This window comes from Stenotrophomonas maltophilia, from assembly GCF_006970445.1.
Classification (GTDB): Bacteria; Pseudomonadota; Gammaproteobacteria; order Xanthomonadales; family Xanthomonadaceae; genus Stenotrophomonas; species Stenotrophomonas maltophilia_AU.
Window position 1 is genome coordinate 3,201,334 of record NZ_CP033877.1, and the last position, 57,453, is coordinate 3,258,786.

Here is a 57,453-nt window from a genome sequence, read left to right on the forward strand (position 1 = left end):
GCGCGGCGCCTCGCGGCAGGCCAGCAACGGCAACGAGACCAACGCATACATCACCAGGATGTCACCGGACCAGACCAGCAGCGCGTGGCACAGGCCGATCAGCAGCAGGCCAGCGCTGCGGCGCAGGTAGAACGGGGTGAAGTCACGCCCGGCCACCTCGGCGCGCTGTGCCATCACCGCGAAGCCGGCGCCGAACAGCAGCGAGAACAGGGTGAAGAACTTGCCCTGCACGAACACGTAGACAAAGGCATCGGCCCAGTAGTCGATGCCCTGCCAATGCACGTCGATGCCGGTGAAGGCCAGGTCCAGCGGGCCGCTGAAGGCCTCGATGTTCATCAGCAGGATGCCCAGCAGCGCAGCACCGCGCAGCACGTCCAGCACGGCGATGCGTTCGCCGGAAGCCACCGGCTGCAGGGAAGGAGAAGCGGCGTTCACGGGGCGTCCGTCAGGCAGGTCCGCCATTATGCCGCCGGCCCGTGCACCATGGATGGCCGCGCCGTGTTCCAGAAACGCAACGGCCCGCCGAAGCGGGCCGTTGCTGCCATCACGATCGCGTTGCGATCAGTGCTGGTGACCACCGTCGCCATGGACGTGGCCGTGGTCGAGTTCTTCCTGGCCGGCTTCGCGCACGTCGACGATTTCAACGTCGAAGTGCAGGTCCTTGCCGGCCATCGGGTGGTTCAGGTCGACGTCGACGACGCTCATGCCGACCTTCTGCACGGTCACAGCACGCGGGCCGAAATTGGTCTGCAGCACGACCTGCTGGCCCGGAGCCAGCTTGGTGTTGCCGAAGTGCTTCTTCGGCACGCGCTGGGACAGGCCTTCACGACGCTCGCCGTAGGCATCGGCCGCCTTGACGTCGACGTTGAAGGTCGCGCCGGCTTCCTTGTCCATCATGGCGTTTTCCAGGCCCGGGATGATGTTGCCGTGGCCGATCAGGATCGCCAGCGGCTCGCCGCGGTCCTTGGACGATTCGATCGGCTCCTGGCCGACTTCGGAAACGGTGTAGTGGAAGCGGACAACGCGGTCTTTTTCGATCTTCATGCGCAACTCTGTCTGGATCTGCCGGAGGCAGGCGGGTTGGGGCGGGTTGTCGCCCGGCGGGGACGCCGCCATCATGACGGCCAATCCAAGGTGGCGCATTATCCGGAGATCATGCACATCACGCCAGTTTCGTCCGGCCTTCGCCGGCTCCTCGCCCCGGCCCTGCTGCTGGCCTTGCCCCTGTTGATCACTGCCTGTGGCGGCGGCAAGGCCACCCGCCCGGCGCCGCCCCCGCCGACGGCGAACTGGCCAAAGACCGTGCCGGACAACCCCGAGGCCGCCAACTCGGTGCTGATGCGTGCCATCAGCCTGGTCGGCACGCCCTACCGCTATGGCGGCAACACCCCGGATTCGGGCTTCGACTGCAGCGGCCTGGTCGCCTATGTCTATCGCGAGATGCTGGACCTGCGGCTGCCGCGCACCTCGCGCGACCTGGCGGCGGTACAGGGTCCGAAGATCGATCCGCAGCGCCTGGCCACCGGCGACCTGGTGTTCTTCGGCAGCCGCGGCAGCGTCACCCATGTCGGCATTTATGTAGGTGAAGGGCGTTTCGTGCACGCGCCGAGCACCGGCGGCACCGTGCGGCTGGACTCGCTCAGTGGTCCCTACTGGAAGGACCACTACACCGGTGCGAAACGTGTCCTTCGCTAAAATGAACAGGCGATATGTTCAAAAATGTGACGTACATCACCCTGAAACTAACGGTTTACTAACGGAATTTTTAACTTATTGCCGCTTTTACAGGGCATGATGCCCCATCGTTTTTTTCCTGTGACCGACGCGTGACGACTGACGACCTGAAAAGCGAAGGCCAGACTTCCGTATCTTCACGTAGTGCCCGCCCGCTGTTGCTTGGCCTGGCACTGTGTCTGACCAGCCTTCCGGCCTGGTCGCAGACTGCTCCGAACCGTTCCGATGTGACCCCGGCCGCCGTGGCCGAGAGCACCGCCCGACCGGCTGCCAAGGCCGAGGCTGCCGCTCCGCAGCGCAGCCGCGTCGATGCCGCCGCCAGTGCCACGCTGGCCGCCCTGCTGCCGCACCTGGCCGCCAACGACACCATTCCGCTGATGGACCGCTCGGCCGTGGTGGCCGGTGATCTCAGCCGCCTGCTCGCCAACTACGACACCAGCAGCGCCGCCAATGGCAGCGTTGTCGGTACTGCCGCCGACAACGGCAAGGTGCAGTCGCTGCTGCGCCGCGCGATGACCCTGCTGGGCACCCCGTACCGTTGGGGTGGCAGCAACCCGGACAGCGGCTTCGACTGCAGCGGTCTGGTCGGCTACGTGTTCCGCTCGGCCCTGGGCATCGAGCTGCCGCGCGTCTCGCGCGAGATGGCCCACGATGACAATGCCGAACTGATCAACGACCGCACCGCGCTGGCCGCAGGTGACCTGGTGTTCTTCGGCCGCAAGGGCCGCGTCGACCACGTCGGCATCTATGTCGGTGACGGCCGCTTCCTGCACGCGCCCAGCTCGGGCAAGGACGTGCGCGTGGACACCCTGCTCAGTGGCTACTGGGGCAACAAGTTCATGCAGGCCCGCCGGGTCGATCTCTGATCTGACCGGTTGGCGCTACGGCGCCGCCTGATACGAGAAAGCCGCTGCCCTGCAGCGGCTTTTTTTGTTGGGCCCGTGCAATCGGTGGGTAGCTGCCGACCTTGGTCGGCACCGCCTTCATCCACGCATGGCGTGGATCTACCAGGTGCCCGCCTCGGCTGGCACCGTGTCGGCCACCTCCCAAACAAAAGGCCCGCCGGTCAGGGCGGGCCTTTCAATTCAGCACACCACCTCAGCGCGGTGGTGGTGTCGGGTCGGGATCATCCACACCCACATTGCTGGACGGGTTGTCATACACCGCCTGGTCGAGCAGCCCGGTTTCCTTGGCCACGATCACCGGCACCAGCATCTGGCCCGTCACATTCGTCATCGTGCGCATCATGTCCAGGATGCGGTCGATGGCATACAGGTAGCCGATGGTCTCCAGCGGCAGATTGGCTGCGCTCAGCACCACCGTGGCCATGATCACCGCGGTACCCGGCACGCCGGCGGTACCGAAGCTGCCCAGCACCGACGCGATCAGCACTACCACGTACTGTTCCGGGGTCAGCGGCACACCGCTGTACTGCGCGATGAACACCGCGCACAGCGCCGGATAGATCGCACCGCAACCGTCCATCTTGATGCTGGCGCCCAGCGGCACCGCGAACGAACCGTAGTCCTTGTTCACGCCCAGGTTGTGGGTGATCGAACGCAGCGCCACCGGCATCGCGGCGAAGCTGGACGAGCTGACGAACGCAACCTGCATGCCCGGCGCCGCGCCGCGGAAGAACTTCAGCGGGTTCAGGCCGTGCGCCAGCAGCAGTGCGCTGTAGACCACCACGATGTGCAGGGCGCAGGCCACGTACAGGGCCAGCACGAAATGACCCAGCGGCAGCAGCTTCTCGAAGCCATAGCTGCCGACCAGGCCGGCGATCAGGCCGAAGGTGCCGATCGGGGTGACTTCCAGCACGAAGCGGGTCACCTGGATCATGATGTCGCTCATCTGGCCGACCAGCTTGCGCGCCTCGGTCACCTTCTCGCCCAGCTTGACGATGGCAAAGCCCACCAGGCCGGCGAAGAAGATCACCGGCAGGATCGAGCCGCGACCGGCAGCCAGCACGGTCTCACCGGCCGCGTTGACCTTGGTGCCGATGCCGGACAGCGCGTAGAAGACATTGGCCGGCACTACGTCCAGCAGCACCTGCACCACGCTGGGCACTTCGCGCGGCACGTAGTTGCTGGCCATCGACAGCTGCAGGCCACCGGCGCCGGGCTGCAGCACGGTGCCCACGCCCAGGCCGACGCACACCGCCAATGCAGCGGTGATCACGAACCACAGGAAGGTGCGGCCACTGAGCGCGGCGACCGACTTCTGGCCATGCAGCGACGAGATCGCGTTGATCACCGCGAAGAACACCAGCGGCACGGCGATCATCTTGATCAGGGTGACGTACAGCTCACCGAGCGGGCCGAACCACGTTTCCGCGGCCGGGCCGAGCGCCCAGCCGGCCAGCGCGCCGAGCACGAAGCCACCGACCACGCGCTGCCAGAATGGAATCCGCAGCCAGGCAGAGACCAGCTTCATAGGCAATCCAGGGGGAAGGAAGGGATGCTGGCACGATAGCCCAAGGCGGCCCGCAGAACGACCGCCCGGCCGGCAAATCAGTGTGTCATCGGCGTGCCTTGCGGGGCCGGGCATAATGAACGTCCCGTTACAGTTTGTGAGATCCCAGCGTCCATGCGCCGTTCCGTCTCCCTGTTGGCCGCCTGCGCCACCACCCTGCTGCTGGGCGCCTGCGCCAGCACCCGCCCCGCGTCCGCCCCGGCCGGCCTGAAGGTCGCCGTCGATCCCGTCGCCCACCCGGCCGGCGAGACCCCGCAGTGGTGGTACCGCAGCGGCGCCGCCCAGGCCGCCGCCAACGGTGCGATGTCCGGTAAGGCCAAGAACGTCATCCTGTTCCTCGGCGACGGCATGAGCCTGACCACCGTGGCCGCCTCGCGCATCTACGAAGGCCAGCAGAAGGGTGGCTCGGGCGAAGAGAACCTGCTGTCCTGGGAGCGCTTCCCGGCCACGGCGTTCAGCAAGACCTACAACACCGATTCGCAGACCCCGGATTCGGCCGGCACCATGACCGCCATCACCACCGGCGTGAAGACCCACATGGGCGCAATCGGCGTCAGCGCCGGCAGCCGCACCGACTGCGCCGACAGCCTGTCCAAGGGCCTGCTGACCTGGCTGCAACTGGCCGACAGCGCCGGCCTGGCCACCGGCGTGGTCTCCACCGCGCGCCTGACCCATGCCACCCCGGCCGCCACCTATGCGCACTCGCCCGAGCGCAACTGGGAAAACGATACCGACCTGACTGAAGCCGCCAAGGCTGCAGGCTGCAAGGACATCGCCCAGCAGCTGCTGTCGACCTCGCGCTATGGGCGCGGCCCGCTGGTCGCCCTCGGCGGCGGTCGCGGTGAATTCACCACCGTGGAAGAGCGCGATCCGGAATACGACGACAAGGTCGGCCAGCGCCTGGATGGCCGCAGCCTGGTGCAGGAATGGCAGCAGGCGCACCCGCAGGGTGCCTACGTATGGAACAGCAAGCAGCTGGCCGCCGCCGCAAATGCGCCGGCCATCCTCGGCCTGTTCGAGCCGGACCACATGCGCTACGAGTACGAGCGCCCGCAGGATCCGGGCGGTGAGCCGAGCCTGGCCGAACTGACGGCCGCAGCGATCAAGAATCTGTCGAAGCACCAGGAAGGCTACGTGCTGATGATCGAAGGCGCGCGCATCGACCACGCCAACCACAGCGGCAACGCCTACCGTGCACTGACCGAGACCGTGGCGCTGTCCGACGCGGTACGCGTGGCCAACGAACTGACCTCGGCCGACGACACCCTGATCATCGTCACCGCCGACCACTCGCACACGCTGAACTTCGTCGGCTACCCGGCACGTGGCAACCCGATCCTGGGCAAGGTGAAGGACAAGGGCGGCGAAGACGGCGCCGGCAAGCTGGATTACGCGCTGGATGGCACCGGCCAGCCGTACACCACGCTGAGCTACGCCAACGGCCCGGGCCATACCGGCAGCAGCAACCAGCAGCCGGCCGGCCCGAAGCGTTACCCGCACAACCCGAGCAGCTTCGAACCGGCCAACGGCCGCCCGAACCTGCGCGAAGTCGACACCGAGCATCCGGACTACATGCAGGAAGCACTGGTGCCGATGAAGGCCGAGTCGCACGGCGGCGAAGACGTCGGTATCTGGGCACGCGGCCCGGGCAGCAAGGCGATCCGCGGCACGCTGGAACAGAACGCGATCTACCACATGATCGTGCAGGCCACCCCGGCCCTGCGCGAGCGCCTGTGCCAGGCCGGCACCTGCGACGACAAGGGCGTGCCGGTGCAGCTGCCGGCACCGACGGCTTTCGAGCGCAAGGCCGAGGCCAAGTGATCGTGAGGCAGGCCCGCGCTGCCCCTGCCAGCGGCCGCTTCGCGCGGTCGCTGGCCCTGCTCGGCGTGCTGGCCAGTTCCAGCGCGCTGGCGCAGGCACCGGCGTGCAAGCTGCTGACCGACGAACACGGGTTGTGGCCGCTGCCCAACTGCGAGGTGGTCGATCATCGGCCGAAGATCAGCGCCGACACGCTGAAGGACCTGAACTACGACGACCACGGCCTGGCCGTGGTGTACGCCGACCAGGGCTTCCACTACGTCGACCGCAAGGGCCGGAGCCTGCCCGTGCTGACCTGGGACAACGGCCCGGAAACGCCACAGGAAGGTCTGCTGCGCGGCCGCGTCGGCAATCGCGTCGGCTACTTCGACCTGAAGTTCCGCCAGGTGGTGCCCGGCACCTTCGATTTCGGGTGGCCGTTCCAGGATGGCGTGGCCGAGGTCTGCAATGGTTGCCGTCGCGGTACGCCGGATGCCGATGGCCACACGCCGATGGAAGGCGGAGAGCGGTTCCGGATCGACCGCTCGGGCCGTCGGGTGAAGTAGTTTTTTCGGCAGGGCTGCGCCCTGCACCTGCTACAAGCCAGAGCAACAGCAACAGCCAAAGCGGCTCTGGATTTCCGTTGGTTGGGCGGGGCGGTGTGGGTGGGCAGGACACGCCGTAAACCCGTCCATGGGGGCTCGATGGCGCCATCCATGGCGCCAACGGTCCTGCCCACCCACACCGCCCCACCACCGACAGATTTCCGGTGACGGTTGGACCATCCACGCTTTGCGTGGATCACATCTGTCAGATATCGAATTGAATCCGGGGTCAGATCCGTTTTCCGCAGGAAAACGGATCTGACCCCATCAACATGCCCGACAGCTCGCAGGAAACTGTCGAAGGCGGGGTGGGTCCGGTTGCGGGGGCGTGAGCCGCATGGATGCGGCGACCGAGCTTACATGGATGTACTTGCAGCGCCCCCCGCAACCGGACCCACCCCGCCCCCCTCAGGAAACCCGCTTCTGCTGTTGCTTCGGCCGTTGCCGTTGCTGCGCGTCTGCGGGTGCAGGGCGCAGCCCTGCCGAGCAACCCTATACTTGCCCCGTGACTGCCTTCCCTGCCCTCGTTCCGCTGGATGCGCCACTGCTGGTGGGCTACAGCGGCGGTGTCGACTCGACCGTGCTGCTACACTGGCTGTGGCGCTGCGCCCAGGCTTCCGGCACCGCGCTGCGTGCGGTGCACGTACACCATGGCCTGCAACCCGATGCGGACGGCTGGGTGCTGCATTGCCAGCAGCAATGCGCAGCACTGGGCATCGAACTGGCCGAGCATCGCGTGCAGGTCGACAAGCGCGCGGGCCTCGGCCTTGAAGGCGCGGCGCGGCAGGCACGACGTGCAGCGTTCGCCGCCGAACTGCGCGACGGCGAAACATTGGCACTGGCGCAGCACCAGGACGATCAGGCCGAGACCTTCCTGCTGCGGGCCCTGCGCGGATCCGGCGTCGATGGCCTTGCCGCGATGTCCGTACACAGCCGCCTTGGCGAACAGCCTCTATGGCGGCCGCTGCTGGCGGTGCCACGCAGTGCACTGCTCGACTACGCGAACCAGCACGCGCTGCGCTGGATCGAAGACCCCAGCAATGGCGACGACCACGCCGATCGCAACTTCCTGCGCCTGCAGGTGCTGCCGTTGCTGCGCCAGCGCTGGCCGCATGCCGCTGCGGCGCTGGCGGGCAGCGCGATGCACTGCGGGCAGACCCGCGAACTGCTGGACGAGGAAGACGCCGAGCTGATCGCGCACCTGGAAGTGGCACCGCGCGTGCTGTCGCTGCAGCTGCTGCGCCAGGTGTCACCGGGGCGTGCCGCGCGCGTGCTGCGCGCCTGGGTGATCGGCCACGGTGCGGCGCCACTGCCGGCCACGGTGCTGCAGCAGGGTCTGGACGAACTGCTGCCGGCCGGCAACGATCGCCAGGCGCGGGTGCGCTGGCACGATCACGCCATCCAGCAGTGGCGCGAGCATGCCTATCTGCTGCCCGCACAGCTGCCGGCGCTGCCCCGCGGATGGCAGGCCGACTGGGATGGGCATGCCCCCCTGCTGCTGCCCGATGGCGGCCAACTGCGCCTGCAGGGCACCGTGGCCTTCGAACGCCCACTCCAGGTCCGTGCACGCGTAGGCGGTGAGCGCATCCTGCTGCCCGGCCGCCAGCATTCGCATGCGCTGAAGGACTGCCTGCAACGCGAACACCTTGCCCCCTGGCGGCGCGCCCAGCTGCCGCTGGTCTTCGATGGGCCACAGTTGCTCGCCGCCGCCGACGTGGTCATCGCGGCCCCTCTGCAAGCCTGGTTGCAGGCCCATGATGCCCAGCTGCAATGGCGTCCCGGCGGCTGGTGAATTGACCCCCGCGCGCAGCCCGTCCACACTTGCCGCATGGCCAAGAAGTCCCCCGAAAACGCCTCCCCGGTCGCCCAGTTCGAGCAGTCGCTCGAATCGCTGGAACAGCTGGTGGAGCAGATGGAAACCGGCGAGCTGAGCCTGGAAGCTTCGCTCAGTGCTTACGAACGCGGCGTCGGTCTGTACCGCCAGTGCCAGCAGGCGCTGGAACAGGCCGAACTGCGCGTGCGCCTGCTCAGCGATCCGGCGCAGCCGGAAGCATCCGAGCCTTTCGATCCGCCCAGCCATGACGGCTGAGGTTCTGTTCGCGCGCTGGCGCGACCGTATCGAAAGCCAGCTCGACGCCGCCCTGCCCTCGCCTGCCGAAGCACCGCAGCGCCTGCACCAGGCCATGCGCTATTCGGTGCTGGGCGGTGGCAAACGCATGCGGCCACTGCTGGTGTACGCCAGTGGTCACCTGTTCGGCGCACAGCTGGAGCACCTGGACGCAGCGGCGATGGCCGTCGAGCTCATCCACGCCTATTCGCTGGTGCATGACGACCTGCCGGCGATGGATGACGACGCGCTGCGCCGTGGCAAGCCGACCACCCACATCGCCTTCGACGAAGCCACCGCGATCCTGGCCGGTGACGCTCTGCAGACCCGTGCCTTCGGCCTGCTGGCCGATGCGCCGCTGCCGGCCACGCTGCGCGTGGCCTGCCTGCAGACCCTGGCCCACGCGTCCGGCGCCTCCGGCATGTGCGGCGGCCAGGCGCTGGACATCGATGCCACCGGCCAGCAGCAGACGCTGGCAGCATTGACCCGCATGCATGCGCTGAAGACCGGCGCCCTGATCCGCGCGGCGGTGCGCATGGGGGCTCTGTGCGGCCAGGCCCACGAGCCGCAGCTGGCCCAGCTCGACAGTTTCGCCGATGCACTCGGCCTGGCCTTCCAGGTCCGCGATGACATCCTCGATGTCGAAGCCAGTTCCGAACAGCTGGGCAAGACCGCCGGCAAGGACCAGGCGCAGGACAAGAGCACCTTCCCCGCGCTGCTCGGCATGGACGGCGCGAAGGCCCAGCTGCACGAGCTCGCAGCGCGCATGCAGGCGATCCTGGCCGGATACGGCGAAGAGGCCGATGCACTGCGTGCGCTGGCGACGCTGGCGGTCGAACGCGATCATTGATCGCCGCTCGCTCGCCGGGTACCGCCCGTCGCTCCCCGCACATGAAAACGCCCGGCAATGCCGGGCGTTTTCAGTTCCGCATGCAGCCGGTCTTACTTGATCAGGCGCAGGGTGAACGGGTAGCGGTAGGCTTCGCCGTTGTTGGCCTTCACTGCGGCAATGATGCAGAACACCAGGTTGATGACGCCGACGATCGGGGCCAGGATGCCACCGATGATCACGATCATCAGGATGATGCTGATGACCATCGCGATGGTCACGGTGATCTGGAAGTTCAGGGCTTCCTTGGCCTGGTCGGTCACGAAGGCCTTGCCAGCATCGTCCTTGTTGATCAGCCAGATGATCAGCGCGCCGATGAAGCCGGTGAAGATGCCCAGCAGGTGCGCAGCCAGCGCCATGGTGCGCTGGTCGGCCGGCACGTCGGTGGTGGCCGGCGGCGGCGGGACGTTATCGAATTCACTCACGACAAAACTCCTTTTCATTGGGTGGTCTTGACCCACCAGCACCAAGCTGGTTGCGTCAGGCGGGCATAGCTTACGCCATCAATGCCATCAATCATTACCGGCGATGGTCATCCGCCCCAGCAGGATCGAACCGGTCCGGACATGCGAGCGCGGATCGACGTCATTACCGACCGCCTCGATGCTGCTGAACATCTCGCGCAGGTTGCCGGCAATGGTGACGCCGTCCACCGGGTACTGGATCTCGCCGTTCTCGACACGGAAGCCGCCCGCGCCACGCGAGTAGTCGCCGGTCACCCCGTTCACGCCCTGCCCCATCAGCTCGGTCACCAGCAGGCCGTCGCCCATCTGCCGGGCGATCTCTTCCAGCGGGCCGGCATTGGCCGCCAGCTGCAGGTTGTGCACGCCGCCGGCATTGGCGGTGGTCTGCAGGCCCAGCTTGCGCGCCGAATAGCTGCCCAGCACGTAGCGCTGCAGCACGCCGTCACGGACCAGCGCCGAAGCACGGGTGGCCACGCCGTCGCCGTCGAAGGCGGCCGAGCGCAGGCCGCGGCGCAGGTGCGGCAGTTCGTCGATCTGCATCCATTCCGGGAACAGGCGCTGGCCGACGCTGTCCAGCAGGAAGCTGGCCTGGCGGTACAAGGCACCGCCGGATACCGCCGACAGCAGGTGGCCGACCAGGCTGCGCGCCACTTCCGGGGCAAACAGCACCGGCATGCTGCCGGTGGCCAACGAACGCGGCTGCAGGCGGGCCACGGTGCGTTCGGCGGCGCGACGGCCGACCAGACCCACGTCTTCCAGGTCCTCCCGGGCCAGCGCGCTGGTGTACCAGCCATCGCGCTGCATGCCATCGCCCTGCCCGGCGATCAGCGCGCAGCCGACCGAATGGTGGGTGCCGCGCTCACGGCCGAAGAAGCCGTGCGAATTGGCGTACACCGACAGGCTCTGCATGCTCGACACCGAAGCGCCATCGGAATTGCGGATCTGCGCATCGGCCTCGCGGCCGGCGGCCTCGCAGGCCAGGGCCAGGTCCACCGCCTCATCGGCCTGCAGCGCCCATGGGTGCCAGCCGTCCAGGTCCGGGAAGTCGGTGGCCATCAGTGCGGCTTCGGCCAGGCCCGCAGCCGGGTCATCCTCGGTATGCCGGGCGATCGCACAGGCCTGCTCGACCGTGGCGGCGAGGCTGGCCTCGTTCAGGTCACCGGTGCTGGCACTGCCCTTGCGCTGGCCGAAGTAGACGGTCACGGCGATGCCGCGATCACGGGTGGACTGCACGGTCTCCACTTCACCGAGGCGGACATTGACCTCCAGGCCGCGGTCCTCGCTGCAGCTGACCTCGGCCTGGCTGGCGCCCAGCGCGCGGGCGCGGTCAAGCAGCTGCTGGGAGAGGTCGGCCAGCCGTTCCAGCCGGGCCGGGGTGTCGTCGCCGACGGCCACTTCAGGGGCGATCACGTTCAATGCTTTATCCTGTACGGGTTGGGCCCGGCATCACGCCGAGCGACTTTTTTTGAGATCAGGTAGGAACGATGCGCGGACGCGACGAAGAAACCGGTGAATTCCACGACAAGAGCCGCAGCCAGAACCGGCGCGACGCGCTCGACGTCCTGGCCCTGGGCGAGAAGCTGGTGTCGCTGACCCCGGCCCAGCTGGCGCGCCTGCCGATTCCGGAAGACCTGCTGCCGCATATCGCCGAGTGCAAGCGCATTACTGCCCACATCGCCCACAAGCGCCAGCTGGCGTTCCTGGCCAAGCACATGCGTCGCGAAGAAGACGCCACGCTGGATGCGATCCGCGATGCGCTGGACGCCAACAGCGAAACCGGCCGCCGCGAAGTGGCGATGATGCACCGTGCCGAGGACTGGCGCGACCGCCTGCTGGCCGAGGGTGACAAGGCGCTGGCCGCCCTGCTCGATGACTACCCGCAGGCCGACCGCCAGCAGCTGCGCACCCTGGTGCGCAACGCGCAGGCCGAGAAGGCCAAGAACAAGCCGCCGCGCGCCTATCGCGAGATCTTCCAGGTGCTGCGTACCCTGATGCTGCCGGCCGCGCTGGGCCTGAAGGCCAGCGCCGAAGACACCGACCCGGTCGAGACCGACGAGGCCGACGAGGACTGAGTCCCCGCCGAGCGGGGCGGTGGCACTGGCCATCGCCCGGCTCAGGCCTGGGTACCGCCGACGGTGATGCCCTCGATCAACAGCGAGGGCTGGCCGACACCCACGGGCACGCTCTGCCCATCCTTGCCGCAGATGCCCACGCCCTCGTCCAGTGCCAGATCGTTGCCGACCATGCGCACCTTCTGCATGGTTTCCGGACCGTTGCCGATCAGGGTCGCGCCCTTCACCGGCGTGGTGATGCGGCCATCCTCGATCAGGTAGGCCTCGGTGGCCGAGAACACGTACTTGCCGCTGGTGATATCGACCTGGCCGCCGCCGAAGTTGACCGCGTACAGGCCCTTCTTCACCGAACGGATCATCTCCTGCGGGTCGTGCTGGCCGGCGCGCATGTAGGTATTGGTCATGCGCGGCATGGTCAGGTGCGCGAAGGATTCACGGCGCCCGTTGCCGGTCGGTGCCATGTCCATCAGACGCGCATTGAGGCTGTCCTGCATGTAGCCGACCAGGATGCCGTCCTCGATCAGCGTGGTGCACTGGGTCGGGTGGCCTTCGTCGTCGATGTTCAACGAACCGCGGCGACCGTCGAGCGTGCCATCGTCAACGATGGTCACCCCCGGTGCCGCGACACGCTCACCGATGCGGCCGGCGTAGACACTGGTGCCCTTGCGGTTGAAGTCACCTTCCAGGCCGTGGCCGACCGCTTCGTGCAGCAGCACGCCCGGCCAACCCGGGCCGAGCACCACCGGCATCATGCCGGCCGGCGCCGGCACCGCGTCCAGGTTCACCAGCGCCTGGCGCAGTGCTTCCTGGGCGAGGGCTTCGGGGCGGCCGCTGGCAAACAGATCTTCGTAGCCATAGCGGCCACCGCCACCGGCATAGCCGGATTCGCGGCGGCCGTTGTGTTCGACGATCACCTGCACGTTCAGGCGTACCAGTGGACGCACGTCGGCTGCCAGCACGCCGTCACTGCGGGCGATCAGCACCGTATCGACGCCGCCGGACAGGCTCACCATCACCTGCTTCACGCGTGGATCGGCGGCACGCAGGTAGCCATCCAGGCGCTTGAGCACCTCGACCTTGGCTTCGTTGCCGATGCCATCGATCGGGTCCAGCGCCGGGTACAGCGCGCGCGCATTGCCGCGCAGCAGCGAACGCCCGGTCTGTGCACCGCCCTCGCGCGAGATCGCGCGCGCCGACTGCGCCGCTGCCAGCAGCGCGTCGGCATGGATGTCATCGGAGTAGGCGAAGCCGGTCTTCTCGCCGGAAATCGCCCGCACGCCCACGCCCTGCTCGATGGAATGGGCGCCGTCCTTGACGATGCCGTCTTCCACGCTCCAGCTCTCGCGGCGGGCGTGCTGGAAATAAAGGTCACCGAAGTCGACACCGGGGCCGAGCAGCTGGCCGAAGGTGCGCTCCAGGCCAGCGGTATCCAGGCCGCCGGGGCGCAGCAGGCGGTCTTGGGCAAGCGTCAGGGCGATATCAGTCATGGTCTCGATCTGGGGATGCGGGGGCGCTCAGGCAAGCCCCGTGAACAGGAAACCGCGCTCAGCGCGAGCGCGGCAGGTCGGTGACGGTCGGCGGAATGGCCGGCGCGGGGGACGGCGGGGTCTTGTCGCGGCTGCGCTCGATCACTTCCACCTTCGGCTCCTTCCATGGACCGGTCACCTTGTAGGTACGGGCGCCAATCTCGCCCAGCGGCTTGGACAATACCGCATTGGTGGCCGCGCCCAGCGCGGCCCCCACCGGGCCACCGGCCACCGCACCGACCACGGTCAGCAGGTTGCCCGCGCGCGGGTTGACGTCGATGGTCTGGTCGAACTGCTGGTTGCGCAGGTCGGCCTGGCCACGGATGGTGATGTTGGCCGCCGGGCCTTCGATCAGCACCTTGTCGGTGCGCGCCATGCCCTGGCCGAACTGCATGCTGCCATCGATCTGGTTGAACGCGAAACCCTTGGAGAAGAAGTCGCGGAAATCGAACATCAGGCGCCGCGGCAGCTGCGCGACGCTGAGCAGGCCCAGCACGCGGCCGGCACCCGGATCCAGCTCCAGCAGCTGGCCATTGCGCGCGTGCAGGTCGAGGCTGCCCTGCAGGTTGCCCAGCTGGAAGTCCGACGGACCACCGCTCCACGAGGCCTGCAACTGCGCCTGGCCGGAACCACCGCGCAACTGGCCGCCGTAATCGAGGTTCTGCATCAACCCGCCCAGGTCCTCGCTGCGCACCTGTGCAGTCAACTCGGTACGCGCACCACCGGTACGGCCCAGCCAGCGACCGCTGATGTCGATCTCCTGGTCCGGCGCACGGAAGCGCAGCTCGTCCACGTTCAGGCCATTGGCCAGCGGTCGCGTGCGCAGCACCGCCTGGCCCAGCACCACCTTACCGAACTTCAGGTCGGCGATGTCCAGCGCGAACGGCGGCAGCTTGGCCGGATCCATGTCGTTGGCACCGGCCTGTACCCGCGCCGGTGCGGCCGGCGCACCCGGTGCCGCCGGCAGTGACTGCCAGTGCACGCGGTCAAGCTGGCCACTGATCGTGCCGCCGTCCGCATTGGGGACGGTCAGGCGCCCGGCCAGCGAGGGGCCGTCCAGGCGCACATCCAGTGCCTGTGGGCCCGGGTGCAGCTGCAGCCGGGTCTGCTCGAACACGCCGCCGATCAGCTTCAGCTGGCCGACCTGCACGTCCACCGCACGCAGCGGCATGGCATCGTCGTCACCACCGCCCCGCGCCAGGCTGATCCACTCCAGCGCATCCAGGGTCGGGCTGCGGCCATTGACCGTCAGCCCGCTCGGCGGCGGCTCACGATCGACATGATCACTGCCCAGCGTGACCTGCACGCCGGTCTGGTTGTTGTGGCTGCGTGCGGCCAGGGCCAGGCGCTGGCCGAAGGCCACATCGATGCGGCCGGCGCCCATCGGCAGCTGCGCCGCCACCGTGGTCGCCAGCGGTTCGGCGGCCGGCTTGTCCAGCGGCGCCGGCAGGTCCAGCCGGGTGCCGACCAGGTCCGAACTCAATCGCAGTTCGCTCGGCGGCGCAGGCGCGCCCGGGGCCACCCTGGGCAGGTTGACTGCGATGGTCCACGCCGAAGTGCCGGTGATGTAGGGCTTGAGCCAGGCCATTTCCGGTGCGCGGTCGATCAGCACGCCGGCATCAAGGCGGGCCGACAGCTGCGACTCGAAGGCCCGCGTGCTGTCGTGCACGTAGCCGCCGGCACGCAGGCTCAGGCGGCCGTCCTGGCCGAGGTGGCGCACCGCCAGTTCCTCGGCGTCGAAGCCGCCATTGCTGTAGCGCGCCTGCCCATGCATGTTGTCGAAGGTCAGCTGGAAGCGCTTGTCGACCAGCTTCACGCCGGTCAGGTCGACCGTGCCCTGCAGGTGGCCCTCGCCTTCATCCAGGTGCAACGGCTGCAGCAGATCGAAGGTCACATGCGCCGGACCGCTGGCGACCAGGTTGTCCAGGGTGTCGCCGTAGTCCTTGTGCAACGGGCTCTGGCGCAGCATCGCCAGCAGCTTGCCGGCCTCGCTCGGCGCGTCGGCGCGCACGTACAGCGGCTGGTGGCCGAAGTCCGGAATGCCGGCTTCGAACTTCTGCACCGCCACGCCCGCGAGGTCGCCACGTCCACGCATGTCGAAGCCAGGGCCGATGAAGGCGATATCGGCATCGACCTGGCTCATCAGCGGCCAGTCGTGCTGGAAACGGATGTCGCCGTTGGTGATGTGGCCGGTGGCCTCGAAGCGGCCATCGTTGTTGTCGAACGGCCAGTCGTCCAGGTCACCGGTGACCAGGCCGACACCACCACGCACCTGGCCGCCGGCCAGTGCCATGTCCAGCCAGTCGGTGGCGCCCTTGCTCATCTTGGAGTGGATCCAGAAGCGCTTGGCCGCCGTCATCGGCACGTCGTCCAGCTTGGCGGCCAGCTGCAGCCACGGCCGCGTGCCGTCGCCCTGGAACCAGACGCCGCCACGCACGTCGGCCGCATAGTCGGTGCCTTCCACGCGCATGGCCGGCGTTCCGATCCGCCAACCACCGCCTTCGTCGCGCCAGCCCACGATCTGTCCGGCCAGGTGCAGGTCATGCCGCACGCCAAAGCCGGTCGGCCAATCGAACTGCAGCTGCCGTTGCGGCTGCAGCTGCAGGCTGAAGCCATCGGCATCGCCTTCGAAATGCCCCCCCAGGCCGCGCAGACCCGGAGAGTCGCCAACGCTGGCAAAGCCCAGCGACTGTAGTTCGCCCTGTGCCCGCAACGGGCCATCGCGTTCGCCGGCCAGCTGCAGCTCGCGAACGTCCAACTGCGGCTTGGACAGGAACAGCCAGTGCCGCAGCCCCGGCTCAAGGAGATTGCTCAGGGCCAGCCCGCGCAGCGCGGTACCGGCCTGCACCGCACCGGCGTCCACCCGCAGCTGCCTGCCGACCTGCAATTGCAGGCCATCGAGCTGCTGTTCGCCGTCTTCGGTCTTCAGGCGCAGGCGCGGCACCAGCAGTGCCCAGCCATCGGCCTGGCGTTGCCAGCGCAGGCGGGCCTGCAACCGTTGCAGCTGCAGCTGGGGTGCCGCCACGCCGGGCATCGGTGCACCGTCGACGCGCACGTCCCGCAGGTCCGAATCGGTGGTCAGCGCCACCGGCGCGAAATCACGCAGGGTCAGCCACAGGTTCAACTCGCCCTTGCCCTCGCGCAGGCGCACACCGCCGGCCGCCAGTAAGGGCGACCAGGCATGGAAATCGACCGGGTCGGCGCCCAGCCAGGCCTGGCCGTTGCCGCGCAGGCGGTCTACGTCCAGTACCGCAGTCAGCGGCAGCGCTTCGGCCTGGGCCCAGGCGCGTACGCCCACGCGCAGGCGATCGCCATTGACCCGCATGCGCAGGTCGATGCGCGGCAGCGTGGCGTCGATGCCCAGCGCCGGCGCGTGCACGCCCAGGCGGCCCCCGATCACCTGCAGCTCGCCCAGCCGGCGCAGCGCATCCAGCGGATCCCCCCCGTTGTCGGACTGCGGCAACCCGCGCACCGACCAACGGCCGTCTTCGCCCTGCTGCAGGTCCAGCGCCAGGCCACGCAGGCGCAGTTCGGTCAGCGAGCGCCCGGGCAGCAGCCCGCTGTACATCGATACCAGCACTTCGGCCTCGCCGATCGCCAGGCCCTGGCCGGCGCCGATGCGCAGGCCCTTCAGCTGCAGCAACGGGCCACGACGGGTCCAGGCCGTCTGCAGCTGATCGAAACGCACCGGCTGGCCGGCACGCTCAGTCAGCCAGGCGGCAATCTTGTCGGGATGACGCTCGGCCAGCGGCAGCAGCTGGCTGAGCGTGCCCACCAGCAGCGCAAGCCCTACCAGGCCCACCGCGCAGGCGGCAATGAAATGACGGCGGATCCTTCGCAGTCGCAGGCGCGGCGGCGCGCTCATCGGCCACCGCCGGCCTGCAGCCGGCGAGGATCAGAGCAGAACAACATCGAATTGCTCCTGCAGGTACTGCTCGTCCGCCTGGAAGCGGATGCTCTTGCCGAGGAACTCCTCCAGCTCGGCCACTGCCGACGATTCCTCATCGGTGATGCGCGCGACCACCTTGGTCGACGCGATCACCAGCAGCCGCGCCGCATCGAACTGGCGCACGGCACGGGTGATCTCGCGGAAGATCTCGTAGGTCACCGTCTCGGTGGTCTTGATGCTGCCACGGCCGCTGCACTGCGGGCAGGTTTCCGACAGCTGGCGCTCCAGGCTTTCCACCGTGCGCTTGCGGGTCATCTCCACCAGGCCCAGCGGCGAGAAATCATAGACCGTGGTCTTGGCATGATCGCGGGCCAGCGCCTTTTCAAGCGTGCGCAGCACCTGGCGGCGGTGCTCTGCATCATCCATGTCGATGAAGTCGATGATGATGATGCCGCCCAGGTTGCGCAGCCGCAGCTGCCGCGCCACCGCCTGCGCCGCTTCCAGGTTGGTGCGGAACACCGTTTCTTCCAGGTTGCGCTGGCCGAGGAACGAGCCGGTGTTGACGTCGATGGTGGTCATCGCCTCGGTCTGGTCGATCACCAGGTAGCCACCGGATTTCAGCGGCACCTGCTTGTCCAACGCGCGGCCGATCTCATCCTCCACGCCGAACATGTCGAAGATCGGGCGGTCGCCGGAATACAGCTCCAGCTTCTCGGCCAGCACCGGCATGTACTTGGCAACGAAGGCCTGCAACTGGCCGAAGGTCTCCTTCGAGTCCACCTTCACCTTGTCCACGTCCTTGCGGATCAGGTCGCGCACCGAACGCAGCGGCAGGCTCAGGTCTTCATAGATGATGCTGCACGACGGCGCTTCGCGGCCGCGGCGCTCGACCACGTTCCACACGCGCGACAGGTAGGCGATGTCCTCGGCGATGGCCTCGGCCGGCTGGCCTTCGGCATTGGTGCGCACGATGTAGCCGTAGCCGCCGTGCTGGGCCGACAGCTCGGTCACCAGCGCCTTCAGGCGGGCGCGCTCGGTTTCGTCTTCGATGCGCGCCGACACGCCCACCACCTTGGACTGCGGCAGCAGCACCATGTAGCGCGAGGGAATGCTGATCTGCGTGGTCAGGCGGGCGCCCTTGGTGCCGATCGGGTCCTTCACCACCTGCACCACGATGTCCTGGCCGTCGCGCAGCAGCTCGACGATCGGCACGCTGGCCGGCGGCGGCAGGGTGGTGTTCTCGGTGTCGGCGCTGGCCACCGGCGCCGGCCGCACCACGTCGTTGGCGTGCAGGAACGCCGCGCGCTCCAGGCCGACTTCGACGAAGGCGGCCTGCATGCCGGGCATGACCCGCTGCACCTTGCCCTTGTAGATGTTGCCGACCACGCCACGGCGCCAACCGCGCTCGATGTGCAGTTCCTGCAGCATGCCATTTTCGATCACCGCGACCCGGGTCTCGCGCGGGGTCACATTGACCAGGATTTCCTCAGACATCGGCAGCCTCCCTGGCGGCATCGGCAGTGGGGGCCGGCACGCCACAGCGCGCCAGCAGACGATCGGTATGCAGCAGCGGCAACCCCATGACGCCGGAGTAGCTGCCGGAAAGATGTTCGATCCAGCGTTCGGCCCCACCCTGGATGGCGTAGGCGCCGGCCTTGTCCAGCGGCTCGCCGGTGGCGACATAGGCGGCGATGTCAGCGGCGGCGATCGGAGCGAAGGTCACTTCGGAAATGACCAGCTCGCTGTCCAGGCCGTCCGCACCGACCACCACCACTGCGGTCATCACTTGGTGGGTACGCCCGGCCAGTCGCGCCAGCATCGCCCGCGCGCCTGCGGCATCGGCCGGCTTGCCGAAGACCTCGCCGTCCAGCACCACCTCGGTGTCCGAACCGAGCACGCGCGCCTGCGGGTCAGCGGCCAGCACCCGGGCCAGGCCGGCGCGCGCCTTGTCGGCAGCAACCCGGCACACATACTGTTCGGCGCTTTCAGTCGCCGCACGCTGCTCGACGACCTCCAGGTCAAGGGCCTGGAAGGGGCGTCCGAGTCGGGCCAGCAGCTGGTTGCGTCGGGGGGAGCGGGAAGCAAGATAGAGCATCGGCACAGCATAACCTGAGGCCGCCACCTGAATCGTCGGCAACCCGTTACGGAACGCGTACAACCCCGAACAGGCTCACAGCGCGTTCATCGCTACGACACCACCCTCACCGCCACAACAAGGAGATCCCATGCGCCTGACCGCCACCCCGCTGCTGCTTGCCCTGTCCCTCGCCCTTGGAACCTCGATGACCGCTCATGCCGCTCCGTCGTCGCCGTCGATCGCCGCCGCGGCCGAAGGCACCCTGCTGAACATCTCGGCCAATGCCGAGGCCACCCGCGTGCCGGACGTCGCCACCCTGTCGGCCGGCGTGGTCACCCAGGCCGCCGACGGCAACAGCGCCATGCGCCAGAACGCCCAGCAGATGGACAAGGTGCTGGCCGCGATCAAGGCCGCCGGCATCGCCGAGCGCGACGTGCAGACCAGCGGCGTCAGCCTCAACCCGCAGTACCGCTATACCGACAACGAAGCGCCGAAGATCACCGGCTACCAGGCCAGCAACACGGTCAGCCTGAAGGTCCGCGACATCGCCAAGCTCGGCAAGGTGCTCGACGCGCTGGCCGCGCAGGGCGCCAACCAGATCAACGGTCCGCAGTTTGAGATCGACCAGCCCGAACCGGTCTACGACGAAGCCCGCCTGGCCGCCCTGAAGAAGGCCCAGGCCCGCGCCCAGACCTATGCCAAGTCGCTGGGCCTGCAGGTGCGCCGCATCGTCAGCATTTCCGAGAACAGCAACGGCGGTTTCCGCCCGATGCCGATGATGCGCACCATGGCCGCCGGTGCGGCGATGGACAAGGCCACCCCGGTCGCACCGGGTGAATCGACCGTCTCGGTCAACCTCGACGTGGTGTTCGAACTGGGCCGCTGATCGCGTCCGCCACGGCCGACACAGGCGGGTCCCGCAGGGGGCCCGCCTTTTTTCGTGCGTTCCGCAGGCGCTGGCTGAAGGCCAGCCCAACGCGCATGCCCCTGCCTCTAGGCAGTGGCGGCCATGCCGCGCTACTGATGGACTGCCAGCCGCGTGCGGCAACCCCGCCACGGGCCCTGGTGCGTTGAGGACTTCGTCACTGGCATGGAGGTGGATCATGGTTCGTACGTATCCCGTTGCATCCCCGCACTTCGACCCCGCCCGCGTAGCCGCCTGGAGCGCGGCCATCGCCCTGCACCTGCTGGCCTTCCTGTTGTTGCTCATCCCTGCGACCTACCAGGCCGTGCAGGCCCCACGTGACAAGACCCCGATCCGGCTGATCGAGAAGATCCCGCCGCCGCCGACACCGCCGGTTCCGGTCCCGCCGAAAGAGATCGTCCAGGTGGTGCCGAAACCGCGGACGCAGCCAGTGGTACCGCCACTGCCCGCACCCACCGCGACCGTGGAAGAGACCCAGGGCATCGCGTTGCCGGCCGCCGAACCGGCTCCGCCGCAGCTGGCGCCCAGCATCGACACCTCAACCCCATTGGCTGGCGCCCAGCTGCAGTACCGCAGCGCCCCGCCGCCGACCTACCCGATCCAGTCCCTGCGCAACCACGAACAAGGCACGGTGCTGTTGCGGGTGGAAGTGGACATCCACGGCCAACCGGTCGCCGTCAGCATCGAGCGCAGCAGCGGCTCGCGCAACCTGGATCAGGCCGCCCGCCAGCAGGTGCTCAAGCACTGGCGATTCGAGCCCGCCCAGCGTGACGGCGTAGCGGTTCCGGCCATCGGCATGGTGCCGGTGCAGTTCTCGCTGCCGGAATGATGGAACCGCCGGCCCGGCCACACGCCGGGTCGGCCCCTGTCCGGGGACGACGGACAGATCAGGATCAAGCGTTACCGATTAAGCAAAATTTCACGACTTCGTCACCTGCTGGAAACCTAGATTGGCGCGTCCCGGTATCGATCCGGCGACAGCCCTCAACGCTACGGTTTTCCAGTTAGGAGAGAAGCTGTGAAACACCCGATCCAACGGCCCGCCAGCCGCCGCCGCAGCACCCTGGCATCGTCCATCACCCACATCCTCACCGGCGGCGCCCTGCTGCTGGCCGGCGCCGTCGCTTCCTCCTCCGCCTTCGCGCAGGAAAAGGCCACCAACCTCGACCGCATCACGGTCACCGGCTCCAACATTCCGCGCACCAACACCGAGACGCCGTCGCCGGTGCAGGTGGTGACCCGCCAGGAAATCGACCGTACCGGCAAGACCTCGCTGGCCGAGTACCTGCAGACGATCACTGCCGATGGCGCCGGCTCGATTCCCAAGACCTTCGGCAACGGTTTCGCCGGCGGTGGCGCCGGCATCTCGCTGCGCGGCCTGGGCGCCGGCTCGACGCTGGTGCTGTTGAACGGCCGCCGCATGGCCACCTATGGCCTGGCCGATGACGGCCAGAAGGTGTTCACCGACCTCAGCACCATTCCGCTCGATGCCGTCGAGCGCGTGGAAGTGCTCAAGGACGGCGCCTCGGCGATCTACGGCTCCGACGCCATCGCCGGCGTGGTCAACATCATCCTGCGCAGCGACTTCCAGGGCGCCATCCTGCGTGGCTCCTACGGCCTGTCCGGTGACAGCGATGGCGACGCCAGGAAGGCGACCCTGACCGCCGGTACCGGCGACCTGGCCACCGATGGCTGGAACGCATTCTTCAGCCTGGACGTCGGCAAGACCGACGCGATCAAGCTGAGCGACCGCAAGAACCGCAAGTGGATCGGTACCGGCGACACCCGCCAGTGGGGCTATGACAAGACCGCCCAGTTCCTTGGCGGTGCCTACACCCGTGGCGGCACCTCCGGCGGCTCCGGCCCCAACGGCTCCTACCTCGACGCCACCGGCCACCTGGTGCCGCTGCCGGGCTGTGCTGGCCTGACCACCATCGGTGGGCAGACCCCGGCCAGCATCGCCGCCGACGGCTGCCTGTTCGATCCGGCGCAGCAGTACCGCGACCTGATTCCGGAAGAGAAGTACGTCAACGTGTTCGGCCGCGCCAGCTTCGCCTTCGGTGAAGGCGGCGAGATCTACACCGAGATCGGCTACTCGAAGAAGGAAACCATCTTCAGCAACACCCCGTCCGGCGTGTCGGGCGGCTGGGGCTACCCGGGCGGCCCGGTCAACGCAAACTCGGGCCCGGGTGCCACCGTGCTGGGTGCCAACCACCCGGACAACCCGTTCTACGGGCAGCCGGGCGCCACCCCGGTCCGCGTGCGCTATTCGTCCTGGGATGTCGGCCCGCGCGTGACCGACAACACCAATGAGTTCAACCGCTTCCTGGTGGGCATCAAGGGCAACTGGGGCGACTGGAGCTACGACACCGCCTACCTGCATTCGGGCACCGACCTGACCAACAAGCGCACCGGCTTCCTGCGCTACAGCGCCGTCCAGTGCGCACTGGGCAATGCCAACTGCGCCGGTGGCGTGTGGCGCATCGGTGACGATGCCGGCAAGAACTCGCAGGCGCTGTACGACTACATCTCGCCGACGATCAGCGCCCGCGCCAAGTCCAGCCTGGACATGTTCGACTTCACCGTATCGCGCAGCCTGATGGACCTGAAGGGTGGTCCGCTGGGCCTGGCGATCGGTACCGAGTGGCGCAAGACCAGCAACAGCCTGACCCCGCAGACCTACACCGACCAGGGCGACATCATCGGCCTGGGCTACTCGGCCTATGACGGCACCCAGAACGTCTACGCCGGCTACGTCGAACTGTCGGCACCGGTGCTGGAACAGCTGGAACTGTCCGGCGCCCTGCGTTACGACAAGTACGAAAGCGGTGAAGGCAAGGCCACGCCGAAGCTGGGCGTGAAGTGGACCCCGGCCGACTGGATCGCCCTGCGCGCCAGCTACGCCGAAGGTTTCCGCGCGCCGAACCCCGCCGAGAACGGTGATGGTGGCCTGGCCGCCTTCTCCACCGCGGTCGACCCGGTGCGCTGCCAGATCAGCGGCGGCGCTTCCAGCGAATGTGGCGCCAATTCGGTGGCGATCATCACCAAGCCGAACAAGCTGCTGAAGCCGGAAGAGTCCAAGAGCTACTCGGTCGGCATCGTGCTGCAGCCGACGTCGACCACGTCGATGACCGTCGACGCCTGGCAGATCAAACGCACCAACGAGATCGTGCAGGGCAGCACGGCGGCGGCGATCCTCGCCGGCAACGTGCTGCGCGACAGCAACAATCTCAATGGCGTGGCCAACAGCGGCACCATCCTGGCGGTCAACACCGGCTACGTGAATGCCAGCTCGTCGCGCGTGCGCGGTATCGATACCGATATCCGCCAGACCTTCGAGATCGGCCCGGGCCAGCTGGAGCTGGACCTGCAGTGGAGCCACATCCTGAAGTTCGAGCGCACCGAAGGCGGCGACACGGTTGATTACGTGGGTACCCACGGCAACTGCGACGTCACCAACTGCATCGGCACGCCGAAGGACAAGGTCAACTTCGGCACCACCTGGAAGCAGGGCCCGTGGAGCGTCAGCGGCATCGTCAACTACATCAGCAAGATGGACAACATCGACAGCCGTGGTGGCAGCTACCTGGCCTTCTACGCTGACGGTACGCCGGTGACGAAGATCTCCTCGTTCACCACGATGGACCTGTCCGGTCGCTGGAGCATCAACGACTCGTTCGAACTCAACGCCTCGGTGGCCAACGTGTTCGACCGCATCGCCCCGCTCGATCCGACCACCTACGGTGCGGTGAACTACAATCCGATGCACTTCTCCGGTGCGCTGGGCCGTTACTACACCGTCGGCTTCAAGTACACGTTCAAGTAAGACCGGTTGCAGCGTCACCTTCGAAGGCCCGGGCTTCTGCCCGGGCCTTCGTCGTTTCCGTGCATGCCGGCTCCTGTGGGCCGGTGCTTGCAGGCATGTTCACGAGCACATGGCTACCGTGTGCTCGCGGCATCCACGCCGCAGGGGATTTCCATGGCCGCGACATCGCAACGCCTGGGCCTGCCCGCGTTGACTGCACTGGTAGTCGGCTCGATGGTCGGCGCCGGCATCTTCTCACTGCCGCAGAACGTCGCCCGTAGTGCCGGCCCAGCCGCGGCGCTGATCGGCTGGGCCGTCAGTGGCGCCGGCATGCTGATGCTGGCCTTCGTGTTCCAGGCCCTGGCCAACCGCCGGCCCGACCTCGATACCGGCATCTACGCCTATGCGCGCGAAGGCTTCGGCAACTACATCGGCTTCTCCGCGGCGTGGGGCTACTGGGTTGCCTCGGTGCTCGGCAACGCCAGCTTCTTCGTGCTGATCTTCAGTGGCCTCGGCCACTTCCTGCCGGTGTTCGGCGAAGGCAATACCCCGGCCGCCGTGGCCGCTTCGTCCGTGCTGTTGTGGACCGTGCACCTGCTGGTGCTGCGTGGCCTTCGGACGGCGGCCATCGTCAACGGCCTGGTGACCGTGGCCAAGCTGCTGCCGATCGCACTGTTCCTGATCCTGGCCGCAGGCGCGTTCCGCATGGACGTGTTCCGTACCGATTTCCTCGGCAGGCCCGCACTCGGTGACCTTGGCCAGCAGTTGCGCGGCATGATGCTGGTGACCGTGTGGGTGTTCATCGGCATCGAAGGCGCCAGCATCTATTCGCGGCGTGCCGCGCGCCGTGCCGACGTCGGGCGTGCCACGGTGATCGGTTTCGTGGGCGTCTGGCTGTTGCTGGTACTGGTCAGCCTGTTGTCGATGGGCGTACTGTCGCAGGCCGAACTGGCCGGGCTCCCCAACCCGTCGATGGCATATGTGCTGCGCGCCATCGTCGGCGAATGGGGCGCAACGGTGATCATCATCGGTTCGATCATTTCAGTGCTCGGTGCGCTGCTGGCCTGGGTGCTGCTGTGCGCCGAAGTGTTGTATGCCGCCGCCGGCGACGGCACCATGCCGGCCTTCCTGGGCCGCGAGAATGCGCGCGGCGTGCCGGCCAATGCGCTCTGGCTGAGCAACGGCCTGATCCAGCTGTTCCTGCTGCTGGTGCTGGTCAATGCAGGCAGCTACACCGGGCTGGTACTGCTGGCCGCATCGATGAGCCTGGTGCCCTACTTCCTGTCCACGGCGTTCGGCGTGCAACTGGCCTGGCGCGGACAGGCCTACGCAGGTGAGCCAGGCGCGCGCTGGCGCGATTTCGGGGTCGCACTGCTGGCCAGTGCCTATGCACTCTGGCTGGTGTATGCCGGCGGCCTCGACAACCTGCTGCTGTCGGTGCTGCTGTATGTGCCGGGCGTGGTGCTGTTCGGATTGACCCGGCACCAGCGCGGCGAGCGGGTATTCACGCGCTGGGAGTGGGTGCTGTTCGGCGCGATCCTGGCGGTGGCGATCGCCACGCTGGTGGCGTTCTGCAAGGGGGACCTGAAACTGTAGAGTCGAGCCGACGCTCGACGCTACGCGACAGGGCAGCCGAACATGGGTTCGGCGCTCACGGCTTCGCCAGCATGCCGATATCCTGCATCCAGCGCTCGGCCAGCCGCGGCCACGCCGCGACCGGTGCATCCTTCATGCGCAGCCCGAATGCATGGCCGCCGCGGGCAAACAGATGCATTTCCACCGGCACGCCCGCGTCGATCAGGGCACGGTAGTAGGCCAGTGATTCGCGCACGTCATCGGTGCGATCGTCGGTGGCCTGCGCGATGAACGTCGGCGGCACCTTGTCATCCACGGTGATGTCCTTGACCAGCGACAACCCCTTTCCGTGCCCCGCCCACAGGTGCCCGGAATACATCACCATCGCGAAATCGGGGCGGCTCGGCTGCTCATCCGCCGCGTCGACCGGCGCGTAGCTGCGCGGCGCGTGCGTGCTCAGTCCCGCCACCACGTGACCACCGGCGGAAAAGCCGATCACCCCGACCCGCTTCGGATTGATGGACCAGCGCTCGGCCTGCGCGCGCAGCAGGCCCATTGCACGCTGTGCATCCTGCAGGGCCATCGGCACCTTCGGAATGTCGCGGCAGTTGCACTCGGGATCCCAGTTCGGGCCGGATGCGGGCGCGCGGTACTTCAGCAGTGCACAGGTGACGCCCTGCGCGGTCAACCAGTCGCAGATCTCGCTGCCTTCCAGGTCCATCGCCAGCACCCGGTAGCCTCCGCCAGGCACCACCATTACCGCGGTGCCATTGGACGGCCCCTTCGGCGCAAACACGGTGAGAGTCGGCACGGCCACGTTCTGCAGCATCATCCAGTGTTCGCCACTGGCTTCGGAGGTCACGTCGCTGACCTGCTCGGGGCCTTTCAGTTTTGGCGGCACCATTACCCCGCCCTGCGGCCACAGCGCAAATTCGATGGCGCCCTGTGGCGGATGCCAGGTGGGCGGCGCGACCTCCGCAGCGGCGCACGACACGATCGCAAGCAGCAGACAACCCATGAACAGGCGTGCGCGCACAATCAACATCCCTGGTTGATGACACTGCATTGTAGAGTCGAGCCATGCCCGACTGACGCAGCTCGACGCCACAAACGGCAAAAAAAAACCTGCATCTCGCAATGCAGGTTTCTCAAGGTGGCGCCCGAAGTTGGACTCGAACCAACGACCCCCTGATTAACAGTCAAGTGCTCTAACCGGCTGAGCTATTCGGGCAGACGACTAGTATAACCACTCTTCACGCGCGATGGTAGGGGTGATTGGCAATCATTGCGGCAGCGCGATACAGCTGCTCGGCCACCACCAGGCGCACCAGCATGTGCGGCAGCGTCAGCGGTCCGATCGACCACTTTTCATCGGCCAGCGCGGAGACCTCCGGCGAATGCCCTTCCGGGCCACCGATCAGGAACGCCAGGTCCCTTCCCTGCCCGCGCCAGTGCTCCAGGCGCTGTGCCAGCTGTTCCGAACTCAGCTGCCGTCCCGGCACATCCAGTGCCACCACATAAGCGTTCTTCGGCAGCGCAGCGATGACCCGCTTGCCTTCATCTTCGGTGGCGCGGCGCGGATCGCGCCCCTTGCCACGCAGGCCGGGCTCGATTTCCACCAGTTCGAACGGCAGCCAATGCGACAGCCGCTTCTGGTATTCGGCGAACCCCTGCGCGACCCAGCTGGGCGCGCGTTCACCGGTGGCGATCAGGCGGGCTTTCATCAACGGTCCTCCAAAACGTCGACGGCGCCATCGGCGCCGTCGAAGGGATGCGTCAACGCGTGGCTCAGGCCACTTCGTCGTCGCTGGACGGCGGCTGGTCGCCGACGGTCCACAGGCGCTCGAGAGCGTAGAACTCACGCACGCGCGGCAGCATCACATGGACGATCACGTCGCCCAGATCGACCAGCACCCACTCGGCTTCGCGCTCGCCTTCAACGCCCAGCGGCATCACGTCGATGTTCTTGGCGAAGCGCACGACTTCATCGGCGATCGACTTGACGTGGCGGGTCGAGGTGCCCGAAACGACGATCATGTAGTCGGCAACGCTGGACCGGCCGCGCACGTCGATCTCGACCAGGTCCTTGGCCTTCAGGTCTTCGGTGGCTTGGCGGACGCTGGCCAGCAGTTCCGGCACGGACGGCGGCGGGCTGGGCAGATCGACCTTGATGGTCTGGGGCTGGGTCTGGTTGCTCAAAGTGGATCGACTCGATAAACGTGGGGGCGATTATACGGGGATGGCGCGGCCGCGCCATTCACGCTGTGGCCGGGCGGTACAGCCCGTGTGCAGCGACGTAGTCGGCCACGGCCGGCGGCAGCAGGGCGCGCCAGGGGCCACCGGCGGCGATCTGCGAGCGCACGGCACTGGCCGACTCCTCGCGCAGCGGATGGTGCAGGCGCAGGATGCGCCCGGCCGGGCTGGCGAACAGGGCCTGTTCGTTGTCGGCCCAGCGCCCTTGCAGGGCACGCCCCAGCTCACCGTCGATCGACGCCTGCAACGGACTGCCCGGCCGTTCGGCCACCACGAAGTGGGCCAGCCCGAACAGGGCCTCCCATTCGTGCCAGCCGGACAGGCCCAGCAGGCTGTCGGCGCCCACCAGCCAGGCCAGCGGCCGGCTCGGGCCCAGTTCGCCACGCAGTTCGCGCAGGGTGTCGACGGTGTAGGACGGACGGCCGGGATAGCGGGTGGCACGGTCCAGTTCGCGGCGGTCCAGCAGCAGGCCCGGCTCGTCGCCGATGGCCAGTGACAACATGGTGCAGCGCTGCTCGGCGGTGGCGCCGGGCACCGCACGGTGCGGCGGATCGCCTGCCGGCAACATGCGCACGGCCACCTGCAGTTCGTCCCGGGCGGCCCGCGCGATTGCCAGGTGCCCCAGGTGCACCGGATCGAAGGTGCCCCCGTAATAGATCCGCAGACTCATCGCTCAGGCCCGCGCCAGCAGGCGCACGGCACGCGGTTCGGCCACGGCCACCAGCAGGCGCTCCAGCGCCAGCCAGGCATCGCCGTCGGCCCGCCCCTTGGCGATGCGGTCGACCAGACCGGCTTCGGCCACGAAGCGTTCCCAGCGCTTGCCTTCCGGGTGCCGCTGCAGCGCGCGCTTGTAGGGCGCCTGCCGCGATTCCCAGATACCACGCGATTTCATTTCGGCGGCCAGGTTGCCGCCACGGGCCTGCACCCGGGCCAGGCCGGCACCGGCCAGCAGTTCACGGATCACGATCGGCATCAGTGCGGCCACCGCTTCGCCCTCGCCGCGCAGGCCAGCCAGCATGCGCAGCACGGCCGGTGGCTGGCCGGAGAACGTCGCCTCCACCAGCCGGAACACGTCGTAGCGGGCAGCATCAGCCACCAGCGACTCCATCCGTTCCACATCCAGCGGTTGGCCATCGGCCAACAGCGCCAGCTTGTCGATTTCCTGGGCGGCGGCCAGCAGGTTGCCCTCCACCCGCTCGGCCAGGCGCTGCACGGCGGCCGGGTCGGCACGCAGGCCCTTGCCGCGCAGGCGACGCTCGATCCAGTCCGGCAGTTCGTGCGGCTTGATCGCCCAGGCCACCGACAGCACGCCGATGCGGCTGACCGCCTCGGCCCATTTGCCCTGATGGGCCTTGCTCCATTCATTGGCCGTGATCATCAGCACCACGTCCGGCGCCGGATTGGCGCAGAACTGGCTGATCACCTCGGCGCCATCCTTGCCTGGCTTGCCGCTGGGCAGGCGCACCTCGACCAGGCGGCGGGCGCTGAACAGGCTGGGCGCATTGAAGCTGGCGTCGAGCTGGTTCCAGTCGAAATCACGCCCGTCGGCGTCGAACACTTCGCGTTCGCCGATGCCCGAAGCGCGTGCACGCGCGCGGATGGCATCTGCCGCCTCCAGCACGCGCAGGGTTTCCGGGCCTGCGATCAGGTACACCGGCGCCAACGGGGTGTCAGCGCCCTGGCTGGCCAGCTGCTCCGGACGCAGTTCCATCGTCGCTGCCGCTCAGTGCTTGACGGCAGCGGCCGGCTCGGCCGGCACCGCACCCTCGATCGGCTTGGCCTTCGGCGCGGACAGGCTGCCACCCTTCTCGATCTCGGCGCGGACCACGCTGTCGATACGACGGATGATCGAGGCGGACATTTCCCGGCGCAGCTCCGTGGCCAGGATTTCGCGTTCGGTGGTGGTACCGGTGGCGTCGGTCGGCGGCGACACGTAGTCGCGCGACAGTTCAATCACCTGCTGCGGCACCAGTTCGCTGCCATCCTCGCGGCGGAAGATGAAGATCACGGCGTAGCGCAGGCTGTATTCCTGTGCGCGGCCCTGCGAGTCGATGGCGATCGGCAGGTCACCCCAGCGCTCGGACAACACCTGCAGCTGGGCACTGGGTCCCTTGCTGTCCTCATCGGCCAGCTTGGCACCGGAGGCCAGCAGGCTGCGATTGAGCAGCTTGACCAGTTCACTGTACGGGGCGGTGGACACCACCTTCACCGGGGCGGTGTCGGTCGGCAGCATCAGCTTGTTGCGCAGATGGAAGCCGCAGCCGGCGAGGCCGAGGACAAGAACGAGGGCAAGCAGGATTCGGGTCATGGAGACAGTCTGGCGGAGCCGGGCGATCACGGCAACACACAGCGTGCCCGAAGCCGCGTGAATGCAGGGCCATCAAGTACCCGGCCCTGCTTCTGGAAAGGCACCGGCCACCGCGCGGGTGACCGGTGCGGGGTACATCAGGCGGCGACGATGTTCACGATCTTGCCCGGGACGATGATGATCTTGCGCACCGTCAGGCCTTCCATGAACCTGGCCGCGTTGGGCTCGGCCAGCGCCAGCGCCTCGACCTGCTCGCGCGCGGCATCGGCCGCCACCTCGATGGTGCCACGCAGCTTGCCGTTGACCTGCACCGCCAGGGTCAGCGCATCACGCACCAGCGCGCTGCTGTCGGCCTGCGGGAACGGCTGGTCTTCCAGCAGCGTCTCGCCATGGCCCAGCACCTGCCACAGGGCGTGGCTGGCATGCGGAGTGATCGGGTTCAGCAGCAGCACGATGGCCTGCAGCGCTTCCTGGCGCACCGCGCGGCCCTGCTCGCTGCCGTCCTCGAACTTGGCCAGCGCGTTCATCAGCTCCATCACCGCGGCGATCGCGGTATTGAAGCTGTGGCGGCGGCCATAGTCGTCGCCGACCTTGCCGATGGTTTCGTGGGTCTTGCGGCGCAGCGCCTTCTGGTTGGCATCCAGCGCGGCAGCATCCAGCGCCGGGGCGGCACCGTCGGCCGCGTGCTTCTGCACCTGGGCCCACAGGCGACGCAGGAACCGGGCCATGCCATCCACGCCGGCCTCGTTCCACTCCAGCGACTGCTCCGGCGGCGCGGCGAACATCGAGAACAGGCGCACGGTGTCGGCGCCGTACTTGCCAACCATCGCCTGCGGATCCACGCCGTTGTTCTTCGACTTGGACATCTTCTCGGTGCCACCGACCACCACCGGCTGGCCGTCGGCGATCAGGGTGGCGCCGGTGATGCGGCCGCGCTCGTCGCGCTGCACTTCCACGTCGGCCGGGTTGATCCAGTCCTTCGAGCCGTCCGGGTTCGGGCGGTAATAGGTTTCGGCGATCACCATGCCCTGGCACAGCAGGTTGCGCGCAGGCTCGTTGCTGTCCACCATCCGCGCGTCGCGCAGCAGCTTGTGATAGAAGCGGAAATACATCAGGTGCAGGATCGCGTGCTCGATGCCACCGATGTACTGGTCGACCGGCAGCCAGTAGTTGCCGCGCTTGTCGACCGCATCACGGGCACCCGGCGAGGTGTAGCGGGCGTAGTACCAGCTCGACTCCATGAAGGTGTCGAAGGTGTCGGTCTCGCGCTCGGCCGCACCGCCGCAATCCGGACAGGTGGTCTTGCGCCATTCCGGGTCGGTCTTGATCGGCGAGCCGGTACCGGCGAACGCCACGTCTTCCGGCAGCACCACCGGCAACTGTTCTTCCGGCACTGGCACCGCGCCGCACTTGGCGCAGTAGATCACCGGAATCGGGCAGCCCCAGTAACGCTGGCGGCTCACGCCCCAATCGCGCAGGCGGTAGTTGACGCGACGCTGGCCCTGGGCCTTGCGCTCGAAACGTTCGGCCAGCGCTTCGAAGGCGCCCTGGAAGTCCAGGCCGTCGAATTCGGCCGAGTTCACCAGTTCAAAGGCACGGCTCTTGTCGCTGTACCAGTCCTGCCAGCGGCTGCCGTCCCAGCTGCGCTCCTCTTCGGTGCGCGCGTCCTTCAGGGCAATGACCTGCTTGATCGGCAGGCCGTACTTGTTGGCCACTTCGTTGTCGCGCTGGTCATGGCCCGGAACGGCCATCACCGCGCCGGTGCCGTAGCCCATCAGCACGAAATTGGCGACCCACACCGGCACCGGCTCGCCGGTGACCGGATGCAGCGCGCGCAGGCCGGTATCCATGCCGCGCTTTTCCTGGGTTTCCAGCTCAGCCTCGGACACGCCGCCCTGCTTCAGGTCGGCCAGCATCGCCGCCAGCTCCGGGTTGTTCTTCGCCGCGTGCAGCGCCAGCGGGTGCTCGGCGGCGATCGACACGAAGGTCACGCCCATCACCGTGTCCGGGCGGGTGGTGAACACGCGCAGCGGGTCCAGCATGCCGCCGTCGACATCACGCACGTCGAACTGGATTTCCAGGCCCTCGGAACGGCCGATCCAGTTGCGCTGCATGGTCTTGACCGATTCCGGCCAGCCTTCCAGCTCGTCCAGGCCGTCCAGCAGTTCCTGGGCGTAATCGGTGATGCGCAGGAACCACTGCGGGATCTCGCGCTTCTCGACCAGGGCGCCGGAGCGCCAGCCGCGGCCGTCGATGACCTGCTCGTTGGCCAGCACGGTCTGGTCGACCGGGTCCCAGTTCACCACCGCGTTGCGGCGGTAGGCCAGGCCCTTGCGCATCAGGCGGGTGAACATGCGCTGCTCGTGGACGTAATAGTCCGGGCGGCAGGTGGCGAACTCGCGCGACCAGTCGATGGCATAGCCCAGCGACTTCAGCTGGCTGCGCATGTGGTCGATGTTCTTGTAGGTCCACGCCGCCGGCGCGGTCTTGTTCTTGATCGCGGCGTTTTCCGCCGGCAGACCGAACGCGTCCCAGCCCATCGGCTGCAGCACGTTATGACCGGTCATGCGCTTGTAGCGGCTGATCACGTCGCCAATCGTGTAATTGCGCACGTGGCCCATGTGCAGCGCACCGGACGGGTACGGAAGCATCGACAGGCAGTAGTACTTCGGCTTGTCCGAAGTCTCGTCGACCTCGAAGGCACGGGTGGCGTCCCAGTACTGCTGGGCGTCGGATTCAACCTGCTGCGGGTCGTAGGCGTTGGTTTCAGCGCTGGTCATGGAACACGCGGATGCGGCGGCAAAGCGGTACAGCGTACCGCAGTGCGGCAAACGTCTCCAATCCTGCCTGCCGGATGCCGGCGCCGCGGGCGTCCGGCGCCGGTCTCAGCGCGGTCGCGACAGTGGCAGCGCCAAGGCCAGCCAGACCACCCAGCAGGCGAACGCCAGCCGTTGTGCCAGCGGCGCCGGCAGGACGCCCTGCAGGGCAAACGCTGCCAGCGCGGCCAGCACGCCGCAGCCCAGGGCCAGTCCGCCCAGGCCGCGGCCATGCGCCTGGCGCAGCTGCGTCGTGCCCAGCAACAGGGTCCCGGCGACGAAACCCAGCACCCAGATCATCCAGGCACTGGCATGCAGCTGGCTGGCCGACCCATGCAGGTCGTCCACGTCCAGCGGCAGAAGCCCCATTGCAGCGAAGGCCAGGCCGGCCAGCAGCAGCATCTGGCTGCCGACCCGCGGCGCCCAGCCGGCGGTGGTGGGCAGGCCGCGACGCAGGCGCTCAGCCACCACCACGGCCAGCACGCCAGGCAGCACGAAACCGAGCAGATTGAAGGCCAGCGCATGCGGCACACCACGTGCGCCCAGCAACGCAACCGGGTGGCGGGCCTGCGCATAGCCCTCCAGGCCGGCACCGAAGCCGGCCACGGCCAGGACGAACACGACTGCAGCGAACAGCCCCAAGCAACGATCAAGCCGGACTACGGACATTGCGCGCAATCACCCGGAAAGGAATGGATCACCGCATTGTCGCGGCAGCGACGCGATGCGCCAAGCGCCGTGCATTTCTGATCAATTCGATATCCGCGCGGGTCTCCACCAACGAGGGTCGCGGCATGGCAGTTCCGCCATGCAGGGAGCTCCCCATGATCCAACGCATCCTCGCCGCCGCGCTCAGCCTGGGCCTGGCCAGCGCTGCCCAGGCGGCCGAATTCAACTGCTTCGCCAGGGTCGGCCCGCCCTGTGCCGCCCAGGACAGCAGCACCCTGATGGGCCGCGTCAACGCCGGCGGCCTGCGGCAGGCCGAGGCCGAGTACTACCGGCGCACCTCGACCGCCAAGCCAGTCAGCGCTGGCGGAAGGGTGATCCACGAGCTGTACTGCATGCCGCGCGCACCAGCCGGGCATGGCGGGTCTGCAGGCCCGCCAACACCCTCTGGAGGGCGTACTCCGTGATGGCAGGGTTGAGACCGACATCGATCGTCACCATAGAATCGGTCTCCAGATGCCAAGCGATGCCTCTCCCATGACCGAGACGACTTACGTATTCGACGCCACCACTGCGACCTTCGAGGCCGAAGTCCTGCAGAAGTCGCTGCAGACGCCGGTGCTGGTCGACTTCTGGGCCACCTGGTGCGGGCCGTGCAAGACCCTGGGCCCGATGCTGGAAAAGCTGGCTGCCGAGTACAACGGCGCTTTCGAGCTGGCCAAGGTCGATGTCGACAAGGAACAGCAGATCGCTGCGGCCTTCCAGATCCGCTCGGTGCCGACCGTGTTCCTGGTCAAGGGCGGCCAGCTGGTGGACGGCTTCCCCGGCGCCATCCCGGAAGGCCAGCTGCGTGAGTTCCTGGCCCAGCACGGCATCGTGCCGGCCGATGTCGGCGACGCCGCGCCCGAAGATGACGCCCCGCTGGACCCGCAGGCGCAGGTCGACGTGCTGCGCGCTCAGATCGCCGCCGAGCCCGACAAGGACGAGCTGAAACTCGATCTGGCCCTGGCCCTGCTGCAGATCGGTGGCGTGGACGAAGCCGGCACCCTGATCGACGGCCTGCCGGCCAATCTGGCCACCGATGACCGCGCCGTGCGTGCCCGCGCCCGCCTGGCCTTCGCCGCCGCGCTGAAGGATGCCCCGGCCGCCGAAGTACTGGAGGCACGCATCGCCGCCGATGGCAAGGATCTCAAGGCCCGCCATCTGCGCGGCGTGCAGCTGCTGCTCGGCGGCCATGATGAGGCCGCGCTGGCCCAGTTCCTGGAAATGCTGCGGATCGACCGTGGATTCGAGGAAGGGCTGCCGCGCAAAGCCCTGATCGACGCCTTCAATGTGATCTCCGACGAGGACCTGGTTGGCCAGTACCGCCGCAGGATGGCGTCGCTGCTGTTCTGAACGGGAGCCCGCTCCGTTCAGAATCCCTGCACTGAACGCGGGCAATAATGCGCGCGCTGGCGGCCATGCGGTCGCCACGATCCGTTCGGGGGGATGAGGTCGGGGCCATGGGGTCTTGCAGCTGCACCCCCGCATTGCCGGGATTGCAAACTGTGACCGTCGTCCGCTCTCTGTCGTTCGCCATGCGTTTAACGGGCGCCCTGCTCTGCGCCCTCTTCGTGCTGCCCGCCATCGCCGGCGCCCAGGACTGGAACTACCGGGTCCGGCCCGGTGACACCCTGTGGGACCTTGGCGGGCTGTACCTGAAGCCTTCCGTGCGCTGGCAGCAGCTGCAGCAGCACAACCGCATCGACAACCCCTACCAGTTGCCGCCGGGCCAGCTGCTGCGCTTCCCGATCAGCTGGCTGCGCACCGAACCGGCACCGGCACGGGTGCTTTCCGTGCGCGGCAAGGTCGAGCTGGCCGGTGCCGATGGCACCGCGACCCGCGCCCTCCAGGCCGGCGAGCAGCTGCATATCGGTGACACCGTGAAAACCGAGGGCGATTCCAGCATCACTCTGGAATTCGCCGATGCCTCGCGCCTGCAGCTGCGCGAGTATTCGCGCCTGCGCCTGGACCAGCTGAGCCGCTACGGCCACACCGGCATGGTCGACACCCGCCTGCGCCTGCAACAGGGGCGTGCCAGCAACCGGGTGACGCCGGCGCGCGGCCCTGCCTCGCGCTACATCATTGATGCACCCACCGCCACCAGCAGCGTGCGCGGCACAGTGTTCCGGGTCAGCGCCGGAGATACCGGACACGTCGGTGCCACCGAGGTCCTGCAGGGCAAGGTGCAGGTCGGCAACCCCCATGGCCAGCGCCTGGTCCGGCCGGGCCAGGCCACCCGCAGCAGCAGTGCCGATGCGGCCCCCGCCGCGGTCTCCGCACTGCTGCCGGCGCCGGCACTGCGCAATGACGCGCTGCGACTGGCGCCGCTGCCGACCGTCCTGGCCTGGGAACCGGTCAATGGCGCCGACCACTACCGGGTGGAAGTGGTGCAGGCGGCAACACCGGAGATCCTGCTGTTCGCCGCCACCACCGCCGACACCCGGCTGGCGATCGGCGACCTGCCGCCCGGCCAGCTGCGCATCCTGTTGCGTGCGGTCGACGCCCAGGGCGTCGAAGGCCTGGATGCCAGCGCCGATTTCGAGCTCAGTGACCAGCCACCGCCGCCGCTGACCGTGTCGCCGCTGCATGGGCAGACGATCAACGGCGACCGCCCGCGTTTCCGCTGGAGCCAGGCCCCCGGCGCGCGCAGCAGTGTGCTGCAGATCGCCGCCGAACCCAGCTTCCTGCAGCCACTGCAGGAGCAGGCCACCCATGCGACCGATCTGCGCCTGGCGCAACCGCTGCCGCCCGGCCAGTACTACTGGCGCGTAGCCTCGCGCGATGGCGAAGGCCACCAGGGCCGCTACGGCCAGGCGCTGCCGCTGCAGCTGAGCAACGAGCCGGTGGACCCGGCACTGCAACCGCCCGAGGCCGCGCATGGCGAGCTGACGCTGCGCTGGCAGGCCGGCAGCGAAGGCCAGCGCTACCGGGTGCAGGTGGATCGCCGCGGTGACTTCAAGGCACCGCTGGTTGACGAGACCGTGGCCGAGCCGCAGGTGAGCTTCAAGCGCCCGTGGAGCGGCACCCTGCACGTGCGCGTGCAGTACATCGATGATGACGGCCACGCCGGCGAGTTCTCCCCTGCCCAGCAGATCCCCCTGCCGTGCCGCCTGTGCTACGGCGCTGGTGGCGGTGCCCTGCTGCTCTGGTTGTTGTTGTGAGGCGCTCGCCGCTGCCATGGTCGAAGCGGATCGTGCTCGCCCTGCTGGCCGGCGTGCTGACCATCGTGGCCAGCCAGGGCCAATGGCTGTGGCGGCAGGACGAGGCGGCCTATGACGCGCTGGTCGGCAACTGGGATTACCGCCCTGACCCCAGCGTGCTGATCGTGGCCATCGATGAAGGCAGCCTGCAGCGCATCGGCCAGTGGCCCTGGCCGCGCTCGGTGCATGCACGCCTGCTGGACCGCCTGACCGATGCCGGCGCCGAACGCGTTGCCCTGGACCTGATGCTGTCCGAACCCGACCGTCGCGACAGCCGCCAGGATGATCAGCTGGCGGCCGCCATCCGACGCAATGGCCGGGTGGTGCTGCCGGTGCTGGCCGCACCTGCGGCCGGCGACCGCATGGCCGAGGAAATGCTGCCGATTCCGCAGATCGCCGCCAGTGCCGCTGCGATCGGCCACACCGATGTCGAGGTGGATGGTGACGGCGTGGCCCGCGGCGTCTATCTGCACGCGGGTATCGGCCAGCCGCACTGGCCGGCACTGGGCCTGGCACTGGCCAACCTGCCTGCGGGTGCGGTACGCGGCCTGCCCGATCCCGACCCGGAACTGGGCTCGCCCTACCAATGGCGCCGCGACGATTACGTTCGCGTGCGCTACGCCGGCCCACCCGAGCGGCTGCCGCAGGTCTCCTACGCAGACGTCCTCGATGGCCACGTGGACATGGCGATGCTGCATGGCCGCCGCATCGTGGTCGGCATGACCGCCAGCGGCATCGCGCCTCGCCTGCTGACCCCGACCACCCGCGAGTTCTGGATGAGCGGCAGCGAGTACCAGGCCAACATCACTTCGATGCTGCTGCAGCACAAGCAGATCGATATGCTGCCGCGTGCCTGGCAGCACGCCATCAGCGGCGTGCTGGTGGCGCTGTGCGTGATCCTGCTCGGCCTGCGCCTGCCCTGGCTCGCCGCGCTGTGTTCGTTGCCGATGCCTCCCCTGCTGAGCTGGCTGCTGCTGCGCACGGCGGATCTGTGGTGGGCGCCGGCCAGCGCGATGCTGGGTGTGGCGCTGGCACTGCTGGTCTGGGCGGTGTGGCGGGTCTCCGCCTGGCACCGCCAGGCCAATCGCGATGCCCTCACCGGCCTTGGCAACCGCCTGCGTTTCGAGCAGTCGCTGCAGCAGGAATGCGATGCGGCGCGGCGCAGCGGCAAGCCATTGAGCCTGGCACTGATCGACGTCGATCATTTCAAGCGCCACAACGACCGCCACGGCCACCAGGTCGGCGACCGCGTGCTGCGTGATGTCGCCCGCCTGATCGGCGCCCATGCGCGCCGCCCGCGCGACATGGCGGCACGCTACGGTGGCGACGAATTCGCACTGGTGCTGCCGGATACGCCGGCCGAAGGCGCGCGCCAGGTGATCGAGGATCTGATTGCGTGCGTGCGTGCGTTGCCGGCGCCGGGTGATGGCGGCGACGATACCGTCACGCTCACCATCGGTGTTTTCACCCGTGTTCCCGACGGCGAACTGCAGCCGCACCATTTCGTGGAAGGCGCCGACACCGCCCTGTACCAGGCCAAGGCCAACGGCCGCGACGGTTACATGATCGACGGCGGGACGTGACCCACCCGGGGTGCAACATACGCATGCGAATGGTTAGACTGGATCCCTCGCCTCGCACCCCGGACCCGCATGAACGCCCGCCTGTTCCGCTTCGGCATCAACCTCTGGCCGCCGTTCCTGTTCACCGGCATCCACGTCACCCGGATCACACCCGATTACCGGCAGATCGACGTGGCGCTGCGGCTGCGGCCGTGGAACCGCAATTACGTGGGCACGCATTTCGGCGGCAGCCTGTTCGCGATGACCGATCCGTTCTGGATGCTGGGCCTGCTGCACATCCTTGGCCGTGACTACTACGTGTGGGACCGGGCCGGCGCGATCGATTTCCTCAAGCCGGGCCGGGGCACGGTGCGCACTTCGTTCCGCATCGACGATGCACTGCTGGCTGAACTGCGTGCCGAAGCAGCTGGCGGCGAGAAGGTGCTGCGCTGGTTCAGCAACGATGTCGTCGACGAAAGCGGCGAAGTGGTCGCCCAGGTACGCAAGCAGGTCTACCTGCGGTTGAAGCCACACGCGCGCTGATCCAGCGCGGGCGCTATCCTCTGCCTCCCTGCCATGGAGGCTCCGATGCGCCCGTATGCTCTCGCCACACTGCTGACCACCCTGCCCTTCGCCGCCCACGCCGTCGACCTGCCACCGGTGCAGTATCCGACGCTGCCGGCACAGGCGGCCAATGCCGCCGGTTTCGTACCCCAGGGCTGGACACTTGAATCGAGCGCCGAAGGCGATCTCGACCAGGATGGCCGCGCTGATCTGCTCCTGGTGCTGCGCCAGCAGGACCCGCGCAACGTCATCGAGCACGATGGCTTCGGACCCTCGCCGTACGACAGCAACCCGCGCATTCTCGCCGTGGCATGGTCGCGCCCGTCCGGCTATGTGCTGGCGGTGCAGGACCATCAGCTGATACCGCGCCCGGACAATCCGGTGATGAGCGACCCGCTCGAAGACGGCGGCGTCAGCATCCAGCGCGGCACGCTGAAGGTCGCACTGTTTTCATTCGCCAGCGCGGGCAGCTGGTCAATGGGCACGACCGCCTTCACCTTCCGCTGGCAGGACAATGCCTTTGCGTTGATCGGCTACGACCAGAACTCGGTGATGCGCAATTCCGGGAGGACCGAATCGGTGAGCGTGAATTTCTCCACCCGCAAGGTCAAGCGGAGCGAGGGCAGCATCGAGAACGACAAGGACAGCGTGCGCTGGCAGCCACTGCGCAGCAGCCGTCGCTGGACGCTGCAGACCGTCGGTGATGGCTGGGCATTCGATCCGCTGGCGGGCAGCGACTGAGACGCTGCTCAGTCGCGCGCAGCGGCCGCCGGGGCGTCTTCCATCACCAGCGGCACCGACAGCCATGGGCTCTCGTCGCTGCTGCGCGACGGTGAACGCCGCGGCACCTGCAGACGGCGGCCATCGGCCGACAACTGCGGTGCCCGCACCGGCGAGCGGAACTGGACAGGCAAGCGCTGCAGCGCATCCACCGGGTCCCCGGCCTGCTGCCGCAGCCAGCGCTGCGCGCCGATCAGCCGTACCATCGCGGCGGCATCCTGGGTTCGAGACGAATAGGCGGGATAGACCGGGTGAGCGATATCGGTCAGCACGCACCCCATGATGTTCGACAGGCAGCCGAAGTCATGCTGCGGCGGTGCCGGCACCGGCAGCGGGCGATCCGCCTCGAGCGCGGCCATCGCCGCCGGGCCACAGGCCCAGCCCAGGTTGCCCGCCGCGCGGGCCAGGGTGCTGCTGCGATCGAGTACCAGCACCCCGCCGAACTCCTGCGCCGAGGTTTCGATCGCGGCCCGGCTCATCGCGTACTCGCCCTGCATCGCACGGCACAGGCTCTGTTCGGCGGCCAGCATCGGCTGCATCGCCTGCTCGCATTCCGCGGGCAGCGGACGGTCGGCTGGCAGTTCGACCAGCATGTCGGCCAGCAGCTGGGCATTGGCCTGCACCAGGCTGGCACCGATGATGCTCTCCACCAGGTAGCTGCCGCCCGTCACCAGCCGGCGGCCCAGCTGCAGCCCCCGGCAACTGCCACGCAGTGCACCGTCGATATCGCCCTGTACATAGGCCAGCGCACGTGCACTGGTGGCATCGATCACCAGACCGTAGGTCGGCAGCGGCACCAGGATGCCCTCCCCTTTCGGCCGGAACGGCGACTCGAAGTGATCCGCATCGGCCAGCTGGTCCAGGCGCGCATGCAGCTGCTGGTGGCCGGCGTGGGCATCGACGAAGCGCTGCGGATCGGCGCGCACCTGGCCCAGGCAGTCGCTGGCGGTCGGTCCGCAGCTGGCCGCTGGCCGTGATCGCAGCTCGTCGTGGTCCTCCGCCAGCTGCGGTCCGGCGCCGCCATTGCCGCGCGGATCCGCCTCCCAACGCTGCACATCACGGGCCAATGCCTGTTCGCGCTCGCCCGCGTCGAGATCGTCGAACGCGAGTGTCCACAGCAGCGCGAAGCCGTTGTGGCCGTGGACAGGCAGGTGGGCCTGCAAGCGCTGCTGGGCCTGCTGCCGCGATTCCGGCACCGGCCACATCCGCGAGGCGCACCACACCACGATGGCCAGCACCAGCAGGCCTGTCAGGGTCCAGCCCAGTCCACGCAGAATCTTCAACACAGCTTCCCTTCCATGTGTCGTTGCCGCAGTCGATTCCCCAGCGTAATCGACCGGCCGTGACCGCTACAATGCGCACATGTCGCTCGAAGCCCCCGCCCTGGTCCCCCGCCCCTCCCTGCAGCGCCTGTTCCTGACCGGCCTGCTGACCCTGCTGCCGATCTGGCTGACCTGGGTCGTGGTCAAGTTCGTGTTCGTGCTGCTGTCGGGCATTTCCAGCCCGTTGGTGGTGCCGCTTTCCGAGCAGATCGCGACAAGCTTCCCGCATTACCTCGGCTGGGTCCGTGCCGAGTGGATCCAGGACACCATCGCCCTGCTGGCCACCCTGCTGGTGATCCTGGCGGTGGGCGTGGCCAGCCGCCGCGTGCTCGGCCAGCGCCTGCTGCGCTGGGTGGGCGCGGTCATCAAGCGCATTCCGCTGGCCAGCATCATCTATGACAGCGCCAAGAAACTGCTGGACATGCTGCAGACCGAACCGGGCAGCACCCAGCGCGTGGTGCTGATCGACTTCCCGCACCGCGACATGAAATCGGTCGGGCTGGTCACCCGCGTGATCAAGGAACACGGCACCGACCGTGAACTGGCCGCGGTGTACGTGCCAACCACGCCGAATCCGACTTCCGGCTACCTGGAAATCGTGCCGGTGGAGCTGCTGACCCCGACCGACTGGACCGTCGACCAGGCCATGAGCTTCATCATTTCCGGCGGCGCGGTGGCACCGTCCAGCGTGCCGTTCACGCGCGCCGGCGAACGCAGCGAATGACCGCGGCGCCGATCGAGCGCCCGCTGCAGGACCGCGCGGTCCTGCTGTTCATCGTGCTGGCCGCGTTCTTCTGCGGCAACGCCGTGCTGGCCGAGCTGATCGGGGTGAAGATCTTCGCGCTGGAAGACACCCTCGGCATCGATCCGCTGAACTGGAACCTGTTCGGCCAGACCGGCTCGCTCAGCTTCACCGCCGGCACCCTGCTGTGGCCGGTGGTGTTCATCATGACCGACACCATCAACGAGTTTTTCGGCAAGCGCGGCGTGCGCTTCATCTCGTGGCTGGCCGTGGTCCTGATCGCCTATGGCTTCCTGTTCGCCTTCGCAGCGATCTCGCTGGCGCCGGCCAGCTGGTGGGTCACCTCGATGGACGGCCACGGCGTGCCGGACTACCAGGCGGCATTCGCAGCGGTGTTCGGCCAGGGCATGTGGACCATCGCCGGTTCGCTGGTGGCCTTCCTGCTCGGACAGCTGATCGACGTGGCGGTGTTCCATCGCATCCGCCAGGCCACCGGCGAGCGCCACGTATGGCTGCGTGCGACCGGATCGACCGCGATCTCGCAGGTGGTGGACAGCTTCGTGGTGATCTGGATCGCCTTCGTGCTCGGCCCGCAGCACTGGCCGACCTCGCTGTTCCTGGCCGTCAGCAGCGTCAACTACATCTACAAGATGGGCTTTGCGATTGCCTTGATTCCGCTGCTGTACCTGATGCGGCGTGCGATCACCCGCTATCTGGGCGCAGACAGGGCCGCCGCGCTGCGCGCCGCCGCCGCGGCTGACTGAAGCCCCAGCGACGGCAAGCTGACTGCGCCTTCACGCTGGCCGTACGCGGCCGGATCGTGCAAGCTCCACGGTCTGTGTTCCACGGAAGCTCCTGATGCCGCATCCCACCCGCGCCCTGGCCGCCGCCATTGCCGCGTTGTTCCTGTTCAGCGCCGTGCCGTCGGCCGAAGCAGCGAAGAAGAAGGCCAGCCGCCCTGCCGCCGCGCAGACCCGCCAGGCTGCCAAGCCCAAGGCCAGGCCCGCCCGCGCCACCGCGCCGGCGCGTGGCAGCTCGGCACGCCGCGCCGCGCCGCGTCCGGTCGCACCGGCCCGCGCCGTACCCAAGCAGGTACAGCTGGAGCGCCTGTACGACGAATACTGGGATGCCTCGATGCGGTTGAATCCGCTGCAGGCCACCTTCCAGGGCGAACCCCGCTACAACGACCAGCTGCCCAACATCCTGTCGGCCACCTGGCGCCAGCAGTCGCATGACTTCACCACGCAATGGCTGGGCAAGGTCGAGAAACTCGGCAGTGACGGCCTGCAGGGCCAGGACCTGCTCAGCTACGAGATCTTCGTGCGCGACGCGCGCGCATCACTGGCCGCCGAGCGCTACCCGAGCTGGATGATGCCGATCAGCCAGTACTACAACATCGGCAGCATCATGGCGATCCTCGGTGCCGGTGCCGGCGCGCAGCCGTTCAACACCGTGCAGGACTACGACACCTGGTCGCGCCGTTCGCTGGGCATTCCCGAGTTGTTCGACCAGGCCATCGACAACATGCGCCAGGGCATGAAGGCCGGCGTGGTACAGCCACGCGACCTGATGGAAAAAGTCCTGCCGCAGCTGGATGCGGTGATCAAGCCGACCGCCGAAGAGAGCATCTTCTGGTCGCCGATCCGCACCATGCCGAACACCATCACGGCCGAGGACAAGGCGCGCATCAGTGCCGAATACAAGCGCATGATCGAACTGCGCATCATGCCGGCGTACCGCGCCCTGCGCGGCTTCATCGCCACCGAGTACCTGCCAGCCACGCGCGCCAGCAGCGGCCTGGGCGCATTGCCCGATGGCCAGGCCTGGTACGCCAACCTGATCGTGCAGACCACGGCCAGCGACCAGACCGCCGCGCAGCTGCACGCGCTGGGCGAACAACGCGTGCAGGAACTGCAGGCGCAGATCGCCACGGTGATGAAGGATGCCAAGCTGCGCGGCACCCCCACCAAGCTGTTGCGCAGCATGCGCAATGACCGCCAGTTCCAGTACGGCGACGCCAACGCGCTGATCAACCGCTACCGCCAGGTGCAGCAGCAGGTCAACGCACGCCTGCCGCAGGTGCTCGACACGCTGCCCAAGTCGACGCTGGAAGTTCGCGCGGTGGAACCGGAGCGTGCACTGACCGCCGCCGCCGCGGCCTATCAGCCGTCGGCCGCCGGGCAACCGGGCGTGCTCTACGTGAACACCCGCGACCTGCCCAGCCGCAAGCGCTGGAACGTGCCGGTGCAGTACCTGCACGAAGCGATCCCCGGCCACCACGTGCAGCTGGGCCTGCAGCAGGAGCTGGCCAAGCTGCCGCGCTTCCGCCGCCTCGGTGGCGATCTCGCCTTCGTCGAAGGCTGGGGCCTGTACGCCGAAACGCTGGGCGAGGACCTGGGCATCTACACCGATCCCTACGACCGCATCGGCTACCTGTACTCGCGCCTGCTGCGCGCCGCCCGCGTGGTGGCCGATACCGGCGTGAACGCACAGGGCTGGAGCAAGCAGCAGGCCGTCACCTACCTGCAGAAGACCGTGGACATGAGCAGCGACGACGCCAACGCCGAAGTCGAGCGGATCATGGCCCAGCCCGGCCAGGCGCTGTCCAACGTGGCCGGCCTGACCACCATTGTCGCCCTGCGCGACAAGGCCAAGGCACGCCAGGGGGCCGCCTTCGACCTGCGCCGCTTCCACGCCGAACTGCTGAAGGACGGCTCGATGCCGCTGGACGTGCTGGACCGCAAGATGGAGCGCTGGATGGTTCAGCCGGCCAGCGCGACACCCACGCCTTCACCCTGACCCCGCTGGAGCCACCATGCGCCCTGCCGTCGCCCTGTTCGCCGTCGTGCTGGGCCTGTTGCCGCAGGTGACATCCGCCGCACCGGTGCTGACCCCACCGGATGCGGGCATCGACGGCCTGATGCAGGCCTACGATGGCCAGGTACCCGGCGCTGCAGTTCTGGTGCTGCACGACGGGCAACCGGTATTCCGCCGCGGCTACGGCCTGGCGGTGGTCGAGGACGGCACCACGGTCACCGCGGCCAGCAACTTCCGGCTGGCCTCGGTCAGCAAGCAGTTCACCGCTGCGGCGGTGCTGCTGCTGGTGGAAGACGGCCGACTCGGGCTGGATCAACCTGCCCGGCAATGGCTGCCCGAACTGCCACCGGCTGCCGCAGCCATCACCATCCGCCAGCTGCTCTCGCACACCGGTGGCCTGCTCGACTACGAAGACCTGATGGACCCGGCCGACAGCCGCCAGGTGCACGACGCCGATGTACTGACCCTGCTGTCGCGCCAGGACCGGCTGAACTTCGCACCCGGCACGCAGTACCACTACAGCAACAGCGGCTATGCGCTGCTGGCACTGATCGTCGGCCGCGCCTCCGGCCAGGATTTCGCTGCCTTCCTGCAGCAGCGCATCTTCCGCCCCCTGGGCATGGCCCATACAGTGGCCCACCAGGACGGCGTCGATACCATCGCCGCACGCGCCTATGGCTACAGCCGGATCGATGGCCGCTGGCAGCGCACCGACCAGAGCACCACCAGCGCCGTACTGGGAGACGGCGGGATCTATTCCTCGCTGGACGACCTCGCCCGCTGGGATGCAGCGCTGTACGACGACCGCCTGCTGTCGAAGGCCTCGCGCCGCGCGATGTTCAGCCCCGCCACATCGACACCCGAGCCGGATGTACCGCAGTACGGCTTCGGCTGGCGCCTGAATGGCCCGGTGCAATGGCACAGCGGCGAGAGCATCGGCTTCCGCAACGTGATCGTGCGTCACCCGGAAAAGCACCTGACCGTGATCGTGCTGACCAACCGCAACGACCCCGAACCCTATCCGCTGGCGCTGAAGATCGCCCAGCGCTGGCTGGACACCCTGCAATGACCGCCGATTCCAACGCCCTGCTGGGGATCCATCACGCCGCACTGATCTGCAGCGACTACGCACGCTCGAAGGACTTCTACGTGCGCATCCTCGGCCTGCGCGTGCTGGCCGAGAACCACCGCGCCGCGCGCGATTCCTGGAAGCTGGACCTGGCCCTGCCCGACGGCGGCCAGCTGGAACTGTTCTCCTTCCCCTCGCCGCCGCCCCGTCCCAGCCGCCCGGAGGCCCAGGGCCTGCGCCACCTCGCGTTCCGCGTGGCCACGCTGGAACCGTTCATCCAGCGTCTGGCTGCACATGGCGTGGTCTGCGAACCGATCCGCGTGGACGAATACACCGGCCGCCGCTTCACCTTCTTCGCCGACCCCGACGACCTGCCACTTGAGCTGTACGAAGTCGGTTGAACGTGTGTTTCGCGGTCAGATTCCTTTTCCAATGGAAAAGGGATCTGACCCCGCCGCCGCCACGGAGAGTCCCATCCACGCATGGTGTGGATCTACCGTGTCGACCAAGGTCGACACCTACCCACAGCACACGGAACCTGTCGAAGGCGCGGTGGATCCGGTTGCGGGGGCGTCCGCGGCATGGATGCCGCGGCCAAGCCCCCAGGGACGGGTTCACGGCGTCCCCCGCAACCGGACCCACCCCGCCATACCGCGGATTGCTGGCTGTTGCTGTTGCCGTTGCCTCTGCGGGTGCAGGGCGCAGCCCTGCAACGCCCCCCTTCCCCATACCCCGCCGAATGGGTATACAGTCGACCCATGCCGGCAGCGTGCCGGAATGAACCCTGGGAGGGGACCATGCGCAACACCTTCAAGACCCTGCTGCTGGCACTACCGCTGTGCCTGGCCGCGCTCTCGGCCCAGGCCGCCGACGGCGCTGCAGGCCGCTGGAAGACCATCGACGACAAGACCGGCAAGGTGAAGTCGATCGTCGAGATCACCGAGGCCGCCAACGGCACGCTGACCGGCAAGGTGGTCGACATCCTGCACTCGGACAAGGGCCCGAACCCGGTCTGTGACGGATGTGAAGGCGCCAACAGGAACAAGCCGGTGAAGGGCATGACCATCCTCTGGAACCTGAAGGCCGACGGCGCCAACAAGTGGTCCGGCGGCACCATCCTCGACCCGGCCAACGGCAAGACCTACAAGTCGAAGATGGAGCTGCAGCCCGGCGGCACCAAGCTGGACGTGTCCGGCTGCATCGCCTTCATCTGCCGCGCGCAGACCTGGCAGCGCGAATAAGCACCCCGCCCCGCTTCATCCCCGTGACCCGGCCCCGGCCGGGTCACGTCGTTGCGGGCATGCGATAATCTGCGGTTCCCCTCGGATCCACCCCGCGACCATGACCCGTACCGCGCTCGTCACCACCGCCCTGCCCTACGCCAACGGCCCGCTGCATCTGGGCCACCTGGTCGGCTACATCCAGGCTGACATCTGGGTGCGCGCGCGGCGAATGAGCGGCGGCAAGGCCTGGTTCGTCTGCGCCGACGACACCCACGGCACGCCGATCATGCTGGCCGCGGAAAAGGCCGGGGTCACCCCGGAAACCTTCATCGCCAACATCCAGGCCAGCCACGAACGTGACTTCGCCGCCTTCGGCGTGGCCTTCGACCACTACGACTCGACCAACTCGGCGGCCAACAAGGCACTGACCGAGCAGTTCTACCTGAAGCTGGAAGCGGCCGGCCACATCAGCCGCCGCTCGGTCGCGCAGTTCTACGACCCGGCCAAGGGCATGTTCCTGCCCGACCGCTACGTCAAGGGCATCTGCCCGAACTGCGGCAGCCCCGACCAGTACGGCGACAACTGCGAAGTCTGCGGCGCGACCTATGCACCGACCGACCTGAAGGAGCCGCGCTCGGTCATCTCCGGTGCCACGCCGGAAATGCGCGATTCGGAGCACTTCTTCTTCGAGGTGGGCCACTTCGATGCGTTCCTGCGCGAATGGCTGGCCGGCGATGTCGCACTGCCGGGCGTGAAGGCCAAGCTGGGTGAATGGCTCAATGCCGAAGGCGGCCTGCGCGCGTGGGACATCTCGCGCGATGCGCCGTACTTCGGCTTCCAGATTCCCGGCCAGCCGGGCAAGTACTTCTACGTCTGGCTGGACGCACCGATCGGCTACCTGTCCAGCTTCCAGACCCTGTGCGGCAAGATCGGCGAAGACTTCGAAGCGCACCTGCGCGCCGGCACCGCCACCGAACTGCACCACTTCATCGGCAAGGACATCGTCAACTTCCACGGCCTGTTCTGGCCGGCGGTGCTGCATGGCACCGGCCACCGCGCGCCGACCCGCCTGCACGTCAACGGCTACCTGACCGTAGACGGCGCCAAGATGAGCAAATCGCGCGGCACCTTCGTGATGGCGCGTACCTTCCTCGACGCCGGCCTGGAGCCGGAAGCGCTGCGCTACTACTACGCCGCCAAGTCCGGCGGTGGCGTCGACGATCTCGACCTGAACCTGGGTGACTTCATCGCCCGCGTCAACGCCGACCTGGTCGGCAAGTTCGTCAACCTGGCCAGCCGCTGCGCCGGCTTCATCAGCAAGCGTTTCGACGGCCAGCTGGCCGCACAGCTGCCCGATGCGGCGCAGTACCAGCGCTTCGTCGACGGCCTGGCGCCGATCCGTGAAGCCTACGAGCGCAACGATCCGGCCGCGGCGATCCGCCTGACCATGACCCTGGCCGACGAAGCCAACCGCTACATCGACGACGTCAAGCCGTGGGTGATCGCCAAGCAGGATGGCGCCGACGCGCAGCTGCAGGCCGTGTGCAGCCAGGGCCTGAACCTGTTCCGCGTGCTGGTCACTGCCTTGAAGCCGGTGCTGCCGGCCACCGCTGCGCAGGCCGAGGCCTTCCTGGCCGCGCCGGTGACCGACTGGACCGAACTGGCGCAGCCGCTGCTGGGCCATCGCATCACCGAGTACACCCCGCTGTTCACCCGTATCGACCCGAAGAAGATTGACGCCATGATCGACGCCTCCAAGGACACCCTGCAGCCGGCCGCCGCTGCCGCCCCCGCCGCCAAGACCGACGCCGCCAAGCCGGCCGCACCGGCACCGGCCAAGGACGAAGCCAAGGGCGCCGACGCTCCGGCCTACATCGGCATCGACGATTTCGCCAAGCTCGACCTGCGCATCGGCAAGGTGCTGGTGTGCGAGTTCGTGGAAGGTTCGGACAAGCTGCTGCGCTTCGAACTGGACGCCGGTGAACTGGGCAAGCGCCAGATCTTCTCCGGCATCCGTGGCAGCTACGGCGAGCCGGAAACGCTGGTCGGCCGCAGCGTGGTGTTCATCGCCAACCTGGCCCCGCGCAAGATGCGCTTCGGCCTGAGCGAAGGCATGATCCTGTCGGCCGGTTTCGACGGCGGCGCGCTGGCGCTGCTGGACGCCGACAGCGGTGCGCAGCCGGGCATGCCGGTCCGCTGATGCCTGCAGCGGGCGTGGCCACGGCCGCGCCCGCCGACTGCACTGGCCACCGGAGGCAACGCGATGGGAAGCAACGGAATGGAACTGGCGCTGTTCGACTTCGACCACACCGTGACCACCTGCGATACCTATGGCCGTTTCCTGCGCCGCGTGGCCACCGCCGAACAGCTGGCGCAGGCGTGGTGGAAGGTCGGCCCGTGGCTGGCCGCATACAAGCTCAAGCTGATCTCGGCCGAACGCATCCGCGCACGCGTCACCCGCCTGACGTTCAGTGACCGCCACAGCGATGACATCGCCACGCTGGCCGCCGGCTTCTCGCGTGAGTTCCTGCCCGACGTGGTGCGCCCGGAAATGCTGGAGCAGATCCGCTGGCACAGGGAACAGCAGCACACCGTGGTGATCGTGTCCGGTTCGCTGGACCTGTACCTGCGGCCGTGGTGCGAGCAGCTGGGCCTGCTGCTGATCTGCAACCGGCTGGAAAGCCAGGACGGCCGCCTGACCGGTCGCTATGCCGGTGGCGACTGCGGCCCGCGCAAGGTCGAGCACATCCGTCGCCAGTTCGACCTGTCGCGCTACGTGCGCATCCATGCCTACGGCGACAGTTCCGAAGACAAGCCGATGCTGGCGCTGGCCCACGAGCGCTGGTTCCGTGGCAAACCCCTGAAGTAACCCCAACGCGCAGCCTTCGCCACGCATGAGCCTGATCCCACCCCTGACCGAACGCCTCGACCGCCTGCTGCCGCAGACCCAATGCGGGCAATGCGGCTATGACGGCTGCCGCCCGTACGCGCAGGCAATGGCACGCGGCGAGGCGGGCGTGGACCGCTGCCCGCCGGGGGGCGATGCTGGCGCGCGCGCACTGGCGCAGGTACTGGGCGTGCCCGCCATTCCGTTTGATCGTTCGCGTGGCGAACACAAGGCGCCGCAGGTGGCGTTGATCGTGGAAGCCGACTGCATCGGCTGCACCAAGTGCATCCAGGCCTGCCCGGTGGACGCCATCGTCGGCGGCGCCAAGTACATGCACACGGTCATTGCCGATCTGTGCACCGGTTGCGAGCTGTGCATACCACCGTGCCCGGTGGATTGCATCGAGATGGTGCCGGCATAGCCGGGGTCAGATCCCTTTTCCGACGGGAAAGGGATCTGACCCCGTTCAATGATTACGGCACCGCGGCCGTCACCACGATCTCGACCTTCCACTCGGCGTGGGCCAGCTTGGCTTCGAACGTTGCGCGGGCCGGGGTCGCGCCCTCGACCACCCACTCGTCCCATGCCTTGTTCATGCCGTCGAAGTCGGCGATGTCGGCCAGGAACACTTCGGCGCGCAGCACGTGCTGGCGATCACTGGCGACCAGCGCCAGCAGCTTGTCGATCTCGGCCAGCACCTGCCGGGTCTGCCCGGTGATGTCCTGGCTGGTGTCTTCCGGAATCTGGCCGGAGAGGTAGGCGACCTTGTTGTAGACGGTCATTTCGGACATGCGCGGTCCGACGTCGTAACGCTCCATCATGGGCGTGGCTCCTGCGGGTGATCAGGCCTGCATTGTCCTCCAATCCGGTCAACGATGGGTGCACGGGTCCCCCGCGCGACACGTCACTACCGGGCTCCGACACACCCGCTGGTCAAATGGCGGCGACAGGCGCACGATGCGCCACGCCCGCGTTGACACCGCACTCGCCCCTCCTGACGCACCCTTGCGCCGATGACCCCAGCCACCGACCCCGCCACCGCTTCCTCCACCCCGGCATGGAAGCGGGTCCTCACCATCATTGTTCCCCTGCTGATCCTCTCGCTGGCCCTGCATGGCCTGGCCAGTGAATTCGATGAGCACGGCTACCGTGCCATCCGCCAGGCGTTCCGCCAGCTCAGCGGCATGCAGATCGCGCTCACCGTGGTGCTCGGCCTGGCCAGCTACGCCTGCCTGATCGGCTTTGATGCCATCGGCCTGCGACGCAGCGGCATCCGCGTGCATCCGGCGCGCATCGGCATCACCGCCTTCCTTGCGCATACGCTGGGCCAGACCGTGGGCTTTGCGGCATTGACCGGAGGCGCGGTGCGCCTGCGTGGCTACCGCAGCGCCGGTCTCGACCTGGCGCAGATCGGCCAGGTGGTGCTGATGAGCACGCTCGGCTTCGTGTTCGGTGCATGGCTGCTGATCAGTGTGGCGCTGTGCATGGAACCTGCGGCGGCAGCGTTGGCATTGCCATTGAATCCCGATGCCGTGCGCATCGTCGGCATCGTCGCGCTGCTCGCCTATCTCGGCACCGTGCTGCTGGTCGGCCGCGATGGACGGCAGTTCAGCGTGTTCGGCCATGCGTTGTGGCTGCCCGACCGCCGCACCATGATCGGCGTCACCGTGCTCAGCGTGATCGAACTGGTGCTGGCCAGTGCCGCGTTCTACGTGCTGCTGCCGGACTCCACGCCGACCGGCCTGCCCGGCTTCGTCGGCCTGTACCTGGTGGCGGTGCTGGCCGGCCTGGTCTCGACCGTGCCGGCCGGCCTGGGCGTGTTCGAATGGAGCCTGCTGAAGCTGTTGCCGCAGGTGGCACCGGCGGCGGTGCTGGCGGCGGCGCTGATCTACCGCGTTACCTACTACGTGCTGCCGCTGGTGCTGGCCACGCTGCTCGCGCTTGCGCCCGCCCTGCGCCAGCCGCTGCAGGCCAGTGCCGGGGCAACCCGTGCCGGCTGGAACGCGCTGCGCCCATGGTTGCCGCAGATCATCGCGCTGGCAGTGTTCAGCATCGGCGCCGCGCTGGTCATCGACGGCACACTGCCGACGCCGCGCCGTCACCTGGTGAACGCCTCGCTGCCGATCCTGGAAACCTCGCACCTGATCGGCAGCCTCAGTGGCGTCGCGCTGCTGCTGATCGGCCAGGGCCTGGCCCGGCGCAGCCACGCGGCGTGGATGCTGGCGATGGCGGTGTGCGTGGTCACCCCGCTGCCGCTGTGGCTGCGCGGTGGCCAACCGTTGATCGCCGTCTCGGCAGTGCTGGTGGCGATGGCGCTGTGGGCCGCGCGCCGCGAGTTCTACCGCCAGGGTGCGCTGCTGGACGAAGCCTGGTCGTGGCCGTGGCTGCGCAACCTCGGCCTGGTGCTGGTGGCGGTCACCTGGCTGCTGTTCTTCACCTACAGCCATGTCGAATACCAGAATGAGCTGTGGTGGCAGTTCGCGGTGTCCGGCAACGCACCGCGCGCGTTGCGTGCGTTGCTGGTGGTGGCCATCGCGCTGGTGATGTTCGGCCTGGCGCGCCTGCTGCACAGCACGCGCAGCCCGCTGCCGGCCGCCGATGAACCCACGCTGCAATCGCTGGCACCGGTGCTGGCCGGTGCCACCGACACCCAGGCCTGCCTGGTGCTGACCGCTGACAAGGCAGTGCTGCGCGACGAGGCGAAGCTGGGCTTCGTGATGATGCAGCGCTATGGGGGTTCGCTGATCGCAATGGGCGATCCGGTCGGCCCTCCGGACGTTGCCCGTGCATTGATCTGGCGCTTCCGCGAGGAAGCCGACCGCCTCGGCCTGCGTCCGGTCTTCTACCAGGTCGGCGAGACGTACTGGCAGACCTATCTCGACCTCGGCCTGGGCCTGGTCAAGCTGGGCGAAGAAGCGATGGTGCCGCTGCACGACTTCGGCCTGGAAGGCCGCGAACGTGCCGACCTGCGCCAGGCCTGGAACCGCGGCAAGCGCAGCGGCCTGTCGTTCCGCGTGGCGCCGGTGGAGGAAATTCCCAGCCTGCTGCCGCGCCTGCACGCGATCTCCAACGCGTGGCTGGAAGACAAGGCCGGCGACGAAAAGGGCTTCTCGCTGGGGAGCTATGACCCGGACTATCTGGCGCGCTTCCCGGTGGCGCTGGTGGAGGCCGAAGGCCAGATCGTGGCCTTCGCCAACCTGTGGCAGGCACCGGCCGGTGCCGAGCTGTCGGTCGACCTGATGCGCCACGTCAACGAGGCGCCGAAGGGCACGATGGACTTCCTCTTCATCGAGCTGTTCCTGTGGGGCCGCGCGCAGGGCTATGCACGCTTCTCGCTGGGCATGGCGCCGCTGTCCGGGCTGGCACAGCATCGTCTGGCCGGCCGCTGGAACCGACTGGCCGGCCTGCTGGCGCGGCATGGCGAACGCTTCTACGGGTTCAGTGGCCTGCGTCGTTTCAAGTCGAAGTTCGATCCGCAGTGGCGGCCACGCTATCTTGCTGCGCCAGGCGGCATGCACCTGCCGGCCGCGCTGCTGGACGCCACGCGCCTGATCTCGCTGGACCCGCGGCGTAACTGACGCCGCCGACCCGGCGGGCATGGCCCGGCGTTACCGGCCACCCGGTAGGTGTCGACCTTGGTCGACACGCTCATCCCCAAGGTGCCCTCAGCCCCAGCGCCGACCAAGGTCGGCGTCTACCAGCAGCCGTCGAGCATGGCCCGGCGTTACCGGCCACCCGGTAGGTGTCGACCTTGGTCGACACGCTCATCCCCAAGGCGCCCTCAGCCCCAGCGCCTACCAAGGTCGGCGTCTACCAAGCGCTACATACCGCCCTTGAGGATCACTTCGGCCAGGCGGTCGTAATCACCATTGAAGTGGTGGTCGCCAGGCAGCTTCACCTTCTGCACGCCGTCGTTGGCCGGCAGGCCGGGGCACAGCGCGTCATCGTCGTCCTGGCCGTAGACGCACAGCGTCTTGCCAGCCGGCAGCCTGGCCACCTCCGGTGCGATCGGCAGGCCGTCGCCGCCACCGCCCAGCCAGTTGCTGACGTGGAATTCGAAGTCGGCCTTCTTGCCTACCGACAGCAGCACGATACGGTCCAGCGCCTCACGGGTGCCGGCGTCGAGCTGGTTGATGGTGGCCGGCAGCACGTCGGCACCCTGCGAGAAACCGATCAGCATCACCTTGTCGCGATGCCACTGCTGGCGGTAATGGTCGATGATCTTCTGCAGGTCGCCGGCAAAGCCCTTCGGTGTGCGCTCGCTCCAGAAGTAGCGCAGCGAGTCGATGCCGACCACCGCCACGCCATGCTCGTTGAGCGACGACGCCACGTCCTTGTCCAGGCCGGCCCAGCCACCGTCGCCGGAAACGAACACGGCCAGCGTGTCACCGTTGCCGGTCGCTGGCACTTCCACTACCGGCAGCCCCTTCAGCGCGGCCGGTGGCGGCGCCAGGCTGACGCCGGTCTGCGCACCGATCACCCGCGCCGCGGCCACCAGGCCCGGTGACGCATCCCCGCGCGCGGTGCGCTTGAACTCGCGCGCCATCGCCACCTGCTGCACGAACCGGCTGGCCTCGCCCACCTTGCAGCCGTGGTCACCGGCCGCACTCAACCATGGGAAGTTCAGTTCGGCGGGCTGGAGCATGTTGTGCTTCACACCATCGCCGCAGACCATGCGCTCGTGGCTGTGGTCCGGGCAGAAGCCGGTGGTCAGCAGGCCGGCAATCACTTGAGTATCAGCCTGCGCGGCCAGCGAATAGGCCAGTTCGGCGCCCTCACCATCGCCGCCGACCAGCGGCAGGTGGTAGCCCGAAAGATGCAGGGAGGCCTGCAGCCAGCGCGAGAAGTTCTCAACGTCGCCGGAACCGAACGAACAGGTCGGGTCACCCTCGCGCTTGAGTACCCCGCGTAGGTGCGCGATGTCCACGGCGGCAACCATCGCGCCATCGGCACGCAGGGCTTCGATCGGCAAGCGGCTGGTATCGCCACCGGCGCTGGGTTCGTGGAACCAGATCACCACTCGCTGCGGCGTTCCCGATGGCATGTGCACCGGAATCTGTTCGAACCGCCCGTGGCTGAACTGCTGCACGGCCGCTGCCGCTGTTGCCGGTAGTGCGGCCAGTGCCAGCACCACACCCATTGCCCTGCCCAGCCCTGCACGCTTCATATCGCATCCCCGATGGAATGCGCACACGATACGCTGCCTCCCCGTGCACGGCACGTACCGGTGCAGGCTGTTGGGCTTTCAGCAGGCTGCGGCGCGACGACTGCGCCGATACAGCGCCAGCGCCAGATACAGCAGCCAGCCCACGATCACCACGATCACCCCTTTCTGCCCCAGCCCGCGCGGCGGTCCGCCACGCCACAGCACATGCAGCCACAGCAGCACGAAGGCCAGCCAGGCCCAGCCCCACAGCAGGCCCGCAGCGGACTGCCAGCCCGGCTCGCGACGCAGGTACCAGGCCTGCAGCAGCATGCCGACGCTGGCACACAGGAACGCCGTGTTTGCTGCCAGCCCATGGATGAACGGTGCCAGCAGCGGCGTGGCTTCAGGCAGCCAGCTGTCACCGATGGCGACCGTGGCCAGGCCCAGCGCCGAGACAGTGAACAGCAACGGCGCCGCCGCGCTGCGCCGCGGGCCGGTGCTGCCGCGGTAGAGGCTGATGCCCAGCAGGGCGATCGCCAGCGCCAGCAGGCAGTAGGCCGCGCGCAACGCCAGCCCCCACGGCCCGTGCAGGTAGAGGCTGAGCGTGGCCCGCACCCAGTCCAGATCGGTGCGCGCGAACTGGGTCCACAGCGCGGTGGCCACGAACAGCAGCAGCGCCACCAGCGCCAGCAGCGCCGCCGGACGCGCGCGGCTCATGCGGACGCCTCCGGGTGCCGCGCCCGCCATTCGGCCAACGCCTTGCGATAGCGCTGCAGCTCGTCGGCATACAGGTCCAGCACGCACAGCGGGCAACCGCTGCCGCAGCATTCGTTGGGACCGGGCTCTTCCGGCGGCAGCGGACGGGGATCGGGATCAGGGACGGACACGGTTGGAAGCGACAATCGGTGGAAACAGGCCCCAGTGTACCGGGCTGGCTCAGCGGCCCAGCTGCCGGCGCAGGTTGTCGCGGGCGGCCGCGTCGAGGCGCTGATGGAAGAACCCGCTGAGGAAGATGCGCGGTGCACGCAGCAGGCCCTGCAGGAAACGGCGGCGACCGGCGCGATACAGGAAGCCCGGAACCACGCCCTTGTACTCTTCGGCCACGCCACGGTCATAGGCGGTGAACACCGGTTCCGGCGCGGCCAGGATCGCCATGTCGCAGTCCAGGAACAGCGCCGCCTCGGCATCGACATCGTCCGGGCCGAGCTCGCCATGGCGAGCAGTCAGCAGGATCAACTGCTCGACCCGGGCCGCATCGACTGCGGCCAGTTCCGGTGCCTGTGCGATCGCCTGCAGGGCCAGCTGCGCCGAACGCGCCTCGTTGTCCTTTCGCCCCGCCACGTAGATCGCATCGTGGTAGAGCACGGCCAGGTAGACCTCGGCCGGTTGCTGCCAGCCGGGGCCGTCGGCAACCTCCTGGCAGTGCTGCAGCACCGCGCGTACGTGGCCGAAGTGATGGTAGGCACGTGGTGGCGTCGCATAGCTGTCCTGCAGCGCCTGCCACTGCGCCGGAGCGAGCGTCAGCGGGGAGAAGTCCATGCCCGGATCATCCTGCCTGCGCCGGCGGCGGGCAAGCTGGCGGTTTTTTCACCACACCCTCACAACGCCCTTCGCACGGGGCCGCAACGCGGTTGTCCACAGCTTTGTCGAGCGCTGGTCCACACCGGCTGTGGATGAACGCGCGGACCGACCAGCGGTCACTGCAGCGGTGCGCGCACAGGTCTACACTCGCCTCAGGCGGGAGCGCCCGCCGCTGCCGGGAGCCGTCATGTACCGTCCTGCCGCCCGATCCGTTCTTCTCGCGCTGGCCGCATTGGCGGCACCGTCCGCGATCGCACTGAACCCTGCCGCGACCGAAGCCCCCACGGTGGTTGCCAGCACCGCCGCGCCGACGATTCCGACGCCCCAGCAGGTGTTCGCGATTCCACCGGCGATGCTCGACATGCTGCGCACGCAGGTGATCAACCGCAGCTACTCGCGTGAGCAGCGCCTGCAGGCACTGGTGGAGATGATCTTCGACCGCCATGGCATGGACCTGCAGTACGACGCCGACGCGACCCTCACCGTCAGCGAGATCTGGCAGCAGCGACGCGCCAACTGCCTGGCCTTCACCCTGATG

Annotated in this window: 52 protein-coding genes and 1 tRNA gene (2 of these 53 cut by a window edge); 29 read left to right on the top strand and 24 right to left on the bottom strand. The window is 68.0% G+C overall.

Annotation, left to right across the window (positions count from 1 at the left end; all coding sequences use genetic code 11):
- Both EGM71_RS14800 and EGM71_RS14805 read right to left on the bottom strand, forming a co-directional pair.
- Positions 1–462 carry the beginning of a DUF418 domain-containing protein gene (locus tag EGM71_RS14800; RefSeq protein ID WP_188485502.1) on the bottom strand. It extends 783 nt beyond the left edge of the window, so only the first 462 of its 1,245 coding nucleotides appear in the window; the start codon lies at positions 460–462; its stop codon lies beyond the left edge, outside the window.
- A 99-nt stretch (positions 463–561) separates the two neighbouring features.
- Entirely contained in the window at positions 562–1,044 is a 483-nt protein-coding gene (locus EGM71_RS14805; RefSeq protein ID WP_032128998.1) for an FKBP-type peptidyl-prolyl cis-trans isomerase, read from the bottom strand.
- A gap of 111 nt (positions 1,045–1,155) precedes the next feature.
- On the opposite strand from EGM71_RS14805, the gene EGM71_RS14810 reads away from it, so the two are divergent.
- Together EGM71_RS14810 and EGM71_RS14815 are read left to right on the top strand one after the other, a co-directional pair.
- Positions 1,156–1,695 (top strand): C40 family peptidase, encoded by a 540-nt coding sequence (locus EGM71_RS14810; RefSeq protein ID WP_188485503.1) that lies wholly within the window; start codon positions 1,156–1,158, stop codon positions 1,693–1,695.
- Between the two features lie 131 nt (positions 1,696–1,826).
- Positions 1,827–2,600 (top strand): C40 family peptidase, encoded by a 774-nt coding sequence (locus tag EGM71_RS14815; protein ID WP_188485504.1) that lies wholly within the window; start codon positions 1,827–1,829, stop codon positions 2,598–2,600.
- 232 nt (positions 2,601–2,832) lie between these two features.
- Here the strand turns inward: EGM71_RS14815 and EGM71_RS14820 are convergent, their stop codons facing one another.
- A complete protein-coding gene (locus tag EGM71_RS14820; RefSeq protein WP_188485505.1) occupies positions 2,833–4,167 on the bottom strand; it encodes a dicarboxylate/amino acid:cation symporter in 1,335 nt (444 codons plus the stop codon).
- Positions 4,168–4,320: 153 nt separating this feature from the next.
- Here EGM71_RS14820 and EGM71_RS14825 point away from each other — a divergent pair, with 153 nt between their 5' ends.
- The 5 genes from EGM71_RS14825 to EGM71_RS14845 all read left to right on the top strand — a co-directional run bounded on the left by EGM71_RS14825 (position 4,321) and on the right by EGM71_RS14845 (position 9,565).
- Entirely contained in the window at positions 4,321–6,027 is a 1,707-nt protein-coding gene (locus tag EGM71_RS14825) for an alkaline phosphatase (protein WP_188485506.1), read from the top strand.
- Positions 6,024–6,569 carry a WG repeat-containing protein gene (locus tag EGM71_RS14830; RefSeq protein WP_188485507.1) on the top strand — a complete coding sequence of 182 codons (546 nt, stop codon included), beginning with the start codon at positions 6,024–6,026 and terminating at the stop codon, positions 6,567–6,569. Before EGM71_RS14825 ends, EGM71_RS14830 begins: the two co-directional genes overlap by 4 nt.
- A 544-nt stretch (positions 6,570–7,113) precedes the next feature.
- Complete coding sequence (gene tilS, locus EGM71_RS14835) at positions 7,114–8,400, top strand: tRNA lysidine(34) synthetase TilS (protein ID WP_188485508.1); 1,287 nt, start codon at positions 7,114–7,116, stop codon at positions 8,398–8,400.
- A 36-nt stretch (positions 8,401–8,436) separates the two neighbouring features.
- Positions 8,437–8,697: an exodeoxyribonuclease VII small subunit gene (locus tag EGM71_RS14840; RefSeq protein ID WP_005410522.1), complete on the top strand. Its 261-nt coding sequence runs from the start codon at positions 8,437–8,439 to the stop codon at positions 8,695–8,697.
- Entirely contained in the window at positions 8,687–9,565 is an 879-nt protein-coding gene (locus EGM71_RS14845; protein ID WP_188485509.1) for a polyprenyl synthetase family protein, read from the top strand. Before EGM71_RS14840 ends, EGM71_RS14845 begins: the two co-directional genes overlap by 11 nt.
- A 92-nt stretch (positions 9,566–9,657) precedes the next feature.
- Here the strand turns inward: EGM71_RS14845 and EGM71_RS14850 are convergent, their stop codons facing one another.
- Together EGM71_RS14850 and pmbA are read right to left on the bottom strand one after the other, a co-directional pair.
- A complete protein-coding gene (locus EGM71_RS14850) occupies positions 9,658–10,029 on the bottom strand; it encodes a DUF4870 domain-containing protein (RefSeq protein ID WP_097049815.1) in 372 nt (123 codons plus the stop codon).
- Between the two features lie 87 nt (positions 10,030–10,116).
- Positions 10,117–11,484 (bottom strand): metalloprotease PmbA, encoded by a 1,368-nt coding sequence (gene pmbA, locus EGM71_RS14855; RefSeq protein WP_188485510.1) that lies wholly within the window; start codon positions 11,482–11,484, stop codon positions 10,117–10,119.
- A 68-nt stretch (positions 11,485–11,552) separates the two neighbouring features.
- Here pmbA and yjgA point away from each other — a divergent pair, with 68 nt between their 5' ends.
- Positions 11,553–12,140, top strand: a complete 588-nt coding sequence (gene yjgA / locus EGM71_RS14860) for a ribosome biogenesis factor YjgA (protein ID WP_188485511.1) — start codon at positions 11,553–11,555, stop codon at positions 12,138–12,140.
- 41 nt (positions 12,141–12,181) lie between these two features.
- On the opposite strand, the gene tldD is transcribed toward yjgA, so the two are convergent.
- Genes tldD through EGM71_RS14880 form a run of 4 tightly spaced genes read right to left on the bottom strand, consistent with a single transcriptional unit; the run spans position 12,182 to position 19,650 of the window.
- Positions 12,182–13,627, bottom strand: a complete 1,446-nt coding sequence (tldD, locus tag EGM71_RS14865; protein ID WP_188485512.1) for a metalloprotease TldD — start codon at positions 13,625–13,627, stop codon at positions 12,182–12,184.
- A gap of 58 nt (positions 13,628–13,685) precedes the next feature.
- On the bottom strand, positions 13,686–17,531 hold the full coding sequence (locus tag EGM71_RS14870) for a YhdP family protein (RefSeq protein WP_188485513.1): 3,846 nt from the start codon (positions 17,529–17,531) through the stop codon (positions 13,686–13,688).
- 30 nt (positions 17,532–17,561) lie between these two features.
- On the bottom strand, positions 17,562–19,049 hold the full coding sequence (rng, locus tag EGM71_RS14875; RefSeq protein ID WP_005418079.1) for a ribonuclease G: 1,488 nt from the start codon (positions 19,047–19,049) through the stop codon (positions 17,562–17,564).
- On the bottom strand, positions 19,042–19,650 hold the full coding sequence (locus tag EGM71_RS14880; protein ID WP_188485514.1) for a Maf family nucleotide pyrophosphatase: 609 nt from the start codon (positions 19,648–19,650) through the stop codon (positions 19,042–19,044). The genes rng and EGM71_RS14880 overlap by 8 nt, the downstream gene beginning before the upstream one ends.
- 130 nt (positions 19,651–19,780) lie before the next feature.
- Here EGM71_RS14880 and EGM71_RS14885 point away from each other — a divergent pair, with 130 nt between their 5' ends.
- From EGM71_RS14885 to arcD, 4 genes are all read left to right on the top strand, one after another.
- On the top strand, positions 19,781–20,518 hold the full coding sequence (locus tag EGM71_RS14885) for an SIMPL domain-containing protein (RefSeq protein WP_188485515.1): 738 nt from the start codon (positions 19,781–19,783) through the stop codon (positions 20,516–20,518).
- A 217-nt stretch (positions 20,519–20,735) separates the two neighbouring features.
- The gene (locus EGM71_RS14890; RefSeq protein ID WP_188485516.1) at positions 20,736–21,386 is read left to right on the top strand and encodes an energy transducer TonB; all 651 of its coding nucleotides are present in this window, start codon (positions 20,736–20,738) and stop codon (positions 21,384–21,386) included.
- A 189-nt stretch (positions 21,387–21,575) separates the two neighbouring features.
- A complete protein-coding gene (locus EGM71_RS14895) occupies positions 21,576–24,383 on the top strand; it encodes a TonB-dependent receptor (RefSeq protein ID WP_188485517.1) in 2,808 nt (935 codons plus the stop codon).
- A 153-nt stretch (positions 24,384–24,536) separates the two neighbouring features.
- Entirely contained in the window at positions 24,537–25,958 is a 1,422-nt protein-coding gene (gene arcD, locus EGM71_RS14900) for an arginine-ornithine antiporter (protein WP_188485518.1), read from the top strand.
- Between the two features lie 55 nt (positions 25,959–26,013).
- Here the strand turns inward: arcD and EGM71_RS14905 are convergent, their stop codons facing one another.
- From EGM71_RS14905 to EGM71_RS14945, 9 genes are all read right to left on the bottom strand, one after another.
- The gene (locus EGM71_RS14905; protein WP_430544086.1) at positions 26,014–26,955 is read right to left on the bottom strand and encodes an alpha/beta hydrolase; all 942 of its coding nucleotides are present in this window, start codon (positions 26,953–26,955) and stop codon (positions 26,014–26,016) included.
- A 136-nt stretch (positions 26,956–27,091) separates the two neighbouring features.
- Positions 27,092–27,168, bottom strand: a tRNA-Asn gene (locus EGM71_RS14910).
- 22 nt (positions 27,169–27,190) lie between these two features.
- Positions 27,191–27,661 (bottom strand): 23S rRNA (pseudouridine(1915)-N(3))-methyltransferase RlmH, encoded by a 471-nt coding sequence (gene rlmH, locus EGM71_RS14915; RefSeq protein ID WP_005418108.1) that lies wholly within the window; start codon positions 27,659–27,661, stop codon positions 27,191–27,193.
- A 64-nt stretch (positions 27,662–27,725) separates the two neighbouring features.
- Positions 27,726–28,136, bottom strand: coding sequence for a ribosome silencing factor (gene rsfS / locus EGM71_RS14920; protein WP_005418109.1), 411 nt, complete (start codon positions 28,134–28,136; stop codon positions 27,726–27,728).
- 58 nt (positions 28,137–28,194) lie between these two features.
- Complete coding sequence (nadD, locus tag EGM71_RS14925) at positions 28,195–28,860, bottom strand: nicotinate-nucleotide adenylyltransferase (RefSeq protein WP_014647945.1); 666 nt, start codon at positions 28,858–28,860, stop codon at positions 28,195–28,197.
- 3 nt (positions 28,861–28,863) lie between these two features.
- Positions 28,864–29,901 carry a DNA polymerase III subunit delta gene (gene holA, locus EGM71_RS14930; protein ID WP_074724956.1) on the bottom strand — a complete coding sequence of 346 codons (1,038 nt, stop codon included), beginning with the start codon at positions 29,899–29,901 and terminating at the stop codon, positions 28,864–28,866.
- Positions 29,902–29,913: 12 nt separating this feature from the next.
- Positions 29,914–30,498: an LPS assembly lipoprotein LptE gene (lptE, locus tag EGM71_RS14935; RefSeq protein ID WP_188485519.1), complete on the bottom strand. Its 585-nt coding sequence runs from the start codon at positions 30,496–30,498 to the stop codon at positions 29,914–29,916.
- Between the two features lie 137 nt (positions 30,499–30,635).
- The gene (gene leuS / locus EGM71_RS14940) at positions 30,636–33,278 is read right to left on the bottom strand and encodes a leucine--tRNA ligase (protein ID WP_188485520.1); all 2,643 of its coding nucleotides are present in this window, start codon (positions 33,276–33,278) and stop codon (positions 30,636–30,638) included.
- 105 nt (positions 33,279–33,383) lie between these two features.
- Positions 33,384–33,983, bottom strand: a complete 600-nt coding sequence (locus EGM71_RS14945; protein WP_188485521.1) for a DUF998 domain-containing protein — start codon at positions 33,981–33,983, stop codon at positions 33,384–33,386.
- Between the two features lie 155 nt (positions 33,984–34,138).
- Here EGM71_RS14945 and EGM71_RS14950 point away from each other — a divergent pair, with 155 nt between their 5' ends.
- From EGM71_RS14950 to EGM71_RS14975, 6 genes are all read left to right on the top strand, one after another.
- Positions 34,139–34,447 (top strand): hypothetical protein, encoded by a 309-nt coding sequence (locus EGM71_RS14950; protein ID WP_188485522.1) that lies wholly within the window; start codon positions 34,139–34,141, stop codon positions 34,445–34,447.
- Positions 34,448–34,517: 70 nt separating this feature from the next.
- Positions 34,518–35,375 (top strand): thioredoxin, encoded by an 858-nt coding sequence (trxA, locus tag EGM71_RS14955; RefSeq protein WP_014038035.1) that lies wholly within the window; start codon positions 34,518–34,520, stop codon positions 35,373–35,375.
- A gap of 107 nt (positions 35,376–35,482) precedes the next feature.
- Positions 35,483–37,183: a FecR family protein gene (locus tag EGM71_RS14960; protein ID WP_188485523.1), complete on the top strand. Its 1,701-nt coding sequence runs from the start codon at positions 35,483–35,485 to the stop codon at positions 37,181–37,183.
- Positions 37,180–38,805 (top strand): CHASE2 domain-containing protein, encoded by a 1,626-nt coding sequence (locus EGM71_RS14965; protein ID WP_188485524.1) that lies wholly within the window; start codon positions 37,180–37,182, stop codon positions 38,803–38,805. The genes EGM71_RS14960 and EGM71_RS14965 overlap by 4 nt, the downstream gene beginning before the upstream one ends.
- 69 nt (positions 38,806–38,874) lie before the next feature.
- Positions 38,875–39,327, top strand: coding sequence for a DUF4442 domain-containing protein (locus EGM71_RS14970; RefSeq protein WP_014647953.1), 453 nt, complete (start codon positions 38,875–38,877; stop codon positions 39,325–39,327).
- Between the two features lie 45 nt (positions 39,328–39,372).
- Positions 39,373–40,089, top strand: coding sequence for a hypothetical protein (locus EGM71_RS14975; protein ID WP_188485525.1), 717 nt, complete (start codon positions 39,373–39,375; stop codon positions 40,087–40,089).
- Positions 40,090–40,097: 8 nt separating this feature from the next.
- Here EGM71_RS14975 and EGM71_RS14980 read toward each other — a convergent pair whose 3' ends face one another.
- Positions 40,098–41,414 (bottom strand): hypothetical protein, encoded by a 1,317-nt coding sequence (locus EGM71_RS14980; protein WP_188485526.1) that lies wholly within the window; start codon positions 41,412–41,414, stop codon positions 40,098–40,100.
- A gap of 76 nt (positions 41,415–41,490) precedes the next feature.
- Between EGM71_RS14980 and EGM71_RS14985 the strand changes: the two genes are divergently transcribed.
- The 9 genes from EGM71_RS14985 (at position 41,491) to rnfB (ending at position 50,609) form a co-directional block, all read left to right on the top strand.
- A complete protein-coding gene (locus tag EGM71_RS14985) occupies positions 41,491–42,174 on the top strand; it encodes a DUF502 domain-containing protein (protein WP_111204456.1) in 684 nt (227 codons plus the stop codon).
- Positions 42,171–42,956: a queuosine precursor transporter gene (locus EGM71_RS14990; RefSeq protein WP_014038042.1), complete on the top strand. Its 786-nt coding sequence runs from the start codon at positions 42,171–42,173 to the stop codon at positions 42,954–42,956. The genes EGM71_RS14985 and EGM71_RS14990 overlap by 4 nt, the downstream gene beginning before the upstream one ends.
- A gap of 94 nt (positions 42,957–43,050) precedes the next feature.
- Complete coding sequence (locus EGM71_RS14995; protein ID WP_188485527.1) at positions 43,051–44,991, top strand: DUF885 domain-containing protein; 1,941 nt, start codon at positions 43,051–43,053, stop codon at positions 44,989–44,991.
- 16 nt (positions 44,992–45,007) lie between these two features.
- Positions 45,008–46,078 (top strand): serine hydrolase domain-containing protein, encoded by a 1,071-nt coding sequence (locus EGM71_RS15000; protein WP_188485528.1) that lies wholly within the window; start codon positions 45,008–45,010, stop codon positions 46,076–46,078.
- Positions 46,075–46,479, top strand: coding sequence for an SMU1112c/YaeR family gloxylase I-like metalloprotein (gene gloA2 / locus EGM71_RS15005; protein WP_188485529.1), 405 nt, complete (start codon positions 46,075–46,077; stop codon positions 46,477–46,479). Before EGM71_RS15000 ends, gloA2 begins: the two co-directional genes overlap by 4 nt.
- Positions 46,480–46,875: 396 nt before the next feature.
- A complete protein-coding gene (locus EGM71_RS15010) occupies positions 46,876–47,319 on the top strand; it encodes a DUF2147 domain-containing protein (protein ID WP_100440467.1) in 444 nt (147 codons plus the stop codon).
- 100 nt (positions 47,320–47,419) lie between these two features.
- A complete protein-coding gene (gene metG / locus EGM71_RS15015; protein ID WP_188485530.1) occupies positions 47,420–49,501 on the top strand; it encodes a methionine--tRNA ligase in 2,082 nt (693 codons plus the stop codon).
- A gap of 78 nt (positions 49,502–49,579) precedes the next feature.
- A complete protein-coding gene (locus EGM71_RS15020; protein ID WP_188489859.1) occupies positions 49,580–50,170 on the top strand; it encodes an HAD family hydrolase in 591 nt (196 codons plus the stop codon).
- A gap of 25 nt (positions 50,171–50,195) precedes the next feature.
- The gene (rnfB, locus tag EGM71_RS15025; protein WP_188485531.1) at positions 50,196–50,609 is read left to right on the top strand and encodes an Rnf electron transport complex subunit RnfB; all 414 of its coding nucleotides are present in this window, start codon (positions 50,196–50,198) and stop codon (positions 50,607–50,609) included.
- A gap of 52 nt (positions 50,610–50,661) precedes the next feature.
- Here the strand turns inward: rnfB and EGM71_RS15030 are convergent, their stop codons facing one another.
- Positions 50,662–51,009 (bottom strand): RidA family protein, encoded by a 348-nt coding sequence (locus EGM71_RS15030; protein ID WP_005418155.1) that lies wholly within the window; start codon positions 51,007–51,009, stop codon positions 50,662–50,664.
- Between the two features lie 192 nt (positions 51,010–51,201).
- Here EGM71_RS15030 and mprF point away from each other — a divergent pair, with 192 nt between their 5' ends.
- Positions 51,202–53,766, top strand: coding sequence for a bifunctional lysylphosphatidylglycerol flippase/synthetase MprF (mprF, locus tag EGM71_RS15035; RefSeq protein ID WP_188485532.1), 2,565 nt, complete (start codon positions 51,202–51,204; stop codon positions 53,764–53,766).
- A gap of 242 nt (positions 53,767–54,008) precedes the next feature.
- On the opposite strand, the gene EGM71_RS15040 is transcribed toward mprF, so the two are convergent.
- The 4 genes from EGM71_RS15040 to EGM71_RS15055 form a co-directional block, all read right to left on the bottom strand.
- The gene (locus EGM71_RS15040; protein WP_317608630.1) at positions 54,009–55,355 is read right to left on the bottom strand and encodes a virulence factor family protein; all 1,347 of its coding nucleotides are present in this window, start codon (positions 55,353–55,355) and stop codon (positions 54,009–54,011) included.
- Positions 55,356–55,433: 78 nt separating this feature from the next.
- A complete protein-coding gene (locus tag EGM71_RS15045; protein WP_188485533.1) occupies positions 55,434–56,051 on the bottom strand; it encodes a DUF998 domain-containing protein in 618 nt (205 codons plus the stop codon).
- A complete protein-coding gene (locus EGM71_RS15050) occupies positions 56,048–56,221 on the bottom strand; it encodes an oxidoreductase-like domain-containing protein (protein WP_223224482.1) in 174 nt (57 codons plus the stop codon). The genes EGM71_RS15045 and EGM71_RS15050 overlap by 4 nt, the downstream gene beginning before the upstream one ends.
- Before the next feature lie 49 nt (positions 56,222–56,270).
- Positions 56,271–56,873: an HD domain-containing protein gene (locus EGM71_RS15055; protein ID WP_188485535.1), complete on the bottom strand. Its 603-nt coding sequence runs from the start codon at positions 56,871–56,873 to the stop codon at positions 56,271–56,273.
- Between the two features lie 229 nt (positions 56,874–57,102).
- Here EGM71_RS15055 and EGM71_RS15060 point away from each other — a divergent pair, with 229 nt between their 5' ends.
- Positions 57,103–57,453: the 5' end (the start) of a transglutaminase domain-containing protein gene (locus tag EGM71_RS15060; protein WP_188485536.1), read on the top strand. It continues 801 nt past the right edge of the window; 351 of the gene's 1,152 nt are visible here — the first part of the coding sequence; it begins with the start codon at positions 57,103–57,105; the stop codon falls past the right edge of the window.

Coding starts and splice junctions, on each gene's coding strand:
- EGM71_RS14805 (WP_032128998.1), bottom strand. CDS start 1,044: ATGAAGATCGAAAAAGACCGCGTTGTCCGCTTCCACTACACCGTTTCC.
- EGM71_RS14810 (WP_188485503.1), top strand. CDS start 1,156: ATGCACATCACGCCAGTTTCGTCCGGCCTTCGCCGGCTCCTCGCCCCG.
- EGM71_RS14820 (WP_188485505.1), bottom strand. CDS start 4,167: ATGAAGCTGGTCTCTGCCTGGCTGCGGATTCCATTCTGGCAGCGCGTG.
- EGM71_RS14825 (WP_188485506.1), top strand. CDS start 4,321: ATGCGCCGTTCCGTCTCCCTGTTGGCCGCCTGCGCCACCACCCTGCTG.
- EGM71_RS14840 (WP_005410522.1), top strand. CDS start 8,437: ATGGCCAAGAAGTCCCCCGAAAACGCCTCCCCGGTCGCCCAGTTCGAG.
- EGM71_RS14845 (WP_188485509.1), top strand. CDS start 8,687: ATGACGGCTGAGGTTCTGTTCGCGCGCTGGCGCGACCGTATCGAAAGC.
- yjgA (WP_188485511.1), top strand. CDS start 11,553: ATGCGCGGACGCGACGAAGAAACCGGTGAATTCCACGACAAGAGCCGC.
- tldD (WP_188485512.1), bottom strand. CDS start 13,627: ATGACTGATATCGCCCTGACGCTTGCCCAAGACCGCCTGCTGCGCCCC.
- EGM71_RS14870 (WP_188485513.1), bottom strand. CDS start 17,531: ATGAGCGCGCCGCCGCGCCTGCGACTGCGAAGGATCCGCCGTCATTTC.
- rng (WP_005418079.1), bottom strand. CDS start 19,049: ATGTCTGAGGAAATCCTGGTCAATGTGACCCCGCGCGAGACCCGGGTC.
- EGM71_RS14880 (WP_188485514.1), bottom strand. CDS start 19,650: ATGCTCTATCTTGCTTCCCGCTCCCCCCGACGCAACCAGCTGCTGGCC.
- EGM71_RS14885 (WP_188485515.1), top strand. CDS start 19,781: ATGCGCCTGACCGCCACCCCGCTGCTGCTTGCCCTGTCCCTCGCCCTT.
- EGM71_RS14890 (WP_188485516.1), top strand. CDS start 20,736: ATGGTTCGTACGTATCCCGTTGCATCCCCGCACTTCGACCCCGCCCGC.
- arcD (WP_188485518.1), top strand. CDS start 24,537: ATGGCCGCGACATCGCAACGCCTGGGCCTGCCCGCGTTGACTGCACTG.
- EGM71_RS14905 (WP_430544086.1), bottom strand. CDS start 26,955: ATGGGTTGTCTGCTGCTTGCGATCGTGTCGTGCGCCGCTGCGGAGGTC.
- rlmH (WP_005418108.1), bottom strand. CDS start 27,661: ATGAAAGCCCGCCTGATCGCCACCGGTGAACGCGCGCCCAGCTGGGTC.
- nadD (WP_014647945.1), bottom strand. CDS start 28,860: ATGAGTCTGCGGATCTATTACGGGGGCACCTTCGATCCGGTGCACCTG.
- holA (WP_074724956.1), bottom strand. CDS start 29,901: ATGGAACTGCGTCCGGAGCAGCTGGCCAGCCAGGGCGCTGACACCCCG.
- lptE (WP_188485519.1), bottom strand. CDS start 30,498: ATGACCCGAATCCTGCTTGCCCTCGTTCTTGTCCTCGGCCTCGCCGGC.
- leuS (WP_188485520.1), bottom strand. CDS start 33,278: ATGACCAGCGCTGAAACCAACGCCTACGACCCGCAGCAGGTTGAATCC.
- EGM71_RS14945 (WP_188485521.1), bottom strand. CDS start 33,983: ATGTCCGTAGTCCGGCTTGATCGTTGCTTGGGGCTGTTCGCTGCAGTC.
- EGM71_RS14950 (WP_188485522.1), top strand. CDS start 34,139: ATGATCCAACGCATCCTCGCCGCCGCGCTCAGCCTGGGCCTGGCCAGC.
- trxA (WP_014038035.1), top strand. CDS start 34,518: ATGACCGAGACGACTTACGTATTCGACGCCACCACTGCGACCTTCGAG.
- EGM71_RS14960 (WP_188485523.1), top strand. CDS start 35,483: ATGGGGTCTTGCAGCTGCACCCCCGCATTGCCGGGATTGCAAACTGTG.
- EGM71_RS14970 (WP_014647953.1), top strand. CDS start 38,875: ATGAACGCCCGCCTGTTCCGCTTCGGCATCAACCTCTGGCCGCCGTTC.
- EGM71_RS14975 (WP_188485525.1), top strand. CDS start 39,373: ATGCGCCCGTATGCTCTCGCCACACTGCTGACCACCCTGCCCTTCGCC.
- EGM71_RS14985 (WP_111204456.1), top strand. CDS start 41,491: ATGTCGCTCGAAGCCCCCGCCCTGGTCCCCCGCCCCTCCCTGCAGCGC.
- EGM71_RS14990 (WP_014038042.1), top strand. CDS start 42,171: ATGACCGCGGCGCCGATCGAGCGCCCGCTGCAGGACCGCGCGGTCCTG.
- EGM71_RS14995 (WP_188485527.1), top strand. CDS start 43,051: ATGCCGCATCCCACCCGCGCCCTGGCCGCCGCCATTGCCGCGTTGTTC.
- EGM71_RS15000 (WP_188485528.1), top strand. CDS start 45,008: ATGCGCCCTGCCGTCGCCCTGTTCGCCGTCGTGCTGGGCCTGTTGCCG.
- gloA2 (WP_188485529.1), top strand. CDS start 46,075: ATGACCGCCGATTCCAACGCCCTGCTGGGGATCCATCACGCCGCACTG.
- EGM71_RS15010 (WP_100440467.1), top strand. CDS start 46,876: ATGCGCAACACCTTCAAGACCCTGCTGCTGGCACTACCGCTGTGCCTG.
- metG (WP_188485530.1), top strand. CDS start 47,420: ATGACCCGTACCGCGCTCGTCACCACCGCCCTGCCCTACGCCAACGGC.
- EGM71_RS15020 (WP_188489859.1), top strand. CDS start 49,580: ATGGAACTGGCGCTGTTCGACTTCGACCACACCGTGACCACCTGCGAT.
- rnfB (WP_188485531.1), top strand. CDS start 50,196: ATGAGCCTGATCCCACCCCTGACCGAACGCCTCGACCGCCTGCTGCCG.
- EGM71_RS15030 (WP_005418155.1), bottom strand. CDS start 51,009: ATGATGGAGCGTTACGACGTCGGACCGCGCATGTCCGAAATGACCGTC.
- mprF (WP_188485532.1), top strand. CDS start 51,202: ATGACCCCAGCCACCGACCCCGCCACCGCTTCCTCCACCCCGGCATGG.
- EGM71_RS15040 (WP_317608630.1), bottom strand. CDS start 55,355: ATGAAGCGTGCAGGGCTGGGCAGGGCAATGGGTGTGGTGCTGGCACTG.
- EGM71_RS15045 (WP_188485533.1), bottom strand. CDS start 56,051: ATGAGCCGCGCGCGTCCGGCGGCGCTGCTGGCGCTGGTGGCGCTGCTG.
- EGM71_RS15055 (WP_188485535.1), bottom strand. CDS start 56,873: ATGGACTTCTCCCCGCTGACGCTCGCTCCGGCGCAGTGGCAGGCGCTG.